Source organism: Corynebacterium sp. HMSC077G07 (assembly GCF_001809225.1).
Taxonomy (GTDB): Bacteria; Actinomycetota; Actinomycetes; order Mycobacteriales; family Mycobacteriaceae; genus Corynebacterium; species Corynebacterium jeikeium_D.
This window is the reverse complement of the sequence record NZ_KV796537.1, coordinates 83091-140761: the sequence shown is the minus strand read 5'-3', so window position 1 is coordinate 140761 and position 57671 is coordinate 83091. Positions and strand designations below refer to the sequence as shown.

Below are 57671 nucleotides of genomic sequence, written 5' to 3'. Positions count from 1 at the left end.
CTCCACTACGGCCGGCCCGGTTGGGTCGGTCAGCTCGGCCACTGTAGGTTTCCCGCACCTGCGCCCCCTCGCCACGTGGAGTACGCGCTCCACTGGTCACCACGGGCGGACCAAAGCGTTGCGGATCGCGATGGGCACGCACCTTCGGCGCGTGGCGACGCGATTCGTCATACGGGATTGGTTCCGGAATACCCAGGAACCTGTCCAGCCCCGGACGTCCCGAAGTCTGCATTGCAGAGACTGCCTCCGATTCGTGGCGGGCACATGTGGCCAGCAGACCCATCGAGAACAACGTCACCATCGCCGATGTACCACCAGCGGAAATCAGCGGCAGCTGCAGACCAGTCACTGGCAACGCACCAACGACGTAGCCGATGTTGATGAAAGCCTGCACCACGGTTGCAGCAGTAATCGTGCCCGCGAGCAGACGGAGAAACGGATCGTTCTGACGACCGGCGATACGAAGTCCCACCCAGCCGAGCGCTGCGTAGAGCAAAATAACCATCAGCGCGCCGAGAAAACCAGTCTCCTCACCGATAATGGCGAAAATGAAGTCATTCTTCGCCTCCGGTAGGTATCCCCACTTCGCGCTCGACTGACCGAGACCGACACCGGTGAGAGATCCGTCGGCAAGCGAAAGAAAGCCCTGGTAGGACTGGTAGGCATCTCCCTGCACATCGTTGAAGTTACCGAGCAGCGAGTCCAAGTAGACCCTGATTCGCGCCGAACGGAAACCCGCGGTGACGGTAAAAATCACCAGGGCGAACGCCGCAGCGGCAAGCAGCCCGGTGATGAATACTCGCGGCAGGCCAGCAAACCACGCCAACGCCACCACGACGAACGCCATGGAAGCAACCATGCCGAGGTCACGCTGCAGCATCACCAGTGCCAATACCACGAAGCTGACCGCACCGAACAGCCCGAACAAATCGGTATAGGACACAGCAGTGCGGACCTTTTCAGCCAGCAGCTTCGAACCCCACAGTGCCAGCGCAATTTTCGCGATTTCTGATGGCTGCATGGTGATACCACCAATACTCAGCCACGAACGCGCACCGGTTTCCTCCAGGCCGATGCCGATACCAGGGATAATCACCAAAACCAGCAGCACAAAGGACAAAATCAGCGCTGCTGTCGATAGCGAGCGAATCAATTCCACCCGCATTCGCAGCACGATCCACATGGAGATAAGACCCGCCACCACCATGACCAGCTGACGGATGAACACCGACCACACGCTGCCCGAGTCGTTACCCGCGCTGGCCATGGATGCCGACAGCACCATCACCAGGCCTATCGACGTCAGCAGCGCGACGATAATCATCAGTAGGTGGTAGTCGAACAGCGGACGCGACTTCCAGTCGTTAAAACGCTCCACCCACGCCGGCCGCTCTCGAGCACTAGAGCTAGACGACGAGGGCCGCTGTGAACTGGTAGCCTTCGTCCCCTTTTGTGCCGTCGCGGCACTAGCGCTTAAATTACGAGCCTTGCGGGAGTTATCCATCAGTTGACGTCACCTTCTGCGCCCATTGCGCGAACAAGTCGCCACGTTCAGCCATTCCGGAGTACATGTCCAAGCTGGCGGCAGCTGGTGCCAACAGCACCACATCCCCAGGGTTGGCATATTCACTAGCTGCCATACAGGCCTTTGCCATGGCATCAACCTTGTCGGTGTCATCAATGACAACGACCGGCACAGCAGGTGCGATGCGGGAGAGCGCATCGCTGACTAGTTGCCTATCGACGCCCAGAACCACGGCGGCCTGCAGGCGATGAGCATGCTTCGCCACTAGCGGAGAGATTTCCGCGCCCTTGAGCTGACCACCGACGATCCAAACGACACGCTCATGACCGGACAGTGCAGCGTCGGCAGCGTGGGGGTTGGTGGCCTTGGAGTCATCAATCCACACGACATCATTTGCCTTATGGACAATCTGACCGCGGTGTGCGCGAACTTCGAAAGTCTCCAATGCCGCTGCAATTTGCTCCGGTGAGGTACCGATACTGCGCGCCATCGCAGTGGCGGCCACCGCGTCGAGAACACCTGCCCGGCCGGGAGGAGAAATTCCCGCTACCGGTGCGATGACAATGCCCGGACCAGAGTCGTCAGCTGCGGCATCGCCGCCGCCAAAAGCGCGGTCGACAATCATGCCGTCGCGAACTCCGACCTGGTGTGCCTCCGGGGGACCATCGGTAAAGCCCACGACGGAGTTGCCGAGCTCGTCGTTTTTCAGCATCTTTTCCACGTGCTCGACGACATCTGCGTCATCCGCACCGTAGATTGCGACAGTACCGCGCAGCGCACGGGTCTTGTCCAGACCGTAGTTTTCGTAAGAACCGTGCCAGTCGATGTGGTCTTCCGCCAGGTTCAGCAGTACTCCCGCATCTGGGCGAATGTTTGGAGCCCAGTGCAGCTGGAAGCTGGACAGCTCTGCGGCCAAGACCTCGATACGAGGCTCAGCAGTCAGTGCGTCGTACAGAGCCACACCAATGTTGCCCACAGCTGCGCCCTGCTCCCCGAGCATGGCGGCCAGCATGGAGGTGGTTGTGGTCTTGCCGTTAGTGCCGGTGACTACCAGCCAGGTCCGTTTCGGACCCCACAGCTGGGCACAGTCGCCGGCGAAAGCCAACGCCACATCGCCGAATACCGGGACACCGGCCTCAGCGGCGGCGCCGAACAGCGGACTGGTCGGACGCCACCCCGGGGAGGTCACGATCGCAACCGCGTCGGCAAGCTCGTCGCGAGCGTCTGCGGTTGTGACATGCCGAACCGAAAAGTCAGCGGCAACCAGTGCGCCGAGCGCGGAGTCGTCCACGACGACAACTTCCGGACAGCCGATGTCCTTGAGCATCGCAATGGCACCGCGACCGGAAACTCCGGCTCCTGCCACCAGAACTCGACCAGAGCGCACCGTAGCGACTAAGTCGAGATTTCGGATATCGGTGAGGTTGGTCGGGTCTGGTGAGTTAATCATTGAAATACGCCTACCTGAGAGAGCCAGTCACTGTAGAAGATGGCTGCGCCAATCATGTTGAAAATGCCTGCGAGTAGCCAGAAGCGAACGACAACAGTTGTCTCCGCCCAACCTCCGTTTTCGAAGTGGTGATGGAGAGGAGCCATGCGGAATACGCGCTTGCCAGTCGTCTGGAAAACCGCGATCTGGATTGCCACGGAAGCAACTTCCATCACGAAGATGAAGCCAATGATAACCATCAGCAGCTCAGTCTTGGTGACAAATGACAGACCCGCTACCAAACCGCCAAGAGCCAGCGAACCGGTATCTCCCATGAAGATCTTTGCCGGCGCTGCATTCCACCACAGGAAGCCCAAACAGGCGCCCAGACCCGCGACGGAAATAACGGCGATATCCAGCGGATCGCGGACGTTGTAGCAACCGCTGCCCAGCGAAGCCTCGCAAGAGTTACGGAACTGCCAGAAGGAAATCAGCGTGTAGGTGGCCAGTAGCAGCGCGGTGGCGCCAGCGGCCAGGCCGTCAAGGCCATCAGTGAGATTGACGGCATTCGTCCATGCGGCAATGACGATGAAGACAAATACCAGGAAGACAATCATGCCGAACCACACAGGCCCCGGTGCCAGATTCAGGAACGGAATATCTCGAATCAGCGACAAGCTCGTCGAACCGGGAGTCAAGCCAGACGCATCCGGGAACTGCAGCAGCAGCACGCCGAAAATCAGTGCTGCCGCCAGCTGCCCAACCAGCTTCGCTGTCTTGTTCAGCCCCAGGTTGCGTCCTTTGTAGAGTTTGATGAAGTCATCGGCAAAACCCAATGCGCCCATCGCCAGAACAAGGAACATCACCAACAGACCGGAGGCGGACGGCCCCACGCCAGTCTGGATATACGTAACGAGGTGTGAGAGGAAATAGCCAGCGACGATTGCGGCGATGATGGCGATGCCGCCCATAGTCGGAGTTCCCCGCTTGCGCAGGTGGCTCTTCGGCCCTTCTTCACGAATCTCCTGGCCAAGACCTTCAGCAGAGAATTTGCGAATAAGCACTGGTGTTAAAAAGACACTCACCAGGAATGCAATCGCACCACTGAGAATAAGTTGAATCACTTACTTTTCCTCTCCGCTTTCACCTTCGGGCGTAGTCCCAACCTTGGCAGCCAGCGAGTCCGCGACCCGCCACATACCGTCCGCATAGGAGGCCTTGACTAACACCACATCGTCCGGACGCACCTCGTCCGCCACCAAATCCGCGGCAGTGGATGTATCCGGCACCCTAGAAGTATTTAACCCCAACTCTTCCGCTTTGTCGGCCAGGGCATGCACATTAGAACTCTCTCCGACTGCAATTAGTCGATCGATGCCGCGGCCCACAAGGTACTCGCCAAGCGACGAGTGCTCATCTTCAGCGGAATCACCAAGCTCACCCATCTGTCCCAGCACGGCCCACGATGAGGCGTCCTGGTGCGTTGGGCTAGCTGCTGTACGTGCCAGAGCGTCAATCCCCGCACGCATCGAATCAGGGTTGGCATTATAGGAGTCGTTAATTACGACGATATTGCCAGTGAGCTGCTGGACATCCATGCGCCGCTCTGACGCTGCCACATGCGCGGCCATCGCCTTTGTGACCTGCTCAGCATCAATACCGGACTCCACTGCCACCGCAATCGCCGCCAGGGCATTGGCCACTTGGTGCGCACCATAGACCTGCAGTTGGATCGGGAATGTACGCCCATCCGGTACATGCAGGTCAAAAGATGCACGAGCAAAATCATCGAGCTGCACATTCGTGGCGCGGTAATCCGCGGTTGCGTGGCGTTCGGAGTTCTCATCGGCAGAGAAGAACACCACCTTCGCCTGGGTACGCGGAGCCATGCCAGTGACGTAGTCATCGTCGGCATTGAGTACGGCCACACCGCCCTGCTCCGCAGCCGGCAGCGCTTCCACGAGCTCGCCCTTAGCCTGCGCGATTGCCTCGCGCGAGCCAAACTCACCAAGGTGCGCCGTGCCAACATTGAGCACCGCACCGATCGTCGGTGGCGCGATGCGCGCCAGGTGGGCCACATGCCCAATTCCGCGTGCGCTCATCTCCGCAACCAGGTACTTCGTCTCCGGAGTGCACTGCAGCACCGTGTACGGATGCCCAATTTCGTTATTAAACGACCCCTTCGGCGCCACCGTCGGACCGTCGGTACGCAGCAGCGTCGCCATCATGTCCTTCGTCGACGTCTTTCCCGCCGAACCCGTGACACCGACAACATGCAGCTGATCCTTCTTCAGCTCGTCGACGACGTAACGCGCCAACTTACCAAGCGCTTCCAGCACCGCCGCCCCGGAACCATCCGGATCGTGTGCAAATGCGTCGGCATTGGAGTCCTGCTTACCAAGGGGCTTGACGACGACCGCAGGTTGCCCAACATCTCGTGCCGCCAGTGCCATCGTCGCTCCAGCGGCCACAGCCTGATCGATGAAGTCGTGGCCGTCGACACGCGCGCCCGGCAGGGCGAGGAAGAGCGAGCCTTCGCGAATTTTTCGGGAATCGAATTCTGCGGGCTGAGTCACTGTGGCGTCATCATCGACGTGGACGAGTTCACCTCCCACGATGTGAGCGATTTCCGCGGCGGTCAGGGCAATCATGATGTCTATAGTCCTTGTTGGTTAGAGTTCCAGGCGCCTAGTAAAGGATGATTTCTTGATTTTATTCGCTTACCGCGAATGGTTCGCGGTAGGCATGTCAGGTGGTGCGCTTCCTCAGCGATTTCAGCAATCTCAATCAGCGGATCCCTCCAGTCGCTGTGTGAGTGCTTCGGCCAGCTGTTCACGGTCATCGAACGGGTGAATCACGCCACCGATATCCTGGCCGGTTTCGTGTCCCTTGCCAGCCACCACGATGCTGTCACCGCTGTGGGCGAGCTCGACGACACGGCGAATTGCCTGGCCGCGATCGCCGATTTCCTCAACAACCGTGTCAGAACTGGCCTTGCCGCTGGCAACGGCTTCCTTCGCACCGGCGACCACGGCCGCACGGATTTCAGAGGGCACCTCGGAGCGTGGGTTGTCATCGGTGATGATGACGACATCGGCACCGCATGCAGCCTCAGCTCCCATAATTGGACGCTTGGCACTATCGCGGTCGCCACCGGCGCCGACGACAACCAGCACGCGACCTTCGGTCTGTGCGCGCAATGTGGCCAACACCTCAGCTACTGCGGCTGGCTTGTGGGCATAGTCCACCACAGCCAGGAAGTCCTGTCCGCGGTCGATGCGCTCCATGCGGCCTGGCACACGCACCTGCGCCAGGCCGCTCTTGGCCGCGTCATTGGCATGCCCAATCGCATCGAGCACAGCCCATGCGACTGCGGCATTGGCAACGTTGAAAGCACCCGGCAGAGGAACTTCCACCTCAACTGTGTCAGTGTTGTTTCGCGTTAGCTCCACATGCTGGACACCGTTAGTGGCGACAGTGGCTGCAGCGGCGTGCCATTCTGCAAAGACCTCGGCAGCTGGCGTCTTGTCGGTTACGCGATGCTGAGTATGGACAGTGGTGACTTGGACATCCGGGTCGCCGGCAGCGATATCTGCCATGCGGACACCCCAGTCGTCGTCGATGCACACGACAGCCTTCGGTGCATGTGTCGGACCTTCAGGATCAAAGAGCTTGGCCTTGGCTTGGAAATACTCTTCCAAGGTCTTGTGGAAGTCCAGGTGATCCTGCGAGAGGTTGAGGAAACAGCCGACGTCGAAACTGACTCCGTCTACACGTCCCAACGACAGTGCGTGGGAAGAAACCTCCATGACAACGTGCGTCACACCCTCGGAGAGCATCTGGTGGAACAGGCGCTGGAGGGCTGGAGCCTCTGGGGTAGTCAGGCTCGACGGAACGGCACGGCCATTGATGCGCGTGCCGGTAGTACCAATGATGCCTGTCGAGCATCCAGCTGCCAGCAGCGCGCCCTCCAGCATGTAGGTCGTGGTGGTCTTGCCAGAGGTGCCGGTAACCCCAATGATGGTCAGTGAATCCGAGGGATGATCGTAGATTTCTGCAGCAACGTGCCCCATGACGGCCCGGACATCGTCGACAACCAGGACTGGGCGAGTCTCCCCTGCTTCCCGCAGGATTTTCAGACCTTCCTCATCAGTCAGGATCGCTGTAGCAGCCGACTGCTGCGCGTAGCGCGCACCATGCGTGCGAGTACCTGGGACGGCAGCAAACATTCCGCCTTCAGGCACTTCGGCAGCGTTGAGTTCGATCGCGGCGATATCCGCTCCTGCCGCCGCGGATTCGGTAATGCCGTCAAGTCGGCCATGCGCGAGGTTACACAATTTCGCAAGGGTGGCGGTCATTGGCTGTTCCCTCTTTCAAGTCAGTCGTTGGTGTACAACAAATTGGAAAAATTCAAGAGATTCACTTTGCAGAAACCAAAGTAATAAAAGTCTGTGTATTAGTGCTGTCGCGGTAACTTCATTGTGGTGGTGACCTCGTTACGGCTGCAGCAACAACTTGCCTTCGCGGGGTGGCGACGGCGGTACGTTGTAGCGGTTAAGCGCCCAAGCGGCGATGTCCTTAAACAGTGGGGCTGCTGACTGACCGCCGTCACCATGAACACCACGCTGGGGTTCGTCAAGCATGATGCCAATGACAAAACGGGGATCGTCGGCAGGCGCGATGCCTGCAAACGTGATGTAGTACTTGGAATTCGAGTACGCGCCGGTGTCGGGGTCAACCTTCTGCGCCGTACCTGTCTTGCCTGTGAGCGAATACCCCTCAATACTATTTCCGGCAGCGGTACCCGACTGCTGCCCCGTGGGATCAGACTGCATAACGCCTTCAAACATGGCGCGCACAGTTTGGGCGGTCTCCGGGCTAACCACACGCACTGTTTCCGGGCGCTCTGTTGCCGTCTTCGTGCCGTCCGGGGAAATTGTCGAACGAATCATACGCGGCGGGATGCGCTCGCCATCGTTGGCGATTGCCTGGAAAACTCCTGTCATCTGCAGCAGTGTCATGGCCATACCCTGACCAATGGGCAGGTTCGCAAATGTACCGCCGGACCACTGCGGACGCTGCGGCACCAAGCCGGAAGATTCACTGGGCAACTCGATACCCGTGGACTGCCCCAGCCCGAAGAGATGCAGCATCTCAGCGAAGCGGTCCTGACCCAAACGCTCTGCCAGCATTAGGGTGCCGACATTGGAGGACTTGCCGAATACACCGGTCGTCGTGAAAGCTTCCGTGCCGTGCTCCCATGCATCGCGCACGGTGACACCCGCCATATCAATCGTGCCCGGAACCTGCAGAACCTCATCCGGTGTGGTCTTGCCGTCTTCGATAGCGGCCGCTGCGGTAATAATCTTTGCTACAGAGCCCGGCTCAAATGGGTTCGATACAGCGGAGTTTCCGATAGTGCGCCCCTCTTCGAGCTCGGCCCCCATATCCTTATTCGGGTTAGCCGTGTCCGCCTGCGCCATTGCAAGCACTTCGCCGGTCTTCGCGTCGAGCACGACTGCCGACGCATCCTTCGCTCCCGAGTTGGCCTTCGCCTGGTTGACCTGCTGCTGGACAAAGTACTGCATGTCGAGGTCCAGGGTCAGCTCGTAAGTCGTACCGTCCACAGCTGCGTGGACATCGCGCGTGGATCCCGGGATTGCCACACCGTTAGAGGCGATATCAATGGTCTTGCCACCGTTAATACCCTGCAAAGTGGCATCACGAGAGGCTTCAAAGCCGAACTGGCCGACGCCATCCATGCCAATCTTGCCGATGACGTTAGCCGCCGTCGCCCCATTCGGGTACTGGCGAATATCCTGACGCTCCGCCACCAGTTCCGGATACTTTTCCACGATGGCAGCGGCCTTGTCCGGGTCGACATTACGCACGAGCACCTCATAGGTGCTGTCCTCATTGCGCAGCTTCTCCAGAATGTCCTTCGAGCTCACCCGGGACGGCGCGCTCATCACCGAGTTCTCCTCGGTTTCGGGTTCCGCTTGACGACGGCGACTGCTTCCCGACTTCTCCGCGTCGATGTCGGCCACGTCGAGTAGCTTCGGCAAATCCTTGGCGATCTGCTCGAGGCGTTCATCGTAGGTAGCGACATCATCCGGGCGCTGCTTATGGGCGTCCCCAATCCACTTGCGCAAAGTGTTCGGGTGAACGGTAATACTGCGTGCCTCCATAGTGAAGGCAAGCTGAGCTCCGTTACGATCGAGAATCGCACCGCGCCGAGCTGCATCAACAACTTCCACCGTGCGCTGATTCTGCGCCGCCGCCGACAGGTCAGGACCTGCGACGAGCTGCACCCAAGCCAAACGGGAGACCAGCACTACAACTGCGATAGCGCCTATAAACTGCAGCCAGTTGCGACGTCGGATGAAGTCCTTATTACTAATGCGCATTTTTTCGCGCGGGGGCACGCTTCGGTTGGTTTTAGCATCGAGCCCCCGGCTGCGCTGACCATCCCGAACGCGACTTTGGCCTCTGCGCTCACGGGATGTAATTCGGTAAGCACGTTCGCCGAAGTCATACCCCCCTCCACGGTTGGGGTAGTCGTCTTCAGATCGAATCATGCGCTAGTGCTTTCTACTAAGTCGATTCTCCCGCGCGCGATAACGTTAGGCGGTATTCCCTGCCATCGCGAGTACTGAATTAATTAGTCTACAGTCGACTGACCAGAAACAGTGGAACCGCCAGAATATCGGACAGTTGGCCAGTTTGGCCCAGTTTGTTTTCTAAGTTCCTACGGTGCTGGAGCTGGCTCGGGTGCCGGAGCTTCCGGTGCTTCCGGCGCCGCGACTGGCGCTTCTGGGGCTGGCGCTGGCGCTTCAGCCTCAGGCGCGGGTGCCGGAGCCGGCGCAGGTGCTGGTGCGGGCTCATGGTTCTGCGGCGCATACGGAGCGGTTGCCGGCAACCCGTTCGGACGTGGGTGCGCTTCCTCAATGGCCGGTGCCTGCATCCCCGGAACATTCTCGGTGTCCTTCGGGTTCGACGACGGCGCATGCGGAACATTCGGCGACTCACTGTTGAGGTCGATAATCTTCTGCTGCTTCTCATCGCCCGGTCGCACTTCCACGACCTTGCCTTCCGGATCAGTCGTCAAAACGGCAGGCTGCTCCGGATTGACCATGCCCTCTTCCACAGCACGCTGCGCGATAGCACCGGTTGACTTCATGTAAGCAACATCCCGCTCGAGCACCTCCAGCTGGTTACGCAGCTCCTTTTCCTTGGTCTGCGCAGCATCCAGCTGCAAGGATGTCGAGGTCGAAATACCCGACAGCCACATCGCCGCCACGATTCCGGCAACGACGAGAATGATCATCACGGCCGCACCGGCAAACTTGTGGTTATCCCTCGAGGACGTCGTAACGCGACGCCCACGCACCGAGATGACCTGCTGAGAACCTGTGCGCCCAAACCGCCTGCGCTGATAAAGATCCTGTTTCGTGCGGGCGCTGCGACCGCGCTGACGAGTCTTCGTCTTGGCACCGGCGACGGTTGCAGATGCGCCGCGGGAGGTGCGCCGGGTGGGGGCGTGCTCCGTGATTGTCGTTGCCATGCTCGAAAGTTCTCCCAGTACTTAGATCGTTAAGGGTGCGTTTGGTGCGGTTGAAAGGTTTGGGTCAATCGGCTCGAATTCGCTCGATACAGCGAACTCTCACCGGTGCGGCTCGGGGGTTGTCTTCGATCTCGCTTGCCGACGCCTTCTCCGCACCTCTCGTGATGAGAGCAAAGTGCGGTTCATGCCCCGGAAGCTCCATCGGGAGCCCCGGTGGGGTTGTCGACTTCACGCGCTCCGCAAAGTCCTTCTTGACGATGCGGTCTTCCAGACTCTGGTAGCTCATGAACACTGCACGCCCATCGACTGCGAGTGCATCGCAGACCTGCGGCAGCACATTTTCCAGAGCTTCAAGCTCACGATTTACCTCGATACGAAGAGCCTGGAACGTACGCTTGGCCGGGTGTCCGCCCTTACGACGAGATGCCGCCGGAATGGTTTCGTAGAGCAGCTCAACCAGACGACCGGAGGTCGTAAACGGTTCCTTTTCCCGCTCACGCAGGATTGCCGAGGCAATCTTGCCGGCGAAGCGCTCGTCGCCGTAAGTCGATAGGATACGCGCGATATCACCGTGCGAATAGGTATTGAGCACATCCGCTGCGGTAATCCCCTGGCTTGCATCCATGCGCATGTCCAGCGGGGCGTCGACTCGGTAGGCGAATCCACGATTGACCTGGTCAAGCTGCATCGAGGAAACACCGAGATCGAAAAGCGCACCTGCAATGCCCTTCTCAGCGGCGCGGGCGAGAATGTCCTCCGCGCCACTGCCACCAGCGGCTGCAGGAATCTCACCACTGAGCACCTCGGCGAGCGAATCGAAACGCACACGGAAGGATACAAAGCGATCACCGAAGCGCGCGAGACGTTCTTCTGCCCCTCGCAATGCATTGTCATCGCGATCGAGTCCAACAACGCAGAGCTTCGGGAACTGCTCCAACAGGTATTCCGTGTGTCCACCGGCACCAAGAGTGCCGTCGACAACTACTGCGTCGTCACCCAGCGCCTCGATGCCCGGGCGCAACAAATCAGTCACTCGATGAAGCAAAACGGGGACATGACCAAACTCGCCGGACTTGCGATCATCCGTAGGTACCGATCCGTTCATTTCCCCTCCTCACCGGGTATGTTCGCACTGGTCAGAGAATCTATCGAGTGTATTCCCGGTTTGCTTAACGACGAGTGCCGCGCCAGCAACCAGACCGCACCTCATGAGCAGTACTGGGAATGCTGCTATCAGTGCTTAAAACAAAAAGCGGGGATGTTCACAGGGCCCCGCCTGACAGAACCTGGTATCGGGGAAGTACACCAGGGGCTATCAGGCAGAGTCCATGCGGACATTCCCTCTTTTCGGTTATTCCATGCGGTTTATAAAACGCCGAACAGCGAGTCATCCTCACCTTCGGAGAAATCAGCTTCATGCTCCGCCTGGTAGGCCTCCCAGGACTCTTTGTCCCAGATCTCCAGAAAGTCAATAGAGCCGATAACCACGCACTCCTTGGAGAGATTCGCGTACCGACGGTGATCCATCGATAACGTGATTCGCCCCGAACCATCGGGCCGCTGCTCATCGGTGCTCGCCGCAAGATTTCGGATGAAAGCTCGCGCCTTGGCATTCGTACGAGAGGCCTTAGTAGCCCGCTGAGCTAATTTGACGAACTCCTCTTTCGGATACACCGCCAGAGAATGATCCTGTCCCTTAGTGACCATCAGGCCACCTGCGAGATCCTCGCGGAACTTCGCCGGCAACGTCAGGCGCCCTTTGTCATCAAGCTTCGGCGTGTAGGTGCCCAGAAACATGCGTCACTGGCCTCCTATCCCCGTGTCAACCTCAATGTCAACGCACAAACGCTTACCAAATTCAGGGATTTAGGCGTTGCCTTCAAGCAGAGCCAGAGGGCTGCGCTTTACCGCAGTGCCAAAATCTCGCCAAACCTTAAGCGCAAATCGGATATTCACTTCTGCAATGTTGACCAACCTCAATCAACATCACGCCCCACTTTACCCCACTATCTGCCACTATCAACACAAGAAGGAGAAAAATAGTCACAGCATCAGCTCAACCCCGCCGCCAGGACATCCATTTTAACCCAATTGACCTGGGCTTTTAAAGAATCACCTCGACAATTAAAGCGCGAATAAAAAGTGGGGCACCCACCCGCGACCACGCCGATAACGACGCCACACCAACCACATTGTTAACAGAAAGCAGTTTACGCCCCACTACCCACCACTTACCTGCTAAAAACCATCCAGATTCAACCTGGTCGCCAGACTTAGTGCGTTGACCTGCAATTTTGTGTCGCCAGAGCCAAACTTTCGGAGATACCAACAACGACCGCAGATAAGAATTCCTCCATCCCAATAGCTAAGTGGGGGAAAGTGGGGACTCGGGGTGGGGCAAAGTGGGTGAGATCTTGTGGAGACGATTCACGTCTAGAAAAACAAAAAAGTGAGGGCAAGCCATCGCTGGCTTGCCCTCACTTGTTAATTCTTGAGGTTTATCCCCTAACGCCCCTCGAAGCGGCCACGGAAACGCGATTCCAACGTGGAATCACCAGAGGAGCCACGGCTACCCGAGGTCCCTCGACGACTCTTTGCCGCCCCGGACTTAGACTTTCCAAAGCTCAGCCCCGAAGCAGAACTAGCCTTCTCCTGCTTACCGGCGCCGGTCAGAGCCCAAACGCCGGAACCGAACATAAGGCCAAAGCCGGCAACCGATAACACAATGAACCAATTGCTCACAGAGAAAAGAGCGACGCCGCCAATCAACATCAGCAGACCGAGGAGCATGAGCGCAAAAACCTGGATGGAAAACCCACGAGGTGCGCTGTTTTCCTCCGGAAAGCTGAACGCATTTCCGGCCATCGTCGAACTAAATTTAGGATCCTCAGCGTAGAGTGCAGACTCGATTTCGTCGAGCATCCGCTGTTCGTGCTCAGATAGTCCCACAATTCCTCCATCGCCTACTTGAGCATTGCCCACCGCGATACTGGCGAGCCTTGACCCCTCAACTAACAATGCCGATACAACAAAGTTAATTACAGGCCACGTGCTGCTAACGCGGCGTCCGTTAGCTTCATTCTTACCCCTTCAACGGGCGACTCACCTCTATTGTTCCATGAATCCGAACAATCCCCCATTTATTTAGGAAAGCAACGCTCTAACACGCCCCCACCGGCTTACGCAGCCGCGGACAGAACACCCAGCTCAGCCCGGACAGCCCCCAAGAATGCACAACTTAAATCCCACAACTCCTGCGCCCGCCGAGAGTCAATGCGACGCGAAATACCCAACCGGACTTCCTCACGCAGCGCGGTGAACTGCTCAAACTTGGTGACCCAGCTATCAAATTCGGGCTGCTCTTTCTTTAAACGCAACCAGGCACTCTGTGTTGCCGAACGACGACGCTTAACTACCGAGCCCGAACGAGCGCCCGAGCCAGAACCCCCAGCCACCGACACATCGTCGCGATTCAACAGCGCGCCTGCGCAACGCAGCGCCGCACAGTAGGAAAGCTCCAACATCTCATCAGAGCTGGCATTCCAAGCATTCGCTAGCAGAGCCTCTGCCCGCCCCAGCAGCTCCAGCGATTGCCTTGAGACACCGACCGGGGCGACCAAACCCGACTGCGAAATCGCCCTAAACTCCACCACGTTCGACCTTGCCACCACCCTGCTTCTCCTTTCACACAGCATTCACATGAGCACGGATTTTCCGCTTCCCCTTAGCGGGATTGACTGCAATCTATCCCCAACCCCGGACTACGCCAGGCATACTTTCGCACAACTGTTCGACTCGATGTTATTGCAGTAATCTCACAACTAAGTTCGTCTAAGTCGCTAATCTGGTCACTGTGAAATACAGCGTGGTTCCGATGACAGCAGGAGACTTCAATCTCCGCCTGCAAGAAGCAGTGGCTCTCTACATCACCGCGATGCAGTACAACCCCGCGATCTTGCCCGGTCGTCTCCACGAATGGCAGAAGCAAACCACTCAACCCGGCTTCATGGCTGCTGCAGCCATAGCTCACCCCGAAGAGCTCTCCCCTGCCCACGCTCTCCGCGACCCGCGCTGCAGGTTGGTCGGCATCGGCTACTGCCGTACAGGATTGGACACGCACTGGTGGTATCGCCAGGTAAGAGATGGACTGCTCATGGACGGGCGCTCGCTACCGGACGTCGTCAAGCTCTTGGGCAACTACGCCGAACTGTCTGAGATTCACATTCACCCCAGCTTTCAGGGGCGGGGACTCGGTAAACGGTTGCTCCACGAGTTGGTCGATTCCCGCCCGGAGACGCGAGTTCTGTTGTCAACCCCGGAATACCCGAATGAGGCCAATAGGGCATGGCAGCTCTACCGCCAATTTGGTTTCAAAGATGTTTTAAGGAACTTTTATTTCACAGGGGACTCTCGTCCCTTCGCAGTTCTAGGAGTAGATCTTCCCCGTGACATCATCACCGAGTGAACCTTCCACACCACGTCAACGACTTTCGCCTCTGCGCATTGCCACAGCAATGGCCGGAATTGCCGCCATCTTGCCGCTCAGCGGCTGCTTTGACGCACAGGCTGGCATTACCATTTCCGGCGACGACAGAGTCTCGGGCACAATTCACGTAACACCCACGGAGGAAGTCCGTTCCCAATTTGAGCAGTGGCAAGTACCGGAAGATCTCTCCGACCGCGTCTCGCAGGGAGTAATCGACTCCTCCACAGGAAAGATGGAAGTCTCGTTCAACGAGCTGCACTTCATTGAACTCACCGATACGCTCCGACAGCTTTCCGACGATCGCGTAGACATCGACCTAGACCGTACCGGTGGCGGCAAGATTTCGATGAACGGCCACATGGATTTGACTCACCTGCCCGGCGCGAAGGTTGATTTCGTCGTCGCGTTCCCGGAGCAGGTTACTGACTCCAATGGCCGCCAGACCGAACCGAACAAGGTGGAATGGCAGCTCGCCAGTGGCGAGAACCATAATGTATGGGCTTCGTCGCCGGCTGGATCCACCAAGCGGAATCAATTCCTATTATTTGCCGGTGTGACCACAGCCGCCGGTGTCCTAGCCTCAGTGCTAGGTGTCCTGTGGGCGCGAAGAGTTCGCGACATGCAGGACTTTTAGCAATTAAAAACCGCCGCGCAGCATATCCTGGCCGGTGCCCCATTCGGGCGCCATGCCGAGGTTGTGCAAAACTTCCTGGGAGGCGCGAGCGAAGTTCATAGTCATAAAGTGCAGCCCCGGCACGCCTTCGGCGATGAGCCGCTCTGCCATGTTGGTCGAAAACTCGATACCAATCTTGCGAATCTCATCTTTATTGGCCTGCTCGTCACCATCTGCTGCCTTAATCAGGCGTTCCTCCAAATCGGATGGCAACTGTGCCCCGGAGAGCTCAACCTGCCTGCGCACTGAGCGCAGCGATGTAATCGGCATCAGCCCCGGAATGATGGGCTTGGCACCGTGCACTGGGTCGGCTTCCACCAGGCGGTCTCGAAGGCGCAAGTAGTGCTCAATATCGAAGAACATCTGCGTAATCGAGTATTCGGCTCCCGCGCGCAGCTTGGCCAGCGTGTACTGCGTGTCATGGTCCAAATCCGGCGAGCGGTAATGTCCCTCCGGGAACGACGCAATGCCGATTTCAAATTTCTCGAACTCCGGCTCGGCCTTAATTAGCTCAATCAGTTCGCTGGCGTAGTGCAGACCGCCCTCGGTCTCCACCCAAGGGCCAAGCGGGTCTCCCGGCGGGTCACCACGCAGAACGAGCAGATTCGTCAGCCCCGCGCTGAGATAAGAGCGCAGGATTTCCCGCAGCTCGTCGACAGTGTGCTCTACCAATGTCAGGTGCACAAGCGTTGTAAGCGGCTGCCTCGAAACGCGCTGGGCGATTCGCAGGGTGCGGTCGCGGCTAGAACCACCGGCGCCGTAGGTCACGGATGCAAAGGAGGCACCAAGATCATGGAAAGCCTCAGCTGCTCGGAGAAGACGTTCCTCGGCCGCGTCGTCACGCGGGGGCATGAACTCGACCGAGAAGGGAATACTGCCCGCGCTCGGCATTGAAAGCGCCTGGCGGATTGTCACTTGGCGGCCTGGCGACAGTGGCATTGTTGAGGACATAGTCACTCATACTAAGCGGTGTCCTATTCTTGAGTCAGCATTACCCGTCATCGACGAGAGGCTCACATGAGCGAAGAACTGGATTTGGCCGCGCTACAGCCCCGCGAAGTACCAGCTACTGTTACCAAAACGCTGGAGAATTACCTCAAAAGCCGTGGCGACGATGTCGCGTCGGTCGATGCGGTGTACACCGAGGCCATAGATTCGCTCCACTCCTTCGTCCTCAATGGGGGCAAGCGCGTGCGTCCAGCCTTCGCCTGGCAGGGGTGGTTGGGGGCAGGCGGCCTCGAAGGCCGTTTCTCCCCAGCCGAGGATTCCCTGGCTGTGATGAACGCGGTGAGTGCCTTGGAACTCATTCAAGCCTGCGCACTCATTCATGACGACATCATCGATGACGCTGATACGCGCCGTGGCGCACCGACTATCCACAAGGTATTCGAGGCCAAGCACGAGGCCAATAGCTGGAATGGAGCCGCCGACCGCTTCGGTATTTCCGCCGCGATTCTCATTGGCGATGTCGCCCTGACCTGGGCTGATGACATGATGCACTCTTCAGGCCTCAGCTCGGAGGCGCTAACCCGCGCACTTGTCCCCTGGCGGGCGATGCGCACTGAAGTACTTGGCGGCCAACTGCTCGATATCACGGCCGAAGCCAGCCGGGACAGTCGCGTCGAGACCGCTGAGAAAATCAATCTGTTCAAGACCGCCGCCTACACCATCGAGCGGCCGCTCCACATTGGTGCTGCGATTGCCGGCGCCCCAGCGGAATTGGTTGAGGCCTACCGCAGCTTCGGCCGCGATATCGGTGTGGCATTCCAGCTCCGCGACGATCAGCTGGGTGTTTTCGGCGATCCCGAAGTCACGGGCAAGCCTGCCGGCGATGACCTCCGCGAGGGCAAGCGAACCGTACTGGTCGGCCAGGCTTTAAGCCTCTACCTCGATTCCGCACCTGAAAAGGCCCGCTTTATCGATGAACGCCTGGGAGCGGTCTCGTCTGCTGCAGATATTGATGAGCTACGAAATCTCATCGCTGATTCCGGCGCTGCCGATGCCGTCGAACGTGAAATTGACCGCCTGACCAGCCGCGCTTTCTCCACTATCGAGAATGCCGACCTGCCTGCAACGTCGCGCGAGAACCTCATTGCTATGGGCGTTCGCGCCACCGCTCGTCAGCATTAGACCAGGTGTTGCGTAGTCATGCCCGCTGCTTCCCCCACTCGTGCCCCCATTAATTCCCCGCGTCTGCGACGTGCGGTCACTCGTCCTCATAAGGGCTCCAAACCACGACTGACCATCATCGGCGCAGGCCTGTCCGGACTTACCGCCGCGCTCTACGCCATCGCCGATGGCTACGATGTCACCGTTGTCGAGCGGGGAAGTTTCGTCGGCGGACGCTGCGCCAGTGAACCCATCACAGTCGATATCGACGAGCAATCGCTCACCGCAGTCTTCGACACTGGCGCAACTGTATGGACCATGCCCTCGCTTGTCGACGATGCCCTCGCCGCCGTCGGCCTCTACGCGCGCGATATCGACCCGGGTTTTTCGGCCTCCCCAATCACGCCCACCTACCGTGCGGAATTTGCCACCCGCGGCGGACTCGACGTGTTTTCCAACGAAGACATGATGGCCGATGAACTCGCGCGCTTCGGTGCCTCTGACTCCACCGTCGCCGGTTACCGCAAACTTCGCACGTGGCTGCAAACTCTCTTCAATGCCTGCTTCGACAACTTCATGTCCCGCAGCTTTGACCGCGTTACGGACCTATTCACCGGGCCCGGCGCGCTTCGCGACCTCACTACGCTCCTCCGACTCGGTGCCTTCGGCGCCCTCGAACCTAAGATTCGTGCCTTCCTCGGAGATAATGATCTCGCTCGCGTTTTCAGCTTCCAGGCGCTTTACGCAGGTGTGCCTCCCGCTAAGGCCCGTGCGGTCTACGGCTGCATTTCCCACATGGATACCTCGATGGGGGTTTACTATCCGCACTCCCCCGCATTTGGTTCGGGTATAGGCGCCGTCAGCGAGTTGCTCGCCGAGGCCGTCCGTCGAGCTGGCGGAACCATCGACTTCGGCGTTGATGTCACTGGGCTGAAAGTTGACGAAGCAGGCTTTGTCTCCGCCATCACCACGGCAACTGGCGAGCGTCCCACCGATGCCGTCATCGCTACGACCGATTTACCTGTGGTGCAGAGCTGGCTTCACGACGCGGCTACCTCTGCCGCCGGTAGCTCATCGAAGCGGCGAGGCCTTCGGAGCGTCGTAAAGCGGACGGGAGCGCGACGGTTGTTCCCAGTTCGATTTTCTCCATCGGCGGTGGTGGCGCACGGGCTGATTCCGGTTTCGGAGACTGCGACGTGGCCGAAGCGGCATCACCTGATTTCGTTTGGCGAAAAGTGGAACGAAACCTTTGAGGAGATCTCGTCACCGCGTCATGGAAAGCTAATGTCGGACCCATCATTGCTGGTCACCCGGCCTGCGGTGAGCGCGCCGGAGCGTATTGTCACAGATGCGAACGGCGTGCAGTGGGAGCCCGTCAGTGTGCTCGCGCCGTGCCCCAACTTGCAGTCGGCCAATCTGATCTGGTCACGAATCGGTGGGGACTACGTTGCGAAAATAACCGCTGAGCTGGAGCGGCGCGGACTGACCGGGATTTCTACGAAGTGGCGAGTCGGTCGGATCGATACCCCTCAGCAGTGGCAAGAACGCGACATGGGCGTTGGCTCGCCGTTTGGGCTGGCGCATCTGTTCCGACAGACGGGGCCGTTCCGTCCCCGCAACTTCTCTCCGAAGATGCCAAAGAATCTGACGCTGGCGGGATCGACGACGGTGCCGGGGGTTGGCGTGCCGACGGTCATGATTTCGGGACGACTTGCGGCACAGCGGTTTGAAACGCCTTAGCTCATGAATGTCTCCCGGATGTCTGCCGGTGGTCACTGACCAACTAGGATTAATGCATCAGCAATGTATCGATTGTTTAGGTTGACATGAATTTATCGCGGAGTGCTCAGCTGGGTGTCTACGGTGGCATCCTCATTGCTCTGGGCTCCTACGGTTCCGGTGCGAATCGCTACCGTGGCGGCCTTGTCCACGCTCTGGGACTCGACTGGATCACCTACGGTCACGGTCAGATTTTCTGTGAGATTGTGATTTGGGTAGGTATCGCCCTGCTGCTTATCTCGTGGCTGCGCATCGGGCGGGAACTGCTGTTCTCGAAGGGGACCATCCGGGACATTGTGGCCGGTTCTGCCCATGATGGCGACGCAGCAGACGCTGCGGTTCCAGCGAACGCTGGCGGCGATGAGTCCACGTTGCGTCGGTTCAATTCAATCCTGATGGCCTGGGCAATTCCCCTCGCGCTGGCCGCACCGCTGTTCTCTCGCGATGTCTATTCGTATCTCATGCAGGGCGCGATGGTCCGCGATGGGTTTGATCCCTACACTGAGGGAGCTGCAGCCAATCCAGGGCCGATGCTGCTGGAGGTATCCGCAGATTGGCGGAATACCACCACCCCGTATGGCCCGCTGCATCTGGGAATTGGCGAGGTCATCACGCGGATTGTCGGCGACAACATCACCGTCGGCGTGATTCTCTACCGCATTGTGTGTCTGCTGGGCTTCGCCGCCATTGTCTGGTCGATCCCGCGAATCGCCCGGGAGCTTGGAGCAAATCCGGCTTTCGCACAGTGGCTCGGTGTGCTCAATCCACTGGTGCTACTGCATCTGATTGCGGGTATGCACAACGAGGCACTGATGGTCGGATTGGTCAGCCTGGCACTAGTCGCCGCACTGCACATGGAGCGCATGCGGGGTGGCCTGGTCGCTGCTGTCCTCATCGGAATTGGCGTCGCGCTGAAAGCCACCGCTGTCCTGGCGCTGCCCTTCGTCGTGTGGATTGTGTTGACCAGGCGCGAGCCCATCGCCACGGTTCAAGAGATGCTGCGCAAGATTCCGGCGATTGCCGGTGTGGGCATCGTGTTGGTCGCAGTTTGCGTCGGCACGCTTGCAGTGGTGACGTGGCTGACCGGCTCGAGCTGGGGCTGGATTTCCGAGATCAGTGGCAATACCAAGGTGATTAACCCCCTGGCAGCACCGTCAGCGGTCGCTGGTGTGATCTCGGGCGTCACGGCGTGGTTCAACGACGACATCGGTTTCAATGTCATCGTCAGCCACACACGCGTGGTCTCCTCCATCATCATGCTGGTGGGACTCGTGATCTCCTGGTTCTACTTCCGAGCCACCCCTCGTAACAATGTCGCTGGCATGATTGCCGCCTACGTGGTGGCCTGCGTATTTAATGCCGTGGCACTTCCCTGGTACTACGCCAGCTTATTGACTCCCATGGGAACGATTCGCCCGCCACGATGGGTGGTTCAAGGCACCGTGTTGTTCACATTCATCCTGTCGCTGTCCTTCGCCGGCGGCGGCAATCACCGCTTCTACGACGTGCCCTGGATGGTTATCATTACCGTTCTCGGCTGGCTGGCCGTCGGCTGGCTGACCACTGGAAAATTCAGCTGGAAGTACCCGTGGCGTGACGATAAAACCGCCGCAGACACGGATTCCACGGTGGCGCCCCTGTCGCGGTCGACCGAGGTCGCATAGTTGTCCATGCCCACCCCACAGCCTCTCTCGACCATCGCGCTGCCACAGTCCTACGAGCTCTGCCGCGATATTATGGCCTCCCACGGTCGCACGTATTCCCTGGCCACGCGACTATTGGCACCCCGCCAACAGCGTGCGGTGTGGTCTCTCTACGCCTGGGCACGCATCGTCGATGACTACGTCGACTGCCCCGCCGACGCCGACCGCTCCCCCACGCACATCGAAGCCACGGTCACACGTTTAAGCGAGCTTTTCCACTCAGCTGTCGTCATCGGTTCGCTTGACGACGTCCACCGCGACCGCGACCGTGCCGTCATCTCGGCGGCCGCACAGACTTTTCGCGACTACGACATCGATCCACAGCTCTCTGCGGACTTTGTTCACTCCATGTTGATGGACGTGCCCGACACATCGTGCCACATTGCGCATTTTGAAACATGGGAGCAACTCGACTCGTATATGTGGGGCTCCGCAGCAGTCATCGGCCTTGAGATGATGCCCATCCTAGGCACCCGCGCAGGGGTCTCCCGCGAGGAAGCCACTCCCTACGCAGAGCTCCTGGGAAAAGCCTTTCAGGTGACGAATTTCCTCCGCGACATCGCCGAGGATTTTCGCCGTGGCCGTATTTACCTACCACTGAATGAGTGGGAGGCCTTCGGAGTGGGTACCGAGGAGATCGGCTACTGTGCCGCCACGGGACAGACGACCCCGGCGGTACGTCAGGCATTGGCCTTCTTCATCGCTCGCAACCGCGCACTCTATGCCGAAGCCAGCAGCGGCGTGGACATGTTAGAGGTGCCAGGGCGTCAGGCTATCCGTGCCGCGGAGATTCTCTACTCAGACATTCTCGGCGAAATTGAGCGCATGAACTACAACGTCTTTGCGCAACGCGCTCAAGTGGGACGCGCTCGAAAAGCAAAAATCGCCCTCCCGCTGCTTTTCACAGCAGTGGCCGGGCGATTACGACAGGAGCTATCGCGGGCGTAGGACGGCGGGCGTAGGACGCCGTCCGGGTCTTTACAACGCCATAGCCTGTGCGCGGCGCATTACTTCGCGTGCAAGGTGACCGTGCAGGGCGTCCACCGGACGTCCAGGCAGAGATTCATCTTCGGTGAATAGCCACTCCAGCGTTTCTTCTCGCGTGTAGCCGCCGTCGGCAAGCAATGCGAGTGCGCCAGGTACAAAACGCGCGACCTCATCATCTTCAAAGAAGCGGGCGGGAATTTGTGCAATGCCGTCGCGGTGGACTGCAATAAGGCGACCCTCCTGCAGCAACGCGTGAATTCGAGTGACGGTGACGCCAATGAGGTCAGCGGCATCGGGCAGCGCAAGAGTGGGTTCGTCGGCGCTCAGGACATCGTGGCAAGTTGGAATCTTTCTCACACTGGTCACTTTAGCGCGTTGGCCTTGCAGTAGGTACGTCCCCATATACTTATTAGAAGCAACTGATTGGAACAGGGAAGGCTGGTTTATGTCGCAGCTTGTCGAGGGGCAGATTCTCGATGGTCGCTACCGCATCGGAGCCACCATCGCACACGGTGGCATGAGCACCGTGTACTGCGCCACCGATTTGCGGCTCGATCGCAGGGTGGCCGCAAAGGTCATGGATCCGCGTTTTGTCGACGACGAGTCTTTCCGCATCCGCTTCGAACGTGAGGCCCGCGCGGTCGCGCACCTCAATGACGAGTCGCTTGTCAACGTCTACGACCAGGGCACGGACCCGGCGGGGCATGTTTTCCTCATTATGGAATTCGTCGACGGTGGGACCCTCCGCGAACTGCTCCGTCAGCGCGGTCCGATGCCTCCGCATGCAGCTGCCGTCGTGATGCGCTCAGTTCTGCGCGCCCTATCGGTGGCGCATTCCCGCGGCATGGTGCACCGAGATATCAAGCCGGAAAATGTGCTGATTGCCTCGGACGGGCGAGTGAAGCTGGCGGACTTCGGTCTAGTGCGCGCGGCCGCTGATGCCAAGGTGACCTCTAACTCGGTCATCGTCGGCACCGTCGCTTATCTGGCTCCGGAGCAGGTCACGGGTGAATCCATCTCCCCTGCATCCGATGTGTATGCGGCGGGTATTTTGCTCTTTGAGCTGCTTACCGGCACCACGCCATTCATCGCCGATTCTTCGCTCGGCGTTGCCATGAAGCGATTGAACGAAGATGTCCCGCCACCCTCGGAGTTCATCGACGGCGTTCCCGAGGAGTTCGACGAGTTGGTCGCCCGCGCTTGTTCCCGCAGGCCGGAGGATCGGTTTGAGACGGCCGAGGAATTCGGTGACGCACTCGAAGACATTGCGGACAAACTCGCGCTGCCACCATTCCGCGTGCCGTCGCCCGTCAATTCAGCAGCCGCCAACGCTGCCGCCATGGAGGGGCTCACAGAGGACTTCCACCGACCGGGCAACGACCATTTCGATGACAGACACGGCACCGCAGAGACGGCACCCGAGCGCTTCGGTCACGACGGCTATGGCTTCTCGACGGACGCACCCGGTAGCCCCGTTTCTTCCCGACCACCGGGACCACCAAACGTTTTCGATGATTTCGACGACCCGGATGCGGGGCGGACACGCACTTTCGATCGCTATGACGAGTACAACCCCCCTGGCTGGGAATCCCCGGAGCCGTCTGGTGGAGCTCTCGTACCAGCCGACGTTCCAGGCGCTCCGGAATATCCGCTGCCGCCGGACACTCAGGGCCCACAGCACCCACAGCATCCGCAGCCGCGATCTGCTCAGACTCAGACGCCTAAGAGCCGTCGAGCTACCCGACAGCGGACGCGCCGTGGATGTGCATTGTGGCTGATTATCGCCCTGGTTGCCACGTTGGGCATGGGGCTTGGCGCGTGGTGGCTGGGCTCTGGCCGTTACGGCGAAGTGCCCTCTATCACTGGGCTGTCGCAACCACAGGCGATGACCGCAATCAGTGAGGCGGGCTTTGAACCGGTGGTTGATGAGCGCTACGACAACGATGTCGCAGTGTCCCAGATTATTGGCTCGGACCCCCTGGCTGGAGCGCGGGTTGTCCGCGGTGATGATGTTCGCGTGCTGGTCAGCCTCGGCCGCCCGACTGTGCCCGCATATCCCGCGAACCACTCAAAGGAAGTGTTCAGTGCTGCCCTAGCTAAGCGGACGTTGAAAGAAGAGGTCGGAGACCCCGTCTTTTCCGATGATGTCTCCACCGGCGGCTTGGTATATGCGGTTCCTGCTCCAGGACAGACCGTCGAAGTTGGCTCAGTTGTGACTGTGCATTACTCCAAGGGGCCAGCACCGGTGAAGGTGCCAAAAATCGTGGGGCTTCAAGAGGATGAAGCTCGTGAGCTGTTGAGCAAGGCCGGGCTGGAAGTCCGGGAGGTATCGGCGGAGTTCTCCTCCTCTGCTGAGCCGGAAGAGGTTCTTTCCGTGTCTCCTGAGGAAGGCACTGGCCTCGAACGCGGTAGTTCTGTGACGTTGACCATTAACAACGGCATCGAAGTGCCCAATGTAGTGGGCAAGTCGGAAGATACTGCTCGCCAAATACTGCAGCGCGAGGGCATTGAGGTAAGCGAAGTAAAGGACGCGTCCTCCTCCTCGCGCGACTACGGCCGTGTCGACGCAGTCTCACCGAGTGCAGGTCGTCTGGTTAACCCCAATGATGCGACTGTCACGCTGACCGTGTCCAGAGCAGTGAAGGTTCCGCAGCTGCTGGGTAAAACTGTTGCGCAGGCACGTCGTGAAGCGGAGAAACAGCATCTTCAGCTCGACATCGACGGCTCTGCGAACGATGACGATCGCATCGTATTGCAGTCACCCCGACCGGGCGCTAAGGCCACGGCGGGTGACAGCATTTCGGTCAGCACTCTGTAAAAAAGTGCGGCGCTCTACTGAGTGCGGTGCTGCACTAGCTGGGCTAGTTGTACCTAGCTGAGCTGGTTGCAACTAGTTGCGCAGCATCTCGGCAACCAGGAAGGCCAGCTCCAGCGACTGCTGAGTGTTCAAACGCGGGTCGCAGGCGGATGCGTAACGGCCTGGCAGATCGACATCGGAAATGTCCTGCGCGCCACCGAGGCACTCAGTGACATCTTCGCCGGTCAGCTCCACGTGGATACCACCCGGGTGCGAGCCGATCGAGCGGTGCACCTCGAAGAAGCCCTGAACTTCGTCGACAATGCGGTCGAAGTGGCGGGTCTTGTAACCATTGGAGGCCGAGTAAGTGTTGCCGTGCATCGGATCGCACTGCCAAATGACCTTATGACCAGAAGCTTCCACAGCCTCAACGATGGGAGGCAGCACGGAGCGAACCTTGTCATTGCCCAGACGCGAAGTCAGGGTCAGGCGACCAGGCTGGAAGAACGGGTCGAGCTTGTCGGCGTAAGCGACAGCCTCCTCCGGCGTGGTGGTCGGGCCAATCTTCACACCGACGGGGTTGCCAATCATGGCAGCCAGGTTGATGTGGAAGTCCTCAATACCACGGGTGCGCTCACCAATCCACAGCTGATGCGCGGAGAGGTTGAACAGCTCCTGATTGCCATCGTTTTCAGACAGGCGCAGCATAGCGCGCTCGTAGTCAACAACCAGTGCCTCATGCGAGCAGTAAATTTGCGCGGTCTGCAGGTTCGAGTCCGCAACACCACAGGCAGCCATGAACCGCAGTGCGTGATCAATCTCGCGTGCCAGGTCCTCGTAGCGGGCACCAGCCGGCGAGTTGCTGACGAACTCACGGTTCCACTCGTGCAGACGATGCAGGTCAGCGGTGCCCGAACCTGTCAGTGCACGTACCAGGTTCATCGCCGCAGACGCATTGGCGTAAGCACGCACCATTCGAGCTGGGTCGTGAACTCGAGCTTCTTCAGTCGGCTCAACGCCGTTGACCATGTCGCCGCGGTAGCTAAGCAAGCCGTCGCCGTCGATGTCCTTCGAGCGCGGCTTAGCGTACTGACCAGCGATACGAGCCATCTTTACAACCGGGGTGGATGCGCCGTAGGTCAGCACAACGGCCATCTGCAGCAAGGTCTTCACATTGGCGCGAATGTGCGGCTCAGTATTGGACTCAAAGGTCTCCGCACAATCACCGCCCTGCAGCAGGAAGGCCTTACCATTAGCGACGTCGGCAAGCTCCTGACGAAGCTTACGAACCTCAGGCGCGACCACAATTGGCGGCACCGATTCGAGAATGCGACGCACGTTAGCAGCGGCGCGGGCATCCCAGCTTGGCTGCTGTAGGGCTTGGCGGGATACGACATCAGCAAAGCGCTCAGCCATGTCGCCGGGAAGCGGTGGCAGATCGGGCAGGTCATCTACAGGGAGATCAATAGTCCAACTCACAGAAGTTCATTGTAGTGCCCCTGCCAGAAGGGTGTTAGTCAGGTCACCAAATATTCGAATTCCGTTGCTTAATCAAGCGGCAACTTCTGTGCAATCTTTTGAAACTTCAGCAGATTGTGCTGGGCATCTGCCAGCGCGTCGTGCTTACCTGCAGTCTGTTTCGGCAACCGTGGCTTGCCCGCCATCTCCCAGTACTGCTTGAGTTCACGGGTATAACGTGGCATGAACTGCGGCAGCTTGGTCATATCACCCCAAAGCTGCACCAACGCAATGTGATCGTAGGCGCCTACCCAAGCCCACAGCTCTGGGCTGCCCGTACCGGGTTCGGTGAAAAATGCCAGCAGTTCCTCGCGGATCGTGTCCCGGTTCTTCCACAGCGGAGATGAGGGGTTGGGCAGCTGATTGAGCACGTTGGCCCGCACCCACGGGCCGGCCTTGCTCTCATTGAACTCGGTAGACACCGCGTAGTATTCGCGGCCGTCCTCAGCTACGACACCGATGGAGACAAGATCAATAGTCTTGCCGTCTTCAATAAACTCGGTGTCATAAAAATAACGCACGGTGTGGAATCCTCTCCAGCCTCGGCCTCGCGTCGGCTACCTCGCGACCAAAAGACCGTGGAGCCCTACCGAGCAAATCTTACCCATGCACCGAATCGCCATAGGAAGTGTGCAGCCCCACTGTCGCGAAAACTATCTGCGCCTAATTATTCTAGCGAGCGCGTCGGAACCAGCGACGAGGGGTCGGCTTCGGCCCCGGAGCCGGAGTAGTGAGCTCTCCACCCGGTTCGGTTCCCGCTGGATAGCCGGTGCCGGCCTCCAAGGACTTCTTCACATCAGTCGCGTAAGCATCGACATATTCCTGACCAGAAAGCTTCTGAATTTCCTTAATCAGGTCATCCGTCAGTGCCCTGGCCGCTTCATACTCATCGCTGTACTTGGCTTTGTACTCCGACGGATCAATCGGATCGCCGATAATCGTGCCGACCTTCACCGGACGAGGAATCCACGAACCAATCGGGTTGGCTTTCTCCGTATCAATCATCGCCATTGGGAACACCGGCACACCGGCCTCCAGCGCGACACGTGCCGCACCGGTTTTACCGCGGTACAGTCGACCATCGGGACTACGGGTGCCTTCCAAGGAAATGCCCAGCAGGTCACCGCGTGACAGCACCTTCAAGCCGGCGTTCAGCGCATCGCGAGCTGCATCACCAGAGGTACGGTCAATCGGCACCTGCCCCACCGAGGAGAAGAAGAACTTCTGGATACCGCCGACAAAGCCCGGCGTGGTGAAGTACTCCGCCTTCGCCAGGAACGTCAGCTGACGACGGCAGACCAGTGGGAAGAAAAAGTGATCCATCACAGCAAGGTGGTTCGACGCCATCAGCGCTGGACCTTCCTGAGGAATCTTCTCACCACCGATGTAGTACGGGCGATTATAGATCCGCAGCCAAGGGCCAATGAGGATGTACTTAAAGAACTTGTACCAGCGATTATTCACAGTTTAAAACTATACAGGTTCAGTTGGTCCGACGATCCATCTCCGCAGCCATTCCCCCACCTTTTCGCGGGCGAATTCCCCTGCAATCCCCAAATTGACGCTTTACGACGATGTCGCACCCTCGGCAGCCACAACGCTGCGCGCAATATCCGCCGCACCAATCAACCCAGCATCCGCACCTAGTTCAGCGACCCGCACATCCGCTACCGGACGATAGCCAGCGCCGGTGAGATTGCGGGCAAACTCGGCCTTGGCCTTGTCCAGGTATAGATCAGACGCCGAGGCAACACCGCCACCGATAACAATCAATTCCGGATCAAAGACATCGCCCACCATCGACAGGCCACGCCCCAGCCAGGTAGCAAAGTCATCAATCGCAGCTAGAGCCAATTCATCCCCCTGGCGAGCAGCCGAGACGACATCGGTACCAGTTACCGAGCCGGCCACGAGCCCGTCGGTAAGCCGCGAGAAGTAGCGACCGGATTCAGAGAGTTCCTGAGCGGTGGTAACCAACGCCGTACCCGAGCAGTAACGCTCCAAGCAACCACGCTTTCCGCAGGAGCAGGGACGACCATCCGGCACAACGGTGAGGTGGCCGAATTCCGGCGCCGTGCCGTACGCGCCACGGTAAATCTCACCCCCCTGCATCATCGCGCCGCCGATTCCCGTACCCAGCGCAAACAGCACCCAATTATCCGCACCGCGAGCCGCACCAAAGCGATACTCACCCCAGGCGGCCGAGTTGGCATCGTGCTCAAGCTGCAGCGGACATGGGAGAAGCAAGGATAAACACTTGACGACGTTCGCATCGCGCCACGGCAGATGCGGGGCAAAACGAACCGTCTGGCGGTCAGAATCCAAAAAACCAGCTACAGCTAAACCGATGGCGCTGACATCTGGAAAGCGTTCAACCAAGCGCTCGGATGTCTGGACAATGCCACGTTCAATGGCATCCACACTGCCATCAGAACTGGTCTGAACTCGATACAGCACCTGCCCATCAGCGCTGACCACTGCAGCGCGCAGGTTTGTTCCACCAATATCAAAACCGATAGCCGGGCGATCAGCGGCGTCGGACTCGTCTGAGTTCGGATGAATCGGAATATCGGTGGACATAACAGTTGATTATAAAGGGATTGCGCAGGTTCGGAGAATTCGGCGAGCCCGAGCAGCCATGACCTCCCAGGTCCACGACTGCACAACATGCTCCCGACCACAGGCTCCCATCGCCGCCGCGCGCTCCGGATTATCCAAAATCTCAACCAGCCCGGTGGCGACGCTGCGCTTCGAGGCCCCGTCGACAACGATGCCAGTTTCGCCATCGATAACTGTCTCCGGGGCGCCACCAGACTTGCCAGCTATGACAGGGACACCGCAGGCCTGTGCTTCCAAGTAGACAATGCCGAGGCCTTCTACATCGAGGCCACGTCCGCGGGTTCGGGCGGGCATGGCAAAAATGCTGGCCGCATTGTAATAGGCGGGGAGGTCATCATAAGAGACCTTGCCGGCAAAAATAACCTGCTCGGAGACCCCGAGCTTTACTGCCAGCTTTTTCAATTCTCGGTTCAACGGACCAACGCCCACGATCAGCAACCTGGCATCCGGGTGCTGCTCAAGAACCTTAGGCATGCTGCGAATCAGCATATCTTGGCCTTTTCGGCGCACTAGCCGAGAAATACAGACGATAAGCGGCTGGGACTCACCGATTCCGTGGTGCTGCCGGATCTTCTGTCCCGCCTCGGGGTCCGGGGAAAATCGCTCGATATCGACACCGGAAGGCAGGCGTTCAAATGCTGTTTGCGGACCAAAGGCTGCCGCAAATCGACCACGGGTGTAGCGGGAAATATAGGTCACAACATCGGAGCTCTTACCAATGCGCCTCAGCATCTGGCGGGCCAATGGCAGCATCGACCAGCCCACTTCATGTCCGTGAGTGGTAGCAACGATGCGGGTGGCACCTGCGCGACGGCATGCGTCGGCAAGCAAACCAAGTGGCGCGGCGGCACCAAACCATACGGTGTCAATGCGTTCGGTGCGAATAATCTGAGCGGCGCGACGAGCTACGTGCGGCAGTGGCAGCAGCACGGAATCACGCATGCGATAAACACGGTACGGTAGCGACTCGTCGTAGGCGCGGAGCTTTTCTTCGGGGGCTCGCGAGGACGCGAGGACTACGAGGTTCTCCGGATCCAAACGAGCACAGAAATCACGCAGGTAGGACTCGATTCCACCATCGCGAGGCGGGAAGTCATTCGTAATGAGCAGTACGCGCGCAGACATGGAGCCGAGTTTATCTACCTTGACTAAAAGGACGCGAGGTCACCTGCCGCTAGTTAGAAGCGGACAGCGCCTTGGTACGGGCCACCTTGGTCGATGGAAACGACCTGGACTGGAATACCGTAGTCGGAAGCATGGACAATCTGACCATTGCCGATGTACATGCCCACGTGCGTGATTCCCGGGTAGTAACCGATGATGTCGCCCGGCTGCAGCTGGTCGCGGCTCACCGGAGTACCACCGGCGAGCTGTGCCTGCGAGGTCCGCGGGATGGACTTACCAATCTGCTGGTACGCCCAGTACATCAGGCCGGAGCAGTCGAATGCGGAGGGACCAGCAGCTCCCCACGAGTACGGGGAACCCAGCTTCGACATCGCGGCATCAACTGCGGCGGAAGATCCGAGCAGTTTGTCCAACCCTTCGGTAATTGGGTTGTTCTTGGAAATCCAGATTTCCCGCTGTTCGGGGCTCAGCGATTCAACCATGGACTTGACATGCTCGGCGCGCTCATCAAATTCGGCGCTGCGCTTGTCCAAATCATCGCGGCGCTTGGCCAGGTCATCGAGCTGCTTGCGGATATCGCCCTGCAGACGCAGCGCATTGGCCTTGCCATCCTCGGCATCCTTGCGGGCTTGCACCGCACGGCTGACGACTTCATCGTTGTCGCGGAACATCTTGTTGATGTAGCCGGCACGGTCGATAGCGTCCTGAGCACTGGAAGATCCCAGGGCGGCAGACAATGGGTCGACGATTTCACCACGCATCCGCTTCTTCGCGAAGTAGGAAATCTCACCAGAGAGCGCCTTGAGATTATCCTGTGCTCGGAGAACCTGATCCTCAGAGTGCTTCAGTTCCCCTTCGGCGTGCCGGAGTTCCTCTTCCTTGGCCTGAACCTGAGAATCCAGCTCGGTAACTTCCTCAGAAACCGCTTCGGTATCCCGAGAAATCTTCTCCAGCTCTGCAATAATGCCGTCTGCAGTAGCCAGATCCGGGGCTGGCTGTTCATCCTGCGCAGAGGCAATCGGCGCCAAACCTACGGAGCCAAAGGTTAGCCCAGTCACGACCGTAAGCCCGACTACACCGCGACGAGAGTTGTGGCGACGGCGAGAGGCACGGTGACGCGACAAATCCAAACCCTTTTCAAGTTGTGTATTCAAATTTCTTCCCCGAAAAACAAAACATCAAACCACTTGACGCATTCGAGCAAATTGTAGCAGCCTTGCCGCGGAACAACACACCGACAAACCGCCAGCACAAAGGGGTATCCAAAGGGAGTAACCAGGATAGCCCTTCGACTCCACGCATTGCGTAACCGCAGTAGAAAAACAAAAAATGAGGCGAGTGCCCCTATAGTGCTTTACGACGCGCATAGCGTCAGCACCCGGGCGCTCGCCTCAGTGCCCCCTCGGTAAAAAGAGAGCCAAGGCTCTGCGGGGCATCAATGCCCCGCAGGTTGTCATCCGTTCAAACAGATTAGAAGCGGACGAAGTTGTGAACCGGCATGTAGTTCATCGGAGCTTCCTTGACGACATCGCCGGACTGCGGAGCGTGAATCACGTTGCCGTTGCCGGAGAAGATGCCGACGTGGGTAGCGCCAGAGTAGAAGGAAACGATGTCACCCAGTGCCGGGCTGGAGACCGCGGTACCCTGGGAAGCCTGCGCCTGGGAGGTACGCGGGATCGACTTACCGACCTGCTGGTATGCCCAGGAGGTCAGACCGGAGCAGTCGAAAGAGTTCGGACCGGTAGCGCCCCACACATACGGGGAACCGATCTTGGAACGTGCAGCGGAGACGATAGCCGAACCAGTGGACGGTGCTGCAACGTTTGCAACGCTGCCGGAGGTAACCTCACCTGCGATGTCGTTGAACTTGCCAACAACATCCTGCATACCTGCAACCTGCGGGGTATCGAAGCCGTTCAGTGCGCCCTGGATGTCGTTCAGCGGGTTAGCGTTAGCGGTCGGAACTGCGAGAGCGGTAACGCCGGCGACAGTTGCGCCAAATGCGACTGCGTTGCGTGCAAAGTTAGAACGGCGGTGGTGCTTGCCCATTGTTTTGAAACTCCAAAATCTTCCTGTTTAGCCGACCGGGTTAGCTGACGGGTTCGGAAGAATGGAAGACTTCCTACCCTCCGGGATTTCCCTTTGGGATTCACCCCATGGTTCGAGGTGGGTCCCCGGCTCGAATCCCCTGAGGCTCTCACTACTTAGACCCTCAGGACCTTCGATAAGGCTCTGTGTTTTCTTATCAATGACCGGCACCAACTCAGTGGCCCCGTTTCAATGTCTCGATAAGGTTACGAAATGGCATCAAGTTTTGTCTAGCCGTTTGTCCAGAAAACCGCTCGAGGCCCGGTTGTTACCATCGATAGAACTAAACCGTTACCAAGCTGTTACAACTAAACACTCCCCCTATAGCGGAATAATAACAGTTTGATAAACGTGTCACTACCTGGCATTTTGAAGTCCGCCGAGAACTTTACACTTAATGCCTTAAAGTCGACACATTTTTATCGCGGGCTCAAAACGTGTTTTATGTCACACTCCAGCTTGCAACAGCTCAATTTGCTCAAGTTTCACAGTTTTAACACCACTAGGAGCGCTCAGCATAGGATTATTGACGTGGATTCAGGACAACAGCACTTCCCTCTCGAAGGCACCGTCGATGATTCTCTTTTCAACACCACCTTTGTCGTCGTAGACCTGGAAACGACCGGATTGAAGGCCAAAAACGACCACATCATTGAAATTGGGGCCATCAAAACCCGTGGCGGTAAGACAATTGGCACCTTTTCCAGCTTCATCGACCCCGGTATGGAGATCCCCGACCACATCACATCTCTGACCGGCATCACTACCGCCGATGTTGAAACCGCCCCACAGCTCGGCACAGTTATTACTCAGTTCCTCGAATTTGCCCGGGGAAGCGTCTGGGTTGCGCATAATGCCAAGTTCGATATTGGATTCCTCCGCCAGGCTTGCACAGATTTGGGCCTAGATTGGCCGAGCCCCAGTGTCGTAGACACCCTCACGTTGGCGCGTCGCGTCCTCGACCGCTCACAAGTTGGCAGTTTCAAGCTCTCACAGCTCGCACGGTACGTCGGTTCTCCGAATCGCCCCACCCACCGGGCGCTTGACGACGCAATCGCAACCGTCGACGTCCTTCACTACCTCGTGGAGAGACTAGCTGGCGATGAAGTACAAACAGCGTCCGAGCTAGTGCACTACTCGCCCACCGTCGCTCCAGAGGTTCGTGCTAAACGGCACCTTGCCGATGGAGCTCCGCACACCCCTGGTGTCTATGTTTTTCGGTCAAGAAATGACGACCCCTTATATATAGGTACAGCTCTCGATTTGCGACGTAGACTTCTGCAGTATTTCAACGGTACTGATTCTCGTCGCAAGATTACGGAAATGGTCTCTCTAGCCGAACGCGTCGAGATCATCGAGTGCCCGCACGGCTTCGCTGCAGAAATTCGCGAGGCTCGTCTGATCTCTGCACTCCGTCCGCCCTACAACCGACAACGCACCGAACCAACCCGCGGCTGGTACATCGTCCCCACTAGCCCCGGTCGGCCTGCCAAGATTAGCCGGGCAGTCACCGACGCCCGCAGCCTAGGTCCTTTCCGCACGCGCGACACCGCTACTGCCATCCGCGACAGGTTCTCCGCGCTTAACGACGACTTTGCGATAACAACCGCTCAGATCTCCACCACCGGCGCAGACGAGATCGCAGACATGATTGCAGAGATATCAGCACTTGCCGAAGCACACCGCTTCCAACGCGCGGCAGTGCAACGTGACCGCGCCGCGGAGTTCATTATCAGCTTGGACAAGCAGCAGCGCCTGAGCATGCTTGCCGCCATCCCATCTCTGCAAGCCGCTTTCCCCGATGGCAATGGCGGCTGGCATCTAGCGGAAATTCGCTACGGCAGGTTGGCCGGCGCCAGCACCGCACCACGTGGCGCGGAAATGAACTACATCATCGAGCTCATGGAGAGTTCAGCCCAAACAGTCACTCCAGATGATTCCTTATATAAAGGAGCATCGATTGATGAACTCAGTATTATCTGGAAATGGCTGCAGCGCCCGGAGGTACGAATAAAGCCCACCGGAGGCGAGTATTCCTACCCTAGGTTAGGCGCAGGAAAATACCTTCAGTGGGCAATTGACGCGCAGCAAGCACGTCGTGAAGCGCGACGCGAACCTTAACCCTTCATCGCCGCGGTAAGGATGTCCAAGCACAGCCCCGACTGGAGCGTTTCCTTGACCTCTTCAATGGAGTCGGCCATAGCTTCCTTTAGCGGACGGCCACTCAGACCACGCGAAATGGCGATTGCGGCGGCGGAGTTAAGGATGACTGCATCGCGAATCGGGCCTTCGAGCTCGCCAGCCCAAATGCGACGTGCAACATCAGCGTTGTAAGCAGGGTCACCGCCACGCAGCGCGTCAATTTCGGAGTACTCCATGCCATAGTCATGTGGATCGATGGCATCTTCGGCAACTCCACCGTTTTCCACAATAAAGACCTTGGTGGGGCCAGTAACGGTAATCTCGTCGAGGCCATCGCTTCCGCGAACCACCAGCGCGCGCTGACCACGGCGGGCGAAGGTGTCCGCCATCGTCTCCATCTGATCTTCGAAGGCACAGCCAATCAAGCTCGCCTGCGGGCGTGCTGGATTCGTCAGCGGCCCCAACAGGTTGAAGACTGTCGGAACCGCTAGCTCCTTACGCACCGGTCCAGCGAAGCGCATGGCCGGATGAAAGCGAGCGGCAAAGAGGAAGCGCACGTAGAAATCCGGATGTTCCGGAGAAGTAACGAGACCGTTCTCAATGTCGATGCCAAAGGCCTCCAGCATGTCAGCTCCGCCCGACTTCGAGGAAGCCGCGCGGTTACCGTGCTTGAGCACCGGCACACCGCTGGCCGCGATAACAATCATGGACATCGTGGAGATGTTGACGGTATTTGCGCCATCACCACCGGTGCCGACGATATCGACTGCACCGCGCTCAATAACACCGGCGAGCTGTGGATCATGAACTGGGCGGGCAAATGAAAGCATGCCCTCAGCCGCAGCATCGAGCTCGGCAGCCGTAATCCCCTTGGCGAGGAGACCGAAAGCAAACGTTGCGGTCTGCACGTCTCCGGAAGCACCGGACATGATTTGATCCATGGCGAATCGAATGCCCTCACCGGAAACTTCGCGGCCAGCGCCAATCGTGGAGAGAACATGGCGCCAGTTTTCGACCGCCCTCTTATCGCCGATCTCGCTCATCGCCACTCCCTTCCACTAGATAGTCAAGTCTGTATTCGTACTTTATTAATACAACTGCACCTAGGTACTGCTGGCTATCCCGCCCACCAGGCGCACCACATCACAGGGCTGTTGAAAAAAATCCCACCGTGATGTACGTAATAAGACAAGATACCTCCCCCATATATCCAGCGCATCACCAGGTCCACCTTTTGCGTTCACCGAAAATCTCACCCCCATTGGGGCAACTGGAAAAATACGATATTAAACAGAGCCGAACCTGCGATAAACTAACCGACAACTGATGTCGCAGTATCGCTAACCCAGGTTCACCGGAGGTGAACCTGGCAGTCCAGGGGATGGACACCGCGCAACTCAGCACAACCAAACCCTCGAATTCGCCCGCGTCGGATAAAGACACCGGAAAGTTCCCATCAGGGGGAAAAATTAGTGAAATTCTCAGAAACCTTTCCTCGCGACCTGGGATTTTAGGAATTTTTATACAAAAACGGGGGTTGCAACGTGACTACTCCTTAAGAACAGTACATACTGTTAGTTGTGACGAGCGCAGTTGAAAATCAAGGTATGACAGCACCACGTCGTGCTGCGACACTGAACCGACCGAATATGGTCAGTGTCGGCACGATTGTGTTCCTGTCTCAGGAATTAATGTTCTTCGCCGGTCTGTTCGCGATGTACTTCGTGTCACGCGCGAACGGCCAGGGCGATTCGTGGGATTGGGGTACCGGCCACCTCAATGTCCCGTACGCACTATTGATCACCGTGATCCTAGTGTCGTCTTCGTTCACTGCCCAGTGGGGCGTGTTCGCGGCCGAGCGTGGCGACGTTTTCGCACTCCGTAAGTGGTACGCACTGTCTACCGCCCTGGGTGCAATCTTCCTCGTCGGCCAGGCTTACGAGTACTTCACACTGGTTAGCCACGGTCTGACCATTCAGAACTCCATTTACGGTTCGGTCTTCTTCATCACCACCGGATTCCACGCAGCCCACGTCCTCGCGGGTGTGCTGGCTTTCGTTGTGGTGCTTATCCGTACCTCCAAGGCGAAGTTCACCCCGGCACAGGCCACTGCTGCCATCGTGGTCTCGTACTACTGGCACTTCGTCGACGTCGTGTGGATTGGCCTGTTTATCACCATCTACTTCATCCAGTAGGCCGTATTGGCCGTCCTTTGTTTAGTACGGCCTACAGCCCATCCACTTTCCACGAACAGTATTAAAGGGAAAAAGATGGAAAACACTACCTCCGAAACCAAGGACACCACGTCCTTGGCTGCGGCCCCGAAGTCAAAGGGCCGCCGCAAGATGCGCCGTACTGCCTCCGGCATTATGGCTATGGCTCTCGCCCTCACCGGCGCGGGCTTCCTCGCTAATGCTCTGACCCCTGATGCACAGACGGCTACTGCTCAGCAGGATGAAGCCGCAATGATTCAGCAGGGCAAGGAGCTTTACGACGTTGCTTGTATTACTTGCCACGGCGCCAACCTTCAGGGCGTTAAGGACCGCGGCAAGTCGCTGATCGGCGTCGGCGAAGGCTCGGTTTACTTCCAGGTTCACTCCGGTCGTATGCCGATGCTCCGCAACGAGGCTCAGGCAGCACGTAAGACCCCGCGTTACTCCGAAGAGCAGACGCTGGCTATCGCAGCCTACGTCCAGGCTAATGGCGGCGGCGCCGGCATCGTCCGCGACGAGGACGGCTCCATCGCTATGGAGTCGCTACGCGGTAAGAACGCTGGCCCGAACGGTGAGCTTGACAAGGCTGACGTTGCTCGCGGTTCCGAGCTGTTCCGCCTGAACTGTGCATCCTGCCACAACTTCACCGGTCGTGGCGGCGCACTGTCCAGCGGTAAGTACGCACCGGTCCTGGATCCTGCAAATGAGCAGGAAATCTACCAGGCCATGCTGACCGGCCCGCAGAATATGCCGAAGTTCTCTGACCGCCAGCTGTCTGCTGACGAGAAGAAGGACATCATCGCCTACATCAAGAACGCCAAGGAAACTCCGACCCCGGGTGGTTGGGGCATTGGTGGCATCGGCCCAGTTGCTGAGGGCCTTGTCATGTGGATTGTAGGCATTGTCGCTCTCGTAGCGGCCGCTCTTTGGATTGGATCCCGCCGATGAGTAATAACGAAAACAAGAAGTACAGCTCCGAAGAGCTGTCGAAGATGAGCAATGCGGATCTCGCTCGTCTGGGTGCTGAACTCGATGACGTGACCATTGCTTACCGCAAGGAACGCTTCCCGATTGCCAACGACCCGGCTGAAAAGCGCGCGGCTCGTGGTGTCACCATCTGGCTGGCACTGTCGGTCATTCTTGGCCTGGCATTCATCGCCATCTACCTGTTCTACCCGTGGCACTACAAGGGGCACGGCGAAGAGGGTCTGTGGCTGTACACTATGTACACCCCGCTGCTGGGTATCACCATCGGTGGCTGCATCGTCACCCTGGGTATTGGTGCAGTTAAGTTCACCAAGCGCTTCATTCCGGAAGAGATTTCGGTTCAGCGCCGCCACGATGGTCCGTCCGAAGAGGTCGACCAGAAGACCATCGTTGCCCTGCTGAACGATTCTTGGCAGACCTCCACCCTGGGTCGTCGCTCCGCTATCAAGGGCCTCCTTGGTACCGGCGCCGTCCTGGCTGGTATCGGCATGATCCTTCCGCTTGGCGGCATGATTAAGAACCCGTGGAAGCCACGCCACGACGTTGACGTCACTGGTGACGGCACCCTGTGGACCACTGGCTGGACTCTCGTCGAGAAGGGCCACAAGGTTTACCTGGGTCGCGACACCGGCGCTATCGCTGAAGAGGGCGTACACGGCTACACCACTAAGGGCGTTTCCCGCCTGGTTCGCCTCCGCCCAGAGGACCTGTCCGCAGGTTCCATGGAGACCGTCTTCCCTCTTCCGGAGGAGGACGTCAACGACGGCGACAAGTACTCCAAGGATGCTGATGTCTACGAGGCACACATGCACTCGATTCACGGCTCCCGCAACTCGGTCATGCTGATCCGTCTGCGTTCCCAGGACGCTGAAAAGGCAATCCTGCGCAAGGGTCAGGAAGACTTCCACTACGGCGACTACTTCGCCTACTCGAAGATTTGTACACACATCGGTTGCCCGACTTCTCTGTACGAACAGCAGACGAACCGTATTCTCTGCCCATGCCACCAGTCGCAGTTCGATGCACTGCACTACGGCAAGCCGGTCTTCGGTCCAGCTGCTCGCGCTCTTCCAGAGCTGCCGATCAGCGTTGACGAAGAAGGCTACATGTACGCAGAGGGCAACTTCATTGAGCCCGTCGGTCCGGCATTCTGGGAGCGTCAGTCATGAGTAATCCAACGAAACTAGCAACCGCTGCTAAGAATATGGATGACCGCTACACCCTGTCTGGCGGCATGCGTAAGCAGCTCAATAAGGTATTCCCTACCCACTGGTCCTTCCTGCTGGGCGAGATTGCACTCTACTCCTTCGTAGTCCTGCTCTTCTCGGGTGTTTACCTGACTCTGTTCTTCGACCCGTCGATGTCGAAGGTCATTTACGACGGTGCCTACGCGCCGCTCAACGGTGTCGAGATGTCTCGCGCCTACGAGACCGCCCTGCAGATCTCCTTCGAGGTTCGCGGTGGCCTGTTCATTCGCCAGATTCACCACTGGGGTGCTCTGCTGTTCGCCGTGTCCATCATGGCGCACATGTTCCGCATCTTCTTCACCGGCGCATTCCGCAAGCCGCGTGAGGCTAACTGGGTCATCGGTTCCATCCTCCTGCTGCTGTCCGTGGCAGAGGGCTTCATGGGTTACTCCCTGCCGGACGACCTGCTTTCCGGTGTTGGTCTGCGTATTATGTCCGCAATCATCATCGGTCTGCCGATTATCGGCACCTGGCTGCACTGGATGATGTTCAACGGCGACTTCCCGGGTGACATGATTATCCCGCGCCTGTACATTGCACACGTGCTGATTCTCCCGGCCCTGCTGCTGGGTCTGATTGCCGCTCACCTGGCTCTGGTCTGGTACCAGAAGCACACCCAGTTCCCTGGCGCAGGTCGTACCGAGAACAACGTCGTCGGCGTTCGTATTCTCCCGATCTTCGCAGTCAAGTCCGTTTCCTTCGGCCTGATTACGTTCGGCTTCCTGGCGCTATTCGCTGGTATCTTCCAGATCAACGCAATTTGGAACCTTGGCCCGTACAACCCGGCGCAGGTTTCCGCTGGTTCCCAGCCGGATATCTACATGCTGTGGACTGACGGTGCTGCCCGTGTCATGCCGCCGTGGGAGCTTTACTTGGGCTCTTACACGATCCCGGCAGTCTTCTGGGTCGCCCTGCTCTGTGGTGTTCTGGTTGTCCTGCTCTTCGCTTACCCGTTCATCGAGGCGAAGATCACCGGCGACAACGCCCACCACAACCTGCTGCAGCGTCCGCGCGACGTGCCGGTTCGCTCCGGCCTGGGTGCCATGGCTTTGGTCTTCTACACCCTGCTGACTCTGTCCGGTGGTAACGACCTGATCGCATACCACTTCCAGATCTCGCTGAACGTGATGACCTGGGTTGGCCGTATCGGTCTGATCATCCTGCCTCCGATCGCTTACTTCGTCACTTACCGAATCTGCATCGGCCTGCAGCGCTCTGACCGCGCTGTCCTGGAGCACGGCATCGAGACGGGCATCATCAACCAGCTACCTGATGGTTCCTTCATCGAGGTCCACCAGCCACTGGGTCCGGTCGACGAGCACGGCCACGCCGTTCCGCTCGAGTACCAGGGTGCTTACGTCCCGAAGACCATGAACGAACTGGGCGCCGCTGGTAGCCCGGGTCGCGGTAGCTTCTTCAGCCCGGACTCCCCGGAGATCGCCGAAGAGGCAGCTCGTATCGAGCACGAGAACCACGAGCAGCAGGCTCAGATGTTCCGTGACCTCGAAGCTCAAAACGCTGAAGAGCGTCGCCAGCTCGAGCAGTAAAGTTCCGCGGTAGGTTTTCTACTGCGCTCAAATAAGACCACCCCGGTCCGCATCCACTTCGGATGTCGACCGGGGTGGTTTTTGTTACCCAGATTCTTCCGATTTCGCCTTGACCCCACATATGTCGGATACCAAATCTACTGTTTACCAGTACTAAAATGGACATATGTCTACCAGTCCCTCCCCCACCACCGATCTTTCGAGCAACGCCACACAGCTTGTCGCCAACGGTGTCAACTTCGACTACGAGGCCACGCCTGTTTTGCGCGATGTCTCGCTCACGCTTTCCGACGGCGATGTCCTCGGTCTGGTTGGAGACAACGGAGCCGGCAAGTCCACTCTTCTTTGGCTGCTGTCGGGTCGTCGTCGGCCCACGAGCGGTACGGTGACTCATATTGGCACGCGTGTACTCGGCTCTCAGGAACTGGAAGCTCCTTTCGACTCCACGGTGCAAATGCTTATCGATGAAGCCCTCGGCCCCTCGAAACGTCGTTTAGCGGAGTTAGAAGAGGCAGCTGAGGCGATGGCCTTAGCAGAGACCCCAGATGAGTCTAAGGCGGCAGAGAAGGCGTATTCGAAGGCCTTCTCGGACGTCATGGCTCACGATGACTGGAACGCCGAACATAATGCGGAGATTGTGCTCGACCATCTCGGCCTGACCGGTTCTGCTCCGGACGGCGCTCCCCTGACAGAGCAACTAACCACGGAGATTTCCGGCGGGCAGCGGGCGCGGTTGGGGCTCGCGATTACGCTCATTCGAAAGCCAGAGATTCTGCTTCTCGACGAGCCCACCAACCATCTCGATGAACGCGGTCGCCAGCTCGTGATTGACACCATCCAGAACCACCCTGGAGTGGTTGTGGTGGCAACACATGACCGCGACTTCCTGGATGCCGTTTGTACTGTAATTGGAGACTTGGTGCCGGGGCGCCCTGGTATTGGGCTGTTCCGTGGTAATTACTCCGACTACGCGAAGCACCGTCGCCACCAGCGTGAGCTATGGGAGCACCAGTGGCGCTCGGAGGAGCATGAACGCAATCGGTTGGAAGACACCATCGAGAATGGCGCTCGTGAGATCTCACCGGGTCGGGAAATGACGGACAATAACAAGATGGCTTATGACCGCCGTGGCGGTCGTGTAGAGCGGCAAATCGCCCGCCGCGTGCGTTCGGCTAAGCAGCGGCTGGAGGAACTCATTGAGGAAGGTGTGGAGCGTCCACCGGCACTACTGGGCTTTGATGCCCCGTTGACCGCACCCCTACCGACCAAGCGCGCTGCTTCGGGCAGCGATGAAGATTTTCACATCAAGATGCGCGGTGTGGTCGTCCCAGATCGAATTCGGGTTGGTTCACTGACTATTCGTCCCGGCGACAAGGTCGTGATCACCGGCCCTAATGGGGCCGGCAAATCTACTTTGTTTAAGACGATCATGGGGCAAGTTGAGACGCAGGCTGGCGAGGTGCGTATCGGCGAGAACTGTCGAGTAGCCATGCTGGCTCAGGAACAAGACTGGGAAAACCCAAAGAAGTCCGCCCGTGAGTTGTACGACCTTGCGCCCAATGCCCGCGTGCCTCTCGACGACTTTGGATTGCTTAGCCCTGAGGATGCCAATCGACCGGTAGGAAGCCTCTCCATCGGCCAGCAGCGCCGGGTGGCGTTAGCGTTGGTCGTAGCCAATCCGCCGGAGATCTTGCTGCTCGATGAGCCTACGAACCATCTGAGTGTGGATCTAATCGAGCAGGCCCAAGACGCGATCGCATCTGCAGAGGGCACAATTATTGTGATTACCCACGATCACCGCATGATCAACTCGCTCGAAGCGCGTCATCTGCAGGTGACTGACGGTGAGGTCATCGAACTACCTAAGGGGCAGAAACCCGTCGAATTCGCTTGATGCGGAATCATATATTGACTACAGATCCTAACCGACGAGGTAACACCAGTTAGGAATCCCCTCCCACTCGCCCAAACAAAAAAGTCTCTCCCACTAACGCCCTTGTTAGTGGGAGAGACTTTTCGGTTATCTACGACTGTGGTTCAGTCTGATTGCACTCGGACTAGTGCTTCTCCGGCGGAGTGATGTACTGAGTGTTGAGCTTGGTGCCGGAGACGATCAGAATTACCGCGCCAAGGACAATCAGCCAGTAGGCCATGAATGCGATGCCGTAGCCCATGAGGAGGATGCCCATGGTCATCACGAACGGCCAAATCGAGCTAGCGGAGAAGAAACCGAGGGTACCTGCACCGTCGGCAATCTCTGCCTCTTCGAAGTCGGCCGGGGTGATGTCGGAGCGGCGCTCAGTGAAGTGGAAGTATCCACCGAGCATCAGAGTCATCAGAGCTGCGAGGACCAGGCCGGTTGCGCCAGCCCACTCGAGGCGACCCTGGCTTTCGTTGATGACGTTACCGGTGTCCTGGAGGTACTGAGTGCCGAAGATGTAGACGACAGCCATGAACCCCAGGAACACGGTAAGTCCGTAGAAGAGCTTTGCTGCAGACTTCATTTGAGAACTTCCTTTAAGTAAGAATCTTGCTGGGTTTACTTGGCGGTCGCGTTCAGGTCAATGGTGTTAGCACCACGATCACCCATGTCGCGGGTGTCGACACGACCGGAGTTGAACGGCGAAGTGGAGACTGCGAATGCCGGCTCACCGATGTGCTTCAGAGCATCAGCGTTAGTAGCTTCTGGGTTCTCCTGGCGGAACTTGATGTACTCGGTGAATGCCTCACGGGAGACAGCACGAATCTCGAAGTTCATCATTGCGTGGTAGGTACCACACATCTCGGCACAACGGCCAACGAATGCGTTCTTGACCTTGTCGCTCGGGTTGTCCTCTGGTCGGTTGGCAATCTTGTCCGAGTCAATCTTTTCGATCTGGAAGACACGGTTGGACTTGTTAGCCTCCGGGTGCGGGAACACGTCGCGCTTGAAGAGGAACTCCGGAACCCAGAAGGAGTGAATCACGTCAGCGGACGCGAGGTCGAACTGGATTGCAGTGTCTTCCGGAACAACGAGGACCGGAACCTCTTCGGTGGTACCGAGGGTCTCAATCTCGTCGTAGTGCAGGTAGTCGAGGCTCTCCTTGGAGCGTCCGTGAACCGGGTGCTCCTTCTGCTTTGCGCGATCCTCAGCGGACGGAACCTCGTGGCCGCCCTCGGTGAAGAACTGCTCATCAGCCGGCTTCTCAATACGGCCGTTGTATTCCTCGCCGCCCATCAGGTCAGCGGAAATGTTGGCGTAACCGAACTTCCAGTTCCACTGGAAACCGGTGACGTCGACGGTAACTTCCGGATCCTTATCCAGGGCAGTGACCTTGTCCTGAGTCTGAACCGTGAAGAAGAACAGAGTCATCACGATCAGAATCGGGAGAATGGTCAGAGACAACTCAACCGGAACGTTGTATGCAGTCTGGCGCGGGAACTCGCCCTTGCCCTTCTTTTCAGCCTTCTTAGCTGTGAAGTTTGCCATCGAGTAAAGGGTAACGCCCCAAACGATGATGCCGATAATCCAAGCTGCAACCCAGGTCCAAACCCAGAAGTTACCCATGGACTGTGCTTCCGGGGTCACACCTTCCGGCCAACCAAAGCGGAGCAGCTTGAAGAAGCCGTTCTCCGGAGGATTAACATCGCAGCCGGCAAGCAAGGCTGCGCTACCGGTGGCAACGCCGAGGACGCCGAGCTTACGGGCGACTCCGAACTTTCTACGCTGATTCACGTGTGTCTGCCTTCCTGATCCACACAATTTTCGATAACCGATTAAGGTTTCGTCCTACCCAAGCAGAGTAGTCGATTCTTAAGCTTTCTCCACAATAAATATGGCTGTGGGGTGCCTTTGAGTATATCTGCCCTAATAAAATACTGAGAAAGACCCGCCTATCGGGGGTGGCATTCTCACCAGTTACACCCTGTTGACGCTCCTAAGTCTATGAATTTTTTAGTGTTTGTGCCACGCGCTGACGCACACACCGTCCCGCGCAACCTTGCCCCGAGCCCTAGACACGGCAAACTCAGACATTCTCGCTTTTCCCCAAAAGGCATTAAAGTAGGTGCAGCATTTCTATGTGGCGCCAATCTGGGGTTCAACCCAGCTACTCAGCCACGCGGCGGTCCTTCACGGCCACCGGTTAAGGCGACAACCAGTCGCGCTGAGCCGCTAGCTACGGAGCCGTCGAAAATCCATTAAGTGACACTAAGCGAAAGGTGCGCGCACGAAGCATGTGTGGTCTTCTCGGAATCCTGGCTGCAAATTCTGACGCAGCGGAGCTCGTTCCCGTTGTCGAAAGGGCCCTGCCCTGCATGCGGCACCGCGGCCCTGACGATGCAGGCACGTGGCACGATGAGGACGCAGTTTTCGGCTTCAACCGCCTATCCATTATTGATATTGCCCACAGCCACCAACCGCTGCAGTGGGGACCAGAGAATCAGCCGAATCGTTACTCCATGACCTTCAACGGCGAAATCTACAATTTCGTCGAACTTCGCGAGCAGCTGGAGAAGAAAGGTTATGCCTTTAATACCTCCGGCGATGGTGAACCTATCGTCGTTGGGTTCCACCACTGGGGAGCGGACGTCGTAAAGCACTTGCGCGGCATGTTCGGCATTGCCATTTGGGACAGCGTCGAGCGCAAGCTTTTCCTGGCGCGCGATCCGTTCGGCATTAAGCCGCTCTACTACGCCACCACAGAGCGTGGCACAATTTTCGGTTCTGAGAAGAAGTCCCTGCTCGAAGCTGCGCCGGAGATGGGCATCGATGCGAAGAAGCTGAATAAGCGCGCACTGGAGCACTACGTCGATCTGCAGTACGTTCCGGAGCCGGAGTCGCTGCACACTGACATTGTTCGTCTGGAGTCGGGTTGCACTGCCATCGTTACGCCTGGTGGCGAAGTTAAGCAGACCCGCTACTTCAAGCCGAATTTCCCGATTCAGCCAGTGGCTAAGGGCGCTGAACAGGATGTTTTTGACCGCATTGCCCGTGCGCTGGAGGACAGCGTCGAGAAGCATATGCGTGCCGACGTCACGGTGGGCTCGTTCCTGTCGGGCGGTATCGACTCCACTGCGATTGCAACTTTGGCTAAGCGCCACAACCCGAACCTGCTGACGTTTACCACTGGCTTCGAGCGCGAGGGCTTCTCCGAGGTCGATGTGGCTGCCGAGTCCGCCGCCGCCATTGGCGTCGAGCACATTGTGAAGGTCGTCTCGCCGGAGGAGTTCGCCGGGGCGATTCCGAAGATTATGTGGTACCTCGATGACCCGGTAGCTGACCCTGCACTGGTGCCGCTGTACTTCGTGGCCGCAGAGGCTCGTAAGCACGTTAAGGTCGTACTGTCCGGTGAGGGCGCAGACGAGCTCTTTGGTGGTTACACCATTTATAAGGAGCCGCTGTCGCTGAAGCCGTTCGACAAGGTTCCATCTCCCCTGCTGCGCGGTCTGGCTAAGGTCGGCGAAGCTCTGCCAGAGGGCATGCGCGGCAAGTCGCTCCTGCAGCGAGGCACTACTCCGCTGGAACAGCGCTACTACGGCAATGCTCGTTCCTTTAACTTTGAGCAGCTGCAGGAAGTGCTGCCGTGGGCCAAGAAGGAATGGGACCACAGCGATGTCACTGCGCCGATTTACGCGCAGTCTGAAGGCTGGGACCCGGTGACTCGGATGCAGCACTTGGATCTGTTCACCTGGTTGCGTGGCGACATTCTGGTCAAGGCGGACAAGATCACCATGGCTAACTCCCTGGAGCTGCGCGTGCCGTTCCTCGACCGTGTGGTCTTCGACGTTGCACAGACGCTGCCGGTGGACATGCGTGTTTCTCACGGCACCACCAAGTACGCACTGCGTCGCGCCATGGAGCAGATTGTTCCGGAGCACGTGCTCAACCGCCGCAAACTGGGCTTCCCGGTGCCGATTCGCCACTGGCTGGCAGGCGACGAACTGCACGGCTGGGCCGAGGACATCATCCGCGAGTCCCAGACCGATGAGTTCATTAATAAGGACGCCGTGCTCAAGATGCTCGCCGAGCACCACCCAACCGAGCGCGACCACTCCCGCCGCCTCTGGACCATCCTTGCTTTCATGGTCTGGCACGGCATCTTCATCGAAGACCGCATTACTCCGGACATCGAGCAGCGCGACTACCCCGTCGAGCTCTAGCTCGCTTTACGACGGTCCCCGCGCCTCAACCCCATCCTGCCCCGGCAGGCTGCCACCATAGCTGGGGCAACCAATAGAAAAGGCTCGGACCTCACTCAGTTAACAAGAGTGAGGTCCGAGCCTTTTACTATCCGACGCTTTTCACAGCGTCTGCTGACAGCTCTGCTCAGCTAATGACTTAGTTGAAGGAGTCACCGCAAGCGCAGGAGCCAGTGGCATTCGGGTTATCGATGGTGAAGCCCTGCTGTTCAATGGTGTCAGCGAAGTCGATGGTGGCACCGGACAGGTACGGAACCGACTGGCGATCAACGACCAGCTTGACGCCACCGAAAACTTCGGCGACATCGCCGTCGAGGCTGCGGTCATCGAAGTAGAGCTGGTAGCGCAGGCCGGCACAGCCGCCCGGAGCCACGGAAATACGCAGTGCCAGGTCGGTGGCACCTTCTTGGTCCAGAAGTGCCTTTGCCTTGGCAGCCGCAGCTTCGGTCAGGGTAACGCCAGTGCTCTGAGCAGTAGTCATAGCGCGTGTCCTCCTTGTTGAAGTGTTTAAGTATGCGAGTCGACCCCAAGGTCGGCTACGTCATTATTTATCACAACCTTACCGACCAGTCTTTAATTCCCAATTCTGGGTTCTCTTTTTCTTTCTCTTTTTCGGAAGTCTCTTTTTGCCGCCACATCGCAACCACACCACGGCTTCCCACGCCACAAGCGCACTCTTCCCGCCTGCCCCTGCGGCGGTCATCCCCAAAACCTCGCCCTTGCCCCGTCCCTGCCCCTCAACCTGCAACCTAATTAGGGAAGCACCTTGAAGACCTTATAATCTGGGGTCGTGAATCTACCGTGGAAAAAGAATGACAAAAAGTCCAAGGCAGCTGAGGCAGCTAACGCTGACGCAACCAACGCCGGAGACGTAGCCACCGACGCGACCGCATCCAGCGGGGCCAAGGGCACCGCTTCGGAGTCTCAGCAGCCCGAGAAGAAGCACAGCGGTGCTTTTACTCCCAAGAAGGGGCGCCCCACTCCGAAGCGCAACGAGGTTGAGCGCGAACGCGGCATCCGCCGTGGCCCGGTCGAGGCGCCGCTGACCGCTAAGGAAGCTCGCCAGCGCCGCAAGGAGCTCAAGGCTTCCATGTCCAAGGAAGAGCTCAAGGCCGCCAAGGCACGCGAGCGAGCAGAGCGACGTGAGCAGCGTCGCATTGCCGACGAGCGCATGGCCGCCGGCGATCCGCGCTACATGCTGCCACGCGACCAGGGCGCTGAGCGCAAGTTTGTCCGCGACTGGGTTGATTCCCGTCGCTTCCTCGCTAACGTGTTCCTCCCGTTCGCGCTGATTCTGCTGCTGATTATGATGATTGGCACTTCCCTGCCGAAGCTGGCCAACATCGCATCTCTCATCGCGATGGTTCTCATCATCGCCCTGATTATCGAGGGCATTTACATCGGCCGCCGTGCCATCAAGTTGACGCGTGAGCGCTTCCCGAAGACCACCGAAGGGGCCTGGGGACTGGGCTTCTACGCTTACTCCCGCGCTTCTCAGCCGCGTCGTCTGCGTACTCCGCGTCCGCAGGTCAACATCGGCGACGAAATCAAGTAGCCTCATCTGCCATGCGCACTTTGGTTCTCGGTGGCGCCCGCTCAGGCAAGTCCTCATGGGCTGAGCACGAGCTGCTGGCCACCGCCGCAGCCTCAACCGGCGGTGCCTCAGATGCTGCAGCCTCAACGGTGTTGCATTACATCGCAACAGCACGGCCCTGGCCCGGTGATAGCGATTTTCACTCCAGGGTCGAGGAGCACCGCATTCGTCGTCAAGCACAGGCAAAAGAGCACGGAGTGGCCTGGCACACGGTTGATGACGTCGATGCGGTGGAAGCTCTCGCGTCGCCGGAGCGGCGCATGCTGCTGGACGATGTCGGCACCTGGCTGACGCACATCATCGACGCGCAGGGGCTGTGGGAGGCGCCGAGGGGCAGCGTCGCGCCGTGGACGCACTCGCTTGTCGACGCCGTGCGCAACTTCCCCGCAGATTCCGACCTGTTCATTGTGTCGCCCGAAGTGGGCTTCGGTGTCATTCCCGAACACCGCTCAGGGCGGCTTTTCCGTGATGAAATTGGCCTTCTCAACCAACAGCTCGCAGCTGTCTGTGATCGTGTTGTCCTAGTTGTGGCTGGCTGCCCCATGGAAGTCAAGGCGGCGAACTAGATTCACTCCACGCCGCTTCCCCTATGACGGTCTGCCTAGCAATGCGAATAACTGTGCACCAATGGTCGGTAGACAAATCGTTTTCGGGTAGCGTTTGAGAGTATGAACGCGGATTATTTTGGACCGGTAGCACGCCCTGACGAAGAGACTGAACAGGCCGCCCGCGCGCGCCATGAGCAGTTGACTAAACCCGCAGGCTCACTTGGCCGGTTGGAAGAACTCGGCATTTGGATTTCGGCGTGTCAGGGAGAATGCCCTCCGCGTGACCTGGACGATTGTCGTGTTTATGTCTTCGCTGGTGACCACGGTGTTGCCCAGGGCGGGGTGTCCGCGTACCCGTCCGAGGTGTCTATTCAGATGCTTGCCAATATCGAGGCAAAGGGTGCCGGCGTGAACGCTATCGCTGACATCGCGGGAGCCACTGTTACCGGTGTGGACATTTCCCTCGACCACGATGCCGAAGGGCCATACCGTATCCGTCGCAGCTGTGGTTCTATCGACCGCGAGGATGCGATGAGCGAGGAGGAGGTCGATAAGGCCATCCGCACGGGCATCGCGATTGCCGACGCCGCCGTTGATGAAGGCGCTGACCTGCTCATTGCCGGCGACCTGGGCATCGGAAACACCACTCCAGCCGCGGCGCTGATTGGTGCCGTGACCAACTCCGAACCGGTGGTCGTCGTCGGCCGAGGCACTGGCATTGATGACGAGGGGTGGAAGCTCAAGGTCGCTGCCGTACGCGATGCCATGTTCCGCGTGCGTCGCCTGCGCAATGACCCGGTTGAGGTGCTCCGTCGTATTTCCTCGCCGGATATGACCGTGATGGCCGCGTTCTTGGCGCAAGCAGCGGTTCGTCGCACTCCTGTGATTTTGGACGGAGTGGTTGTCACATCCGCTGCTCTGCTGGCTGACCAGCTCGCTCCGGGCGCCCGCGATTGGTGGGTCGCCGGCCACAAGTCGGCAGAGCCCGCGCACGCGCTTGCCCTTCGACACCTGGATAAGGAACCACTTCTCGAATACGGGATGCGTCTTGGCGAAGGCTCCGGCGCCGTCGCTGCCCTACCGCTGGTCAAGTCCGGCGTATCGGTCCTGCGCAACATGGCTACTTTCGCCGACGCAGGCGTAAGCACCAAGGACTAATCGACTTGTCCGACAAAGCCGGCCCGTCTCGCCAGGACAACCTCGACGGCGATCCCTCTGCTCACGGCAATGCCGTCGCTGAGGCCATCACCACTGCCCTGTCCTGGCTCACCATCCTGCCCTTCAAAGGCGCGAGCGTGTTCGACCGCATCACCGGCCGTCGCGCCATCGCCGCACTGCCAGTAGCTGGGCTCGTTCCTGCCGCGGGTGCAGTTCTCATCACGGCGGCGCTGTTCGCAACGTCGTCGTCACGCACGCCCACGCTTTACGACGTCACCCCGATCCTCGGCGGCACCCTGATTATGGTGGCGGCACAGATGTTGACCCGCGCGATGCACCTGGATGGGCTGGCGGATGTGGCGGATGCCCTCGGCTCGTATAAGCCGCCGGAGGGGGCGCGGGAGGTGCTGCGCGATCCGAGCACCGGCCCAATGGGCGTGGGCTCCATCGTGCTGACGATGTTGACGACGACGACTGCTTTTGCCGTGATTGTGGCTAGTGTGCTGTCGCAGTGGTCTGCTGGTCAGATGTGGCCTGGTGTGGTTGCGCTGTGCTTGCCTTTTGTAGCCTCTCGCGCGGCAGCAACGACTGCCTGCTGGCGCGGCTTTCCGCCTTTTTCGAACAGCGGCTTCGGCTCTCTGACTGCCGGTACTCAGTCCACAGTCACGGTGACCTGCTGGTGGATACTGCTGCTCGCTGTGTCGGGCTGGGTGGTTGGGCTCGTGGGCGTAGTCGCTTGTGCACTGAGCTTTGGCGTTACACTGCTGCTGACGCGGCATTGCGTGAAGAGGTTTGGCGGAGTCAACGGCGACGTGTTTGGTGCGGTCATTGAGATAACGTGCGCTGTCTGTGCCGTGGCACTTGCCATAGGGTTCTAGCAGGGAAAATGCGCGCATTGCCCCCGTTGGGGTTTTCTTTAAAAAGAACTATTGACGGTCGCTTTGACGCGGACGTATTCTGAGGGCACACCGCCGGGAAGGCGGAGTACAGGAGGCTCGTTTCGGGGCTCGCCCAAATTATTTTGCGCCGACCGTTTGCCGGGGCGCCAAGAACGAGCACACCTTCTAGCCTCCCAGCTAATTAAAAAAGCGCGTCCCGCCGCAGCGATGCACGGGACGCGCTTTTCTTTGTTGGGGTGACACTCCCGGGGTTTAGGTTCAGTGGGGTTTGGGTTCAGTGGGGGCTAGTGACTGCGGTTATGTTAGCGACAGCGGGCCAATGCGAGTTACTGACTGCGTTTATGTCAAAAATGGTCCGAAAAATGGCTTGAAAGTGTCATAAACTCACACAGTTTCACATCTGCAGCCCATAATTCTTGGAGTTGTCAGTTCTTGCGGCTAAGTAGCAAAAAATGTGCCCGCCAGCGATACGCCAAGCGGACACAATTTTGCTGCCTTCCCCACCCTGCCCCCCCTGCTCAGGAACTTCCTGATCTTACGGTTTGTCTACTCCTTGCGCTTCTTGTTCTGGTAGACGATTGCGCCGGCAATGCCGATAAACACGGCGACCACTGCTACAACGGTGCCAATGACCAACGGGCTCATGCCCTCATCTTCCATGTCCGACGAGGATGCGGATGCCTGAGAATCCGTATCCGAGGAGTCAGATTCATTCGACGCATCTTCTGACGAGTCCTTTGACGATTCCTGTTCCGGCTCTCCCTTGGCCAGAATCGGCTTATCGGATGGAGTCGGGCCGTTCTTGTCAGTCGGTCGCCAGTCAGGCCCCTTAGTTGGCTTGTTGTCCAGGAGGAATGCGAGCTGGAACGGCTGATCGATGCCACTGACCTCTTCATCCGGGCGATAGTTAGCCATTCGGACAGTCGCGTAGTAGTAGCCGGCGTTGGCTACAGGTCGTCCTCCAACATTAGATTCTCGGTTGTTGTATTCGACCGGACGATCTGTTGACAAGTTCAGGTCCTCGGAATCCTGATAAAAGTGCATTGTTCCATCCGCCACGGAAACCTCGAATGGATTCAACAGCGCAACTCCCATGGAATCGGCATTATCGCGCTCCGAATTTCCAGTGCGGGCAGCAATCACTGGTCGCTGACCCCACTCGACAGGGATCTTGTAGAACTTCTGTTCACCGGGCACGATTGTGTCAGAGATGTTATCCCCAGATTTAACTTCCGGCGCTTGGGCTGCGTTATTGCCACCGTTTACGGGCTTGGCCTCTCCAAAAGTGGCCTTTTTGTAGGCTTTGTCGCCGGTCGAAGAAGACCGCCCCTCATTTAGTTTGTCAGCATCCTGCTTCTTCAGGACTGGCTCAAACTGGACGCTAACCTCGACCTTCACCGGTTCATCACGATAGTCCGCTACTGAATCACCGTCATAGACCCACACGTTATTTGCGACGAGCCACTTGGTTTGATCGCAACTGGATTCGATGCGGTCACTATCCCATGCAAGAACGCTTGCATCGGCCGAAGTTGGAGTCCACGAATCGGCACTAGCTTCGGCGCCAGTCAGCGACCCCATACGACCGTCGTCCTGGCATTTTCCGCCAGTTTCATTGATGATTTCGTCAACTTCAGTTCGGACATCCTGCTGGCCCTTACCCTCAGCATCGATATTCGCTAACACCTTTGAGGTAACAATCGCGTTGTGTCCCTTCGGCACTGCGATTCGGTAGTAGAGCGGGGTGCGATCGTGCTGGGCAACCTCTGGCACTAGCGTCGTCTGGTACTTGCCCTCGCCGAGCCATTTCGCGCCTTCCTTAGTCTCGGAGAACTCGAAAGGAGTACCCGTGGTTTCGTAGCCCTGCACTGACCGCTGAGTTAAGAACTTCATGTGGTCTGCGAGCTGGGTGGCATCGTCCGCAGTCATGCTTTGACCGCCAGTTGCCTGCGCAACACACTCAAGCTCAGCGCGAGCCTCTTCATCGACCTTGAATCCCACGGTGTGAATCGTCAGGCCAACACCCTGCCCCGCCAATTCTTTCGCAACCTCACACACCGGTGGCGGCGCGCAGGTGTCGATACCGTCAGAGACCAAAATAATTGACCGCTCACCGTCTGAGCCAAGCTCATCAGCCGCCTTACGCAGTGCATTGCCGATCGGCGTATAGCCCTGAGCTTCCAACCCGGCAATCCTGCTCTTCAGGCCTTCTTTGTCGACCTTTTGGACAGGCGACAGCACCTCGATGTCCTGGCAACCACGTTCGCGGTTGGATTCATCACTGGATTCGCGCTGGCCATAAACCAGCATGCCAAGCAGCGCATCATCCGGGAGGGAGTCAATCAGCTCCGTGGATGCGCGCTTTGCCGCATCGAGGCGGGTGCCTCCGGCGTCGTCGGCAAGCATCGAACCAGACAGATCCATGATTAGCTCTGCTTTTGCTTCGCCCGTACCCCCTTCGCCCGTAGGAGCGGGCTGTTCCACCCCGGACGGCGAAGGCGAATCTTGGGCTGCCGCCACCGGAGCCGGAATCGCACTAAACCCAATCGTCCACGCAGCCAACAACAGAGTGACAACGATGGTTACCCTTAGGCGCTTTGAACTACTTGACGAAAAACTATCTTTAAAAAAGTCTTGAACTACCACCATCACAGCGCCTCAAACTGTTTTCCCAACTACAAAAATCAATCGTGTTGGTAGTTTTTCACAGTGACCCCGGTCACGCTAGAGGTGTTTTTAACGGCTAAACAAATGCCGCCTGAACAATTCATGAACCATGAGAAAATCGCACAGCCGTTGGGGAGCCAGCAAAGCAAAAACGCAGCCCCTGAACAGCGAATACTGAACAGGGGCTGCGAAAGTACTAATTCTAGTAACCACTATTAAATTTTTCTTAGCCGACCTACGCCGAAACTAAGCCTCAACGAGCTTGTAAATCCAACCGTGGGTATCCTCAACCTCGCCGTGCTGGATACCGGTCAGCCGCTCGCGCAGCTTCATAGTCCACTCACCGGTCTCGCCGCCGTTGATCTCGAACTCGCCCTCAGCGGACTTCACAAAACCGACCGGGGTGATGACTGCAGCAGTACCGCAGGCGAATGCCTCGCTCATAACACCGGAGGTGGCATCATTCTTCCATTCCTCGGTGGAAATGCGACGCTCCTCGACATTCATGCCCAGATCCTGAGCAGCCTGCAGCAGCGATGCCCGAGTAATGCCCGGCAGCAGCGAACCAGACAGCTCTGGAGTCACCAGCCGAACACCAGCGTCAGCATTCTCATCCGGGTAGATAAACGCCAGGTTCATGCCGCCCATCTCCTCGATGTACTTGCGCTCGACAGCGTCCAGCCACACAACCTGGTCGCAGCCCTTTTCCTCTGCCTGCTGCTGAGCCGCCAGCGAAGCTGCATAGTTACCTGCGAACTTCGCAGCACCGGTGCCGCCCGGCGCGGCACGCACGTACTCGTGGGAGATCCACACGGTCACCGGGTTAATGCCACCGGAGAAGTACGCGCCGGCAGGTGAAGCGATGAGCAGGAAGGTGTAAGAGTTCGACGGGTGCACGCCCAGGGTGCTCTCGGTGGAGAACATGATTGGACGCAGGTACAGGGATTCTTCGCCACCAGCTGGCGGCACCCATGCTGCATCGGCTTCAACCAGCAGGCGGATTGCCTCGAGGAAGGTCTCCTCCGGCAGCTGCGGCATTGCAATGCGGTCAGCGGAGCGCTGGAAGCGACGAGCGTTCTGCTCCGGGCGGAAAGTAACAATGGAACCATCCGGCATGCGATACGCCTTCAGTCCCTCAAAAATCGACTGCCCGTAATGCAGGACCGAAGAAGACGGCTGCATTTCAATCGAACCGTATGCCTGCAGCTTGGCGCCATGCCAGCCTTTGTCTGCAGTCCAGTCAATTCGGACCATGTGGTCGGTGAAGTGCTTACCGAAACCAGGGTTGGCCAAAATCTCCTCGCGCTCGGCATCAGAGAGTGGATTCGGGTTACGTTCGATTGCAAATTCCAAAGCAGACATGTCTTTCATCCTAAACCGTCGAGGATCGAGTCGTATCAATACTCGCCCCCGAAAGACCGTGTTAGTCAGGGCAATGTCAGCGTCGCGGGCACTAGGCGCGGGTACATTCCAATAGTCGTGGCGCTGGCTCGTCAGTCCGCTGTCCAGGGGTGAAGGACACGAACCGGCAAATAGGGATACGGTGGTGTACCACATAGTACGACTACAAGGAGATGCAACTACATGTCAGTCCCCGCTAACAATGATTCGGCACAGCTCGGCGCCTCTCGCAACGCCGCTGTTTTGTCCAATTACCTGCCGGCTATCGGCACTCGCGTGGTCATCGCTGCCGACAACTCTCTGCCCGCGGACGCCGACGCGGTTCTCGTCGCGCTTATCGACGGCGAGGATGGCCTCGAGCTGGTCGCACCCGAGGCCATCGGTTCGGTTGCAGAGCAGCTGCTCGCCTCCTTTGAGGCAGTCTCCGCCAGCGCTAAGTCCGAGTCCGTGACCACCATCCCGGCTCCTGCTGGCCTGGATGTCGACAGTGTCACGGGCGTTGGCGTGGGTTCTGAGGATCTGGATGCCGAGGACATCCGCCGTGCCTGCGGCGCCGCTGCGCGCCGTATGACCAAGGCCAAGGTGGTCTTTAACACTCTCGGCGCCATCGATCCGCAGGCTGCAGCCGAGGGCTTTGCGCTGGGCGCTTACGCTTACTCCGGTCAGAAGAGCGACGAAGAAAGCAACGAGGCCACCCAGAAGGTGGTTGTGTTGGGCGCTGATGACGACGTCGTAAAGCGCGCTGCAGCGATTGTGGATGCCGTTGCCACCGCGCGTGACTTCGTCAATACAGCATCGTCGCACCTCTACCCCGAGACGTTTGCTGACGCTGCTGCAGCGCTAGGCCGTGACGCGGGGCTCGAGGTCGAGGTGCTTGACGACGACGCTCTGCGCGCCGGCGGTTTCGGAGGCCTCAATGCCGTGGGTGGTGGATCCTCGCGCGGGCCGCGCCTGGTGCGCCTGATTTGGAAGGGCGATGAGTCGGCAGAGAATTCGCTGGGACTGGTCGGTAAGGGCATCACCTTTGATACCGGCGGTATTTCGCTGAAGCCGGGCGCCAGCATGGAGAACATGATCTCCGATATGGGCGGCGCTGCGGCTGTTATTGCCACAGTCGTCCTGGCTGCTCGCCTAGGCGTATCCACCCCGGTGACCGCAACTGTTCCAATGGCGGAGAACATGCCGGGTGGTAAGGCGTACCGTCCGGGCGATGTCATTACGCAGTACGGCGGTAAGACCATTGAGATTCTGAATACCGACGCTGAGGGCCGCCTCGTACTCGCAGACGCCATTGTCCGCGCCTGCGAAGACAAGCCGACTCACCTGATTGACACCGCTACCCTGACCGGTGCGCAGCTAGTCGCTCTTGGCGAGCGCACCCCGGGCATCCTGGGTAACGACGAGTTCCGTGACCGTGTTGCAGAGCTGTCTCAGAGCATTGGTGAAAATGGTTGGGCAATGCCGATTCCAGTTGAGCTAGCAGAGGCCCTGAAGTCGCCGGTAGCTGACCTGCGGAATGTCACGAACTCTCGCTTTGGTGGCATGAGCGTTGCAGCTGCATACCTGCGCGAATTCGTTGGCGAGGATGTTGAATGGGTTCACATCGACGTTGCCGGTCCGGCCTTCAACACCACCGGGGAGTATGGTTATACCCCGAAGCGGGGCACTGGTGTTCCGGTTCGGACGATGTTCTCTGTGATTGAGGATTTGGCAACGAAGTAGCCGGTCATCCGACTGCGTCCCGCCCGGCTGGAATCATGGCTGGAATGAGCTATTCCAAGCACCAGTCGAAAGCGGGCGCAGCCCACGGGGCAAGCAGAGTTTTCAACCTGTAAGCTAATTTGTAATAACCGTCTTAAAACGAGATTTCTTAACTTTTCGAGGAGTGCACAAACATGGCGACCTCTATTGAGATGCCGGAGCTCGGTGAATCAGTTACCGAAGGCACCATTACCACCTGGCTGAAGAAGGTCGGCGACACCGTCGAGGTCGACGAACCGTTGCTCGAGGTTTCCACCGACAAGGTCGACACCGAAATTCCATCTCCGGTCGCCGGTGTTCTCACCGAGATTCTCTTTGAAGAAGACGACACCGTCGATGTTGGCGAGGTCATCGCAAAGGTCGGCGAGCCGGGCGAAGAGCCGGAAGGCACTGACGATTCCGCTGAGGAGACCGAGGAAGAGGCTCCGAAGGAAGACGCTGAAGAGCCAAAGAAGGAAGCACCGAAGGCTGCCTCCGGTTCCGCTACTGATGTTGAGATGCCGGAGCTCGGCGAGTCCGTCACCGAAGGCACGATTACCACTTGGCTGAAGAAGGTCGGCGACACCGTCGAGGTCGACGAACCGTTGCTCGAGGTTTCCACCGACAAGGTCGACACCGAAATTCCTTCCCCGGTCGCAGGCACCCTGCTCGAGGTCCTCTACGACGAAGACGACACCGTTGACGTCGGCGAAGTCATCGCTCGCGTTGGCGATGCAGACGCTGCTCCGGCCGCCAAGGAAGAGGCCGAGGAGGCATCTGCCGCAGTCGAGAAGGACGAGGAGCCAGTAAAGGCTAACGAGGAGACTGAGGAAGACTCCACTGACGTTGACGCTGGCGACGCTACTGACGTTGAGATGCCGGAGCTCGGCGAATCCGTCACCGAAGGCACCATCACCACCTGGCTGAAGAAGGTCGGCGACACCGT

General features: G+C 58.5%; 46 protein-coding genes and 1 riboswitch (1 of these 47 only partly in view). Of the genes, 20 read left to right on the top strand and 26 right to left on the bottom strand.

Features of this window, described 5'->3' with window-relative positions; translation table 11 throughout:
* The 11 genes from ftsW to HMPREF2562_RS07345 all read right to left on the bottom strand — a co-directional run.
* Positions 1-1504: the 5' portion of a putative lipid II flippase FtsW gene (gene ftsW / locus HMPREF2562_RS07395; protein WP_049190464.1), read on the bottom strand. The gene continues 305 nt to the left of window position 1, outside the view; the window shows 1504 of its 1809 coding nt (coding positions 1-1504); it begins with the start codon at positions 1502-1504; the stop codon falls past the left edge of the window.
* Complete coding sequence (gene murD / locus HMPREF2562_RS07390) at positions 1497-2975, bottom strand: UDP-N-acetylmuramoyl-L-alanine--D-glutamate ligase (RefSeq protein ID WP_049190466.1); 1479 nt, start codon at positions 2973-2975, stop codon at positions 1497-1499. The genes ftsW and murD overlap by 8 nt, the downstream gene beginning before the upstream one ends.
* On the bottom strand, positions 2972-4078 hold the full coding sequence (gene mraY, locus HMPREF2562_RS07385) for a phospho-N-acetylmuramoyl-pentapeptide-transferase (RefSeq protein ID WP_016423002.1): 1107 nt from the start codon (positions 4076-4078) through the stop codon (positions 2972-2974). Before mraY ends, murD begins: the two co-directional genes overlap by 4 nt.
* On the bottom strand, positions 4079-5605 hold the full coding sequence (gene murF / locus HMPREF2562_RS07380) for a UDP-N-acetylmuramoyl-tripeptide--D-alanyl-D-alanine ligase (protein WP_070549816.1): 1527 nt from the start codon (positions 5603-5605) through the stop codon (positions 4079-4081).
* 132 nt (positions 5606-5737) lie between these two features.
* Positions 5738-7312, bottom strand: coding sequence for a UDP-N-acetylmuramoyl-L-alanyl-D-glutamate--2,6-diaminopimelate ligase (locus tag HMPREF2562_RS07375; RefSeq protein WP_049190471.1), 1575 nt, complete (start codon positions 7310-7312; stop codon positions 5738-5740).
* A gap of 138 nt (positions 7313-7450) precedes the next feature.
* Positions 7451-9361, bottom strand: a complete 1911-nt coding sequence (locus HMPREF2562_RS07370) for a peptidoglycan D,D-transpeptidase FtsI family protein (RefSeq protein WP_049190475.1) — start codon at positions 9359-9361, stop codon at positions 7451-7453.
* A gap of 341 nt (positions 9362-9702) precedes the next feature.
* Positions 9703-10518, bottom strand: coding sequence for a cell division protein FtsL (locus HMPREF2562_RS07365; protein WP_049190478.1), 816 nt, complete (start codon positions 10516-10518; stop codon positions 9703-9705).
* A gap of 64 nt (positions 10519-10582) precedes the next feature.
* On the bottom strand, positions 10583-11623 hold the full coding sequence (gene rsmH, locus HMPREF2562_RS07360) for a 16S rRNA (cytosine(1402)-N(4))-methyltransferase RsmH (RefSeq protein ID WP_070545614.1): 1041 nt from the start codon (positions 11621-11623) through the stop codon (positions 10583-10585).
* A 260-nt stretch (positions 11624-11883) separates the two neighbouring features.
* The gene (gene mraZ, locus HMPREF2562_RS07355) at positions 11884-12315 is read right to left on the bottom strand and encodes a division/cell wall cluster transcriptional repressor MraZ (protein WP_005510286.1); all 432 of its coding nucleotides are present in this window, start codon (positions 12313-12315) and stop codon (positions 11884-11886) included.
* Positions 12316-13023: 708 nt separating this feature from the next.
* Positions 13024-13467, bottom strand: coding sequence for a DUF3040 domain-containing protein (locus HMPREF2562_RS07350; protein ID WP_016423008.1), 444 nt, complete (start codon positions 13465-13467; stop codon positions 13024-13026).
* A gap of 230 nt (positions 13468-13697) precedes the next feature.
* A complete protein-coding gene (locus tag HMPREF2562_RS07345) occupies positions 13698-14186 on the bottom strand; it encodes an SAV_6107 family HEPN domain-containing protein (RefSeq protein ID WP_049170259.1) in 489 nt (162 codons plus the stop codon).
* 206 nt (positions 14187-14392) lie between these two features.
* Between HMPREF2562_RS07345 and HMPREF2562_RS07340 the strand changes: the two genes are divergently transcribed.
* Both HMPREF2562_RS07340 and HMPREF2562_RS07335 read left to right on the top strand, forming a co-directional pair.
* Entirely contained in the window at positions 14393-14983 is a 591-nt protein-coding gene (locus HMPREF2562_RS07340; protein ID WP_049170258.1) for a GNAT family N-acetyltransferase, read from the top strand.
* Positions 14964-15638: an LppM family (lipo)protein gene (locus HMPREF2562_RS07335; RefSeq protein ID WP_049170257.1), complete on the top strand. Its 675-nt coding sequence runs from the start codon at positions 14964-14966 to the stop codon at positions 15636-15638. The genes HMPREF2562_RS07340 and HMPREF2562_RS07335 overlap by 20 nt, the downstream gene beginning before the upstream one ends.
* Positions 15639-15641: 3 nt before the next feature.
* Here the strand turns inward: HMPREF2562_RS07335 and metF are convergent, their stop codons facing one another.
* Positions 15642-16628 (bottom strand): methylenetetrahydrofolate reductase [NAD(P)H], encoded by a 987-nt coding sequence (gene metF, locus HMPREF2562_RS07330; RefSeq protein ID WP_016423012.1) that lies wholly within the window; start codon positions 16626-16628, stop codon positions 15642-15644.
* A 66-nt stretch (positions 16629-16694) separates the two neighbouring features.
* On the opposite strand from metF, the gene HMPREF2562_RS07325 reads away from it, so the two are divergent.
* The 4 genes from HMPREF2562_RS07325 (at position 16695) to HMPREF2562_RS07310 (ending at position 22216) form a co-directional block, all read left to right on the top strand.
* Complete coding sequence (locus tag HMPREF2562_RS07325) at positions 16695-17807, top strand: polyprenyl synthetase family protein (RefSeq protein WP_049170256.1); 1113 nt, start codon at positions 16695-16697, stop codon at positions 17805-17807.
* An 18-nt stretch (positions 17808-17825) separates the two neighbouring features.
* Positions 17826-19526, top strand: a complete 1701-nt coding sequence (gene crtI, locus HMPREF2562_RS07320; RefSeq protein WP_048731199.1) for a phytoene desaturase family protein — start codon at positions 17826-17828, stop codon at positions 19524-19526.
* Positions 19527-19612: 86 nt separating this feature from the next.
* Positions 19613-21229 (top strand): alpha-(1->6)-mannopyranosyltransferase A, encoded by a 1617-nt coding sequence (locus HMPREF2562_RS07315; RefSeq protein ID WP_049190488.1) that lies wholly within the window; start codon positions 19613-19615, stop codon positions 21227-21229.
* A 6-nt stretch (positions 21230-21235) separates the two neighbouring features.
* Positions 21236-22216, top strand: a complete 981-nt coding sequence (locus tag HMPREF2562_RS07310; RefSeq protein WP_016423016.1) for a phytoene/squalene synthase family protein — start codon at positions 21236-21238, stop codon at positions 22214-22216.
* Positions 22217-22246: 30 nt separating this feature from the next.
* Here the strand turns inward: HMPREF2562_RS07310 and HMPREF2562_RS07305 are convergent, their stop codons facing one another.
* Positions 22247-22621, bottom strand: a complete 375-nt coding sequence (locus HMPREF2562_RS07305; protein WP_005510311.1) for an Rv2175c family DNA-binding protein — start codon at positions 22619-22621, stop codon at positions 22247-22249.
* A 79-nt stretch (positions 22622-22700) separates the two neighbouring features.
* Here HMPREF2562_RS07305 and HMPREF2562_RS07300 point away from each other — a divergent pair, with 79 nt between their 5' ends.
* The gene (locus tag HMPREF2562_RS07300; RefSeq protein ID WP_049190490.1) at positions 22701-25073 is read left to right on the top strand and encodes a PASTA domain-containing protein; all 2373 of its coding nucleotides are present in this window, start codon (positions 22701-22703) and stop codon (positions 25071-25073) included.
* Positions 25074-25145: 72 nt separating this feature from the next.
* Here the strand turns inward: HMPREF2562_RS07300 and HMPREF2562_RS07295 are convergent, their stop codons facing one another.
* The 7 genes from HMPREF2562_RS07295 to HMPREF2562_RS07265 form a co-directional block, all read right to left on the bottom strand.
* Complete coding sequence (locus tag HMPREF2562_RS07295) at positions 25146-26531, bottom strand: class II 3-deoxy-7-phosphoheptulonate synthase (RefSeq protein WP_049182155.1); 1386 nt, start codon at positions 26529-26531, stop codon at positions 25146-25148.
* A 68-nt stretch (positions 26532-26599) separates the two neighbouring features.
* Positions 26600-27091, bottom strand: a complete 492-nt coding sequence (locus tag HMPREF2562_RS07290; RefSeq protein ID WP_016423018.1) for a polyadenylate-specific 3'-exoribonuclease AS — start codon at positions 27089-27091, stop codon at positions 26600-26602.
* A 151-nt stretch (positions 27092-27242) separates the two neighbouring features.
* Complete coding sequence (locus HMPREF2562_RS07285; protein ID WP_049170252.1) at positions 27243-28034, bottom strand: lysophospholipid acyltransferase family protein; 792 nt, start codon at positions 28032-28034, stop codon at positions 27243-27245.
* A gap of 102 nt (positions 28035-28136) precedes the next feature.
* Positions 28137-29150 (bottom strand): ROK family glucokinase, encoded by a 1014-nt coding sequence (locus HMPREF2562_RS07280; protein WP_070549815.1) that lies wholly within the window; start codon positions 29148-29150, stop codon positions 28137-28139.
* Between the two features lie 9 nt (positions 29151-29159).
* Complete coding sequence (locus HMPREF2562_RS07275; RefSeq protein WP_049190492.1) at positions 29160-30314, bottom strand: glycosyltransferase family 4 protein; 1155 nt, start codon at positions 30312-30314, stop codon at positions 29160-29162.
* A 53-nt stretch (positions 30315-30367) separates the two neighbouring features.
* Positions 30368-31438 (bottom strand): NlpC/P60 family protein, encoded by a 1071-nt coding sequence (locus tag HMPREF2562_RS07270; RefSeq protein WP_353797117.1) that lies wholly within the window; start codon positions 31436-31438, stop codon positions 30368-30370.
* A gap of 346 nt (positions 31439-31784) precedes the next feature.
* Positions 31785-32363 carry a C40 family peptidase gene (locus HMPREF2562_RS07265; protein WP_048731217.1) on the bottom strand — a complete coding sequence of 193 codons (579 nt, stop codon included), beginning with the start codon at positions 32361-32363 and terminating at the stop codon, positions 31785-31787.
* Between the two features lie 14 nt (positions 32364-32377).
* Positions 32378-32520: riboswitch (cyclic di-AMP (ydaO/yuaA leader) on the bottom strand.
* A gap of 413 nt (positions 32521-32933) precedes the next feature.
* Between HMPREF2562_RS07265 and HMPREF2562_RS07260 the strand changes: the two genes are divergently transcribed.
* Complete coding sequence (locus tag HMPREF2562_RS07260; RefSeq protein ID WP_049170245.1) at positions 32934-34523, top strand: DEDD exonuclease domain-containing protein; 1590 nt, start codon at positions 32934-32936, stop codon at positions 34521-34523.
* On the opposite strand, the gene trpD is transcribed toward HMPREF2562_RS07260, so the two are convergent.
* Positions 34520-35587 carry an anthranilate phosphoribosyltransferase gene (gene trpD / locus HMPREF2562_RS07255; protein WP_049190496.1) on the bottom strand — a complete coding sequence of 356 codons (1068 nt, stop codon included), beginning with the start codon at positions 35585-35587 and terminating at the stop codon, positions 34520-34522. The two genes, HMPREF2562_RS07260 and trpD, sit on opposite strands and share 4 nt — an antisense overlap.
* Positions 35588-36124: 537 nt before the next feature.
* On the opposite strand from trpD, the gene HMPREF2562_RS07250 reads away from it, so the two are divergent.
* From HMPREF2562_RS07250 to HMPREF2562_RS07230, 5 genes are all read left to right on the top strand, one after another.
* Entirely contained in the window at positions 36125-36739 is a 615-nt protein-coding gene (locus HMPREF2562_RS07250; protein WP_088611596.1) for an aa3-type cytochrome oxidase subunit III, read from the top strand.
* A 75-nt stretch (positions 36740-36814) separates the two neighbouring features.
* The gene (locus HMPREF2562_RS07245; RefSeq protein WP_016423027.1) at positions 36815-37705 is read left to right on the top strand and encodes a cytochrome bc1 complex diheme cytochrome c subunit; all 891 of its coding nucleotides are present in this window, start codon (positions 36815-36817) and stop codon (positions 37703-37705) included.
* Positions 37702-38913: a cytochrome bc1 complex Rieske iron-sulfur subunit gene (locus tag HMPREF2562_RS07240; RefSeq protein WP_049170241.1), complete on the top strand. Its 1212-nt coding sequence runs from the start codon at positions 37702-37704 to the stop codon at positions 38911-38913. The genes HMPREF2562_RS07245 and HMPREF2562_RS07240 overlap by 4 nt, the downstream gene beginning before the upstream one ends.
* Positions 38910-40538 carry a cytochrome bc1 complex cytochrome b subunit gene (locus HMPREF2562_RS07235; RefSeq protein WP_016423029.1) on the top strand — a complete coding sequence of 543 codons (1629 nt, stop codon included), beginning with the start codon at positions 38910-38912 and terminating at the stop codon, positions 40536-40538. Before HMPREF2562_RS07240 ends, HMPREF2562_RS07235 begins: the two co-directional genes overlap by 4 nt.
* A gap of 166 nt (positions 40539-40704) precedes the next feature.
* On the top strand, positions 40705-42432 hold the full coding sequence (locus HMPREF2562_RS07230; protein ID WP_049190503.1) for an ABC-F family ATP-binding cassette domain-containing protein: 1728 nt from the start codon (positions 40705-40707) through the stop codon (positions 42430-42432).
* A gap of 163 nt (positions 42433-42595) precedes the next feature.
* Here HMPREF2562_RS07230 and HMPREF2562_RS07225 read toward each other — a convergent pair whose 3' ends face one another.
* Positions 42596-43042, bottom strand: coding sequence for an aa3-type cytochrome oxidase subunit IV (locus HMPREF2562_RS07225; protein WP_016423031.1), 447 nt, complete (start codon positions 43040-43042; stop codon positions 42596-42598).
* Positions 43043-43077: 35 nt separating this feature from the next.
* Positions 43078-44253 (bottom strand): aa3-type cytochrome oxidase subunit II, encoded by a 1176-nt coding sequence (locus HMPREF2562_RS07220; RefSeq protein ID WP_049190506.1) that lies wholly within the window; start codon positions 44251-44253, stop codon positions 43078-43080.
* A 500-nt stretch (positions 44254-44753) separates the two neighbouring features.
* Between HMPREF2562_RS07220 and asnB the strand changes: the two genes are divergently transcribed.
* Positions 44754-46679 carry an asparagine synthase (glutamine-hydrolyzing) gene (asnB, locus tag HMPREF2562_RS07215; RefSeq protein WP_049192931.1) on the top strand — a complete coding sequence of 642 codons (1926 nt, stop codon included), beginning with the start codon at positions 44754-44756 and terminating at the stop codon, positions 46677-46679.
* A 178-nt stretch (positions 46680-46857) separates the two neighbouring features.
* Here the strand turns inward: asnB and HMPREF2562_RS07210 are convergent, their stop codons facing one another.
* The gene (locus tag HMPREF2562_RS07210; protein WP_005512007.1) at positions 46858-47199 is read right to left on the bottom strand and encodes a HesB/IscA family protein; all 342 of its coding nucleotides are present in this window, start codon (positions 47197-47199) and stop codon (positions 46858-46860) included.
* Positions 47200-47508: 309 nt separating this feature from the next.
* Between HMPREF2562_RS07210 and HMPREF2562_RS07205 the strand changes: the two genes are divergently transcribed.
* The 4 genes from HMPREF2562_RS07205 to HMPREF2562_RS07190 all read left to right on the top strand — a co-directional run bounded on the left by HMPREF2562_RS07205 (position 47509) and on the right by HMPREF2562_RS07190 (position 50896).
* On the top strand, positions 47509-48273 hold the full coding sequence (locus HMPREF2562_RS07205; protein WP_016423034.1) for a DUF3043 domain-containing protein: 765 nt from the start codon (positions 47509-47511) through the stop codon (positions 48271-48273).
* Positions 48274-48284: 11 nt separating this feature from the next.
* Positions 48285-48878 (top strand): bifunctional adenosylcobinamide kinase/adenosylcobinamide-phosphate guanylyltransferase, encoded by a 594-nt coding sequence (locus HMPREF2562_RS07200; protein WP_049190511.1) that lies wholly within the window; start codon positions 48285-48287, stop codon positions 48876-48878.
* Between the two features lie 102 nt (positions 48879-48980).
* A complete protein-coding gene (gene cobT / locus HMPREF2562_RS07195; RefSeq protein WP_049190512.1) occupies positions 48981-50018 on the top strand; it encodes a nicotinate-nucleotide--dimethylbenzimidazole phosphoribosyltransferase in 1038 nt (345 codons plus the stop codon).
* A gap of 5 nt (positions 50019-50023) precedes the next feature.
* Positions 50024-50896: an adenosylcobinamide-GDP ribazoletransferase gene (locus tag HMPREF2562_RS07190; protein WP_070549814.1), complete on the top strand. Its 873-nt coding sequence runs from the start codon at positions 50024-50026 to the stop codon at positions 50894-50896.
* A gap of 567 nt (positions 50897-51463) precedes the next feature.
* On the opposite strand, the gene HMPREF2562_RS07185 is transcribed toward HMPREF2562_RS07190, so the two are convergent.
* Together HMPREF2562_RS07185 and HMPREF2562_RS07180 are read right to left on the bottom strand one after the other, a co-directional pair.
* Complete coding sequence (locus HMPREF2562_RS07185) at positions 51464-53341, bottom strand: vWA domain-containing protein (protein WP_070546916.1); 1878 nt, start codon at positions 53339-53341, stop codon at positions 51464-51466.
* Between the two features lie 489 nt (positions 53342-53830).
* The gene (locus tag HMPREF2562_RS07180; protein ID WP_016423039.1) at positions 53831-54946 is read right to left on the bottom strand and encodes a branched-chain amino acid aminotransferase; all 1116 of its coding nucleotides are present in this window, start codon (positions 54944-54946) and stop codon (positions 53831-53833) included.
* Between the two features lie 222 nt (positions 54947-55168).
* On the opposite strand from HMPREF2562_RS07180, the gene HMPREF2562_RS07175 reads away from it, so the two are divergent.
* Both HMPREF2562_RS07175 and HMPREF2562_RS11085 read left to right on the top strand, forming a co-directional pair.
* The gene (locus HMPREF2562_RS07175) at positions 55169-56707 is read left to right on the top strand and encodes a leucyl aminopeptidase (protein WP_080985624.1); all 1539 of its coding nucleotides are present in this window, start codon (positions 55169-55171) and stop codon (positions 56705-56707) included.
* Positions 56708-56880: 173 nt separating this feature from the next.
* Positions 56881-57671: biotin/lipoyl-containing protein (locus tag HMPREF2562_RS11085; protein WP_305763962.1), on the top strand; the 791-nt coding region annotated here is incomplete at its 3' end.

Bases quoted from the DNA above. Each gene is read 5' to 3' on its own strand.
- murD (WP_049190466.1), bottom strand. From the start codon at position 2,975: ATGATTAACTCACCAGACCCGACCAACCTCACCGATATCCGAAATCTC.
- murF (WP_070549816.1), bottom strand. From the start codon at position 5,605: ATGATTGCCCTGACCGCCGCGGAAATCGCTCACATCGTGGGAGGTGAA.
- HMPREF2562_RS07375 (WP_049190471.1), bottom strand. From the start codon at position 7,312: ATGACCGCCACCCTTGCGAAATTGTGTAACCTCGCGCATGGCCGACTT.
- HMPREF2562_RS07370 (WP_049190475.1), bottom strand. From the start codon at position 9,361: ATGCGCATTAGTAATAAGGACTTCATCCGACGTCGCAACTGGCTGCAG.
- HMPREF2562_RS07365 (WP_049190478.1), bottom strand. From the start codon at position 10,518: ATGGCAACGACAATCACGGAGCACGCCCCCACCCGGCGCACCTCCCGC.
- rsmH (WP_070545614.1), bottom strand. From the start codon at position 11,623: ATGAACGGATCGGTACCTACGGATGATCGCAAGTCCGGCGAGTTTGGT.
- mraZ (WP_005510286.1), bottom strand. From the start codon at position 12,315: ATGTTTCTGGGCACCTACACGCCGAAGCTTGATGACAAAGGGCGCCTG.
- HMPREF2562_RS07340 (WP_049170258.1), top strand. From the start codon at position 14,393: ATGACAGCAGGAGACTTCAATCTCCGCCTGCAAGAAGCAGTGGCTCTC.
- metF (WP_016423012.1), bottom strand. From the start codon at position 16,628: ATGTCCTCAACAATGCCACTGTCGCCAGGCCGCCAAGTGACAATCCGC.
- HMPREF2562_RS07325 (WP_049170256.1), top strand. From the start codon at position 16,695: ATGAGCGAAGAACTGGATTTGGCCGCGCTACAGCCCCGCGAAGTACCA.
- crtI (WP_048731199.1), top strand. From the start codon at position 17,826: ATGCCCGCTGCTTCCCCCACTCGTGCCCCCATTAATTCCCCGCGTCTG.
- HMPREF2562_RS07315 (WP_049190488.1), top strand. From the start codon at position 19,613: ATGAATTTATCGCGGAGTGCTCAGCTGGGTGTCTACGGTGGCATCCTC.
- HMPREF2562_RS07310 (WP_016423016.1), top strand. From the start codon at position 21,236: ATGCCCACCCCACAGCCTCTCTCGACCATCGCGCTGCCACAGTCCTAC.
- HMPREF2562_RS07300 (WP_049190490.1), top strand. From the start codon at position 22,701: ATGTCGCAGCTTGTCGAGGGGCAGATTCTCGATGGTCGCTACCGCATC.
- HMPREF2562_RS07280 (WP_070549815.1), bottom strand. From the start codon at position 29,150: ATGTCCACCGATATTCCGATTCATCCGAACTCAGACGAGTCCGACGCC.
- HMPREF2562_RS07275 (WP_049190492.1), bottom strand. From the start codon at position 30,314: ATGTCTGCGCGCGTACTGCTCATTACGAATGACTTCCCGCCTCGCGAT.
- HMPREF2562_RS07265 (WP_048731217.1), bottom strand. From the start codon at position 32,363: ATGGGCAAGCACCACCGCCGTTCTAACTTTGCACGCAACGCAGTCGCA.
- trpD (WP_049190496.1), bottom strand. From the start codon at position 35,587: ATGAGCGAGATCGGCGATAAGAGGGCGGTCGAAAACTGGCGCCATGTT.
- HMPREF2562_RS07245 (WP_016423027.1), top strand. From the start codon at position 36,815: ATGGAAAACACTACCTCCGAAACCAAGGACACCACGTCCTTGGCTGCG.
- HMPREF2562_RS07240 (WP_049170241.1), top strand. From the start codon at position 37,702: ATGAGTAATAACGAAAACAAGAAGTACAGCTCCGAAGAGCTGTCGAAG.
- HMPREF2562_RS07235 (WP_016423029.1), top strand. From the start codon at position 38,910: ATGAGTAATCCAACGAAACTAGCAACCGCTGCTAAGAATATGGATGAC.
- HMPREF2562_RS07230 (WP_049190503.1), top strand. From the start codon at position 40,705: ATGTCTACCAGTCCCTCCCCCACCACCGATCTTTCGAGCAACGCCACA.
- HMPREF2562_RS07225 (WP_016423031.1), bottom strand. From the start codon at position 43,042: ATGAAGTCTGCAGCAAAGCTCTTCTACGGACTTACCGTGTTCCTGGGG.
- asnB (WP_049192931.1), top strand. From the start codon at position 44,754: ATGTGTGGTCTTCTCGGAATCCTGGCTGCAAATTCTGACGCAGCGGAG.
- HMPREF2562_RS07210 (WP_005512007.1), bottom strand. From the start codon at position 47,199: ATGACTACTGCTCAGAGCACTGGCGTTACCCTGACCGAAGCTGCGGCT.
- HMPREF2562_RS07200 (WP_049190511.1), top strand. From the start codon at position 48,285: ATGCGCACTTTGGTTCTCGGTGGCGCCCGCTCAGGCAAGTCCTCATGG.
- cobT (WP_049190512.1), top strand. From the start codon at position 48,981: ATGAACGCGGATTATTTTGGACCGGTAGCACGCCCTGACGAAGAGACT.
- HMPREF2562_RS07185 (WP_070546916.1), bottom strand. From the start codon at position 53,341: ATGGATCTGTCTGGTTCGATGCTTGCCGACGACGCCGGAGGCACCCGC.
- HMPREF2562_RS07180 (WP_016423039.1), bottom strand. From the start codon at position 54,946: ATGTCTGCTTTGGAATTTGCAATCGAACGTAACCCGAATCCACTCTCT.
- HMPREF2562_RS07175 (WP_080985624.1), top strand. From the start codon at position 55,169: ATGTCAGTCCCCGCTAACAATGATTCGGCACAGCTCGGCGCCTCTCGC.